Genomic DNA, 56,242 nt, shown 5'->3' with positions numbered 1-56,242 from the left:
TTCAACTCGGAGGCCGGCATGAGATCCACGAGGCGGTGAGCGCGGTTCACCGGCATCCAGACGTCCTCGCAATCGTTCGAGACCACCCGCGCCTTCCGGGCACACAAGGTGTCCAGGCGGGTATACCGCTTTGGACGCGTCCTATGGTGACGAAAGTATGCCGTCAGAGCGGGTCCCAAACAGGCTCTTCGACGCTTTTGTAAGGGCAGCACTTATAGGTGGCCGGACAGACGGTTGACTACGGCCGAGCCGGCCGGGTCGGGGGTTGGACGGGAATTCCATTCTTCCGTGGTCGGGCATGCAGGCAGGAGTGGAGCTCAAAGCCGGCTCCTGGCCTCGGGAACGGGCACATGGCTCTTGGCGTCCTGCCGGACCGCTTCGTACCGCTCCGGGCAGTGGCGGTGGGCGATCACCCGCTGCCCGTAGCCGGCAGCCGGCAGGGCAAGACCTCGGTGCACCCACCTCGGCGCTACTCCTCCAATAGGCTGTGCCGCCATCTAACCCCTTGGGAACGCCGTCAGCCATCTCCGAAGGCCACAGGAGGGGCGCCCCCTCCAAGGCTTGTCGCCTCATCTGCTCTCCATCAGGTGCGTGGACCCGTTAGGGGTTGAAGAATTGAGCAATCTCACTTTTTCCATTGATGTCCAGGGTTTCACGCGGTACGCTCCCCTTAAGGCGCGAAGAGGCGGTGGCTCACGCCACCACCTCTTATCAGACCTAATGCAGATGAGCCCGTATCCCCCCGGGCCAAAGGCATCTGCCGATCCGTGTGCACCGTCTCACTGGGCACCTTCAGGATACTGAAGGTGCCCTTGGCTTTGATAGTGGACTTTTGTCTATATTCACGGACTGCGATGCCTCGCCGCCGGGCCCTGATCCAGGTAGCCGCGGCACGACCATCAGGCACGGTGCGTCTGCCGCGGTTCCCCGGTCATTTTCATCACCGTCCCTGCCGCCGGGGCCGGTCCTGCGGCGTGGGTTCGGACGCGGAAGTGGGTTCCGCGGCGGTGATCGGTTCGGCGGGCCGGGGCGTCAGGCTGGGGTGTACCCCAACCTGACTATGGTGCGCAGGGTAGGACGTCGAAGGCTTGGGCGGCGCCGACCCCGTAGTCGATCTCACTGACCGGTCCAGCCGCCTTGTTCCGGGGGGTCTGCATGAAACGTTTCGGCCGGCGACGCGGCTTCTCCGGGTCCGACTGTGGCCAAACGCGTTCAGGTTCGAAAGACTTGTCCCATGGACGAGAACCACACGACCGTCGAGTCGTCATCGAGCCGGCACCCGCAGGATTGGGGGCGGGCGATGTCCGTGGTGCTGACGCGCCTGGCCGAGACCATGGCCCGCGAGGGCGGCGGGACTGTGGACGAGGTTTTGGTGGACCGGGACATCCGGCTGAACATCGTCGCCGAGGGCGAGCATGGTGCCCGAATCACCGCCACCTGCCTCGGGACCGACCCCACCGGGGAGGATGCGGTCGTCCCCCGGGTGTCCTGACCCGGGGCAGAAGACACGCTTCCACCTGTCACGTCGCGGTCCGGTCGGGTGCGTGCTTGATGGAGTCGGGTCAGGTGGAGAGCCCTGAGGCCGTTAACGGCGCATATGACCGGGGCCCACTCGACCGTATAGGGGAACATCGCATCGTCTCAGCCAGCGATGCCGATCCATGGTTCACCCCGCGTTCCCGACCACCACCAGGGCACCCTGGCGTCTCCGCGATAGCGGTGGCGCGACCGCCGCCAGCGGTCGGACGTCGGTTAGGGGCGGCCGCCCAGTCGCTTGAGTGCCTCGTCGCGGGCACGTTGAATCTTGTCCTGGTGCTTGCCTTTGGCCGCCTTCTGGGCCAGATTGGCGGCCCCGTCGACCGCCTTGCCGCCCAACTGTTTGGCCTTGGGGCTTTGAAGCGCGCCTCTGACCTTCGGGTTGCTTGCCGCTGCCATCACGATCTTGCCGAACGTACCCAGACCTGCCATCAGTGCCCTGCCTCCAGTTTGCTGTCATGCCATCCTGCTCGCCGACAGCACATGTATCTCCAAGTTAGCGGATGCCGGCCGTGAGGGATTCTGGCTTCCGGGTCATTAGGCCTCGGAACAAGACCTAGCACCCCGTTCCCCGGGCCATAACGACGTCTGCGCCTGTGAAACTCCATGCCGATGGGCGGTCGAGCCATCCTCGTGTCTTGCAACCGACGGTGAGGACGCGGATTCCGATACATAGCTGCAAGACATTGCGCCGACGGGGATCCACCCGAATTCCGCAGCTGTCCGACTCAACGTCCGAGACGTCTTGCAGCCCATGAGATGAAAGACAAACTCTATGCCGTCTAGAACGTCGGGGCTCGAAAGACACCAATAATCGCTATGCAGGGTTCCTGGGGGATCATGGATCCATGACCAGTCAGGCGATCAAGGAACCTCGCGGCCGCTGCGCCGAGATCGCCTTCGGCATCCGGTTGTCCCTGCCGGCCGGCCTCGGCATGTTCCCACTGGGCGTGGCCTTCGGCATCCTGGTGATCCAGTACGGGCTGCCGTGGTGGATGGCTCCCGCCCTGTCCATCGCGGTCTACGCCGGTTCGGTGGAGCTGCTGCTGGTGGGGCTGATCGCCGCGGCCACTCCGCTGGCGACGATCGCCCTGACCACCCTGCTGGTGAACTTCCGGCACGTCTTCTACGCCTTCACCTTCCCGCTGCACGTGGTGCCGAACCCGCTGGCGCGGGCGTACTCCGTCTACGCGCTCACGGACGAGTCCTATGCCATCACGGCGGCCAATCCGAGGGGGTGGACGGCCCCGCGGCTGCTCGCGACCCAGCTCGCATTCCAGTGTTACTGGGTGTTCGGCGGGCTGGCCGGGGTGCTGTTCGCGTCCGCCCTGCCCGGTCCGATCGACGGCCTCGAGTTCGCCCTCGTGGCCCTGTTCATCACCCTGACCCTGGACGCCTGCCGGACACGGAATCAGGTGCCCTCCCTCGTCATGGCGCTGGCGTGCTTCGCGGCCGCCCACCTCCTCCTGCCGGAGCAGTCACTGTTCGTGGCGATGATGCTGTTCGTGGTGGCCCTGGCCGTGCGGTACGCGCTCTCCCGGCAGCGCGGCCAGCCTGAGAAGGAGACCACCGTTGCCTGACCTCGGCTACGTCATCGCCGCCCTTGTGATCGCCGGCGCCATCACCGTAGCGCTGCGGGCCGTGCCCTTCGCCGTCCTCAAGCCCCTGCGCGAGTCGAGGCTGGTGCTGGCCCTCGGACTGTGGATGCCCGTGGGGATCCTCGGCATCCTGGCGGCCTCCACCTGGGCCGGCACCTTCACCGGTGACGCCGGCATCCATTGGACGACGGCGGCCCACGCGGCCCTCGCGGCCGTGGTCACCATCGCGGTGCACCTGCTGTGCGGCCGACGGACCCTGCTGAGCATCGGCCTGGGCACGCTGACATTCGTGCTGCTCGTCAACCTCCTCTGATCCCCACATCGGAGTCGCAGGAATTGCCTCTGGTTCCAGCGCAACAGGGGCCATTTATGCGACTCAGTTCGGAGGTGTCGCGCCCGTCACCCGGTGCCGCACCGCCACCGCCCCGCAGGCGAAGCGGCGCTCTGCCTCGAGTTCGAGCCCCAGCCGGACGCCGTCGGGAAAGACGGGGAGCCCGCCGCCGATGACGATGGGCAGCAGGACCTGGTCCACCACGTCCACGAGGCCGGCGCGCAGGGCTGCCGCGGCCAGGGTGGGTCCGCCGATCATGATCCCGCCGTCAGTGGAAACCTTCAGCTCCCGCACGGCGTCCGGATCGAAGGCGCGCTCCAGCCGGGTCCGCCGGGTGGACACCTCGCCGAGCGTGGTGGAGTACACGACCTTGTCCGCGTCCATCCACCGCTGGGCGAACTCGGCGTAGACGCGAGACGCCGAGGCGAAGTCCGGGTCCGTCTCCCACACGGTCATCAGGTCATAGGTCGTCCGGCCGTAGAGGTGCAGGTCCACGCCGAGCAACATGTCGTTGGCGTACTGATGGACCTCCTCGTCCGGTTCGGCCCAGGAGAAGTCACCGTCCGGGTCGGCGATGTAGCCGTCCAGGGATCCGATGGCGGAGTAGATCAGCTGTCCCATCTGAAGTCCTTCAGTCGTCTCAGTCGTCCTGCTCGGAGCCGAGGCCCGCGAGCGGCACGTAGGCCGCGTAGGTCACCCCGCCGGAGAAGGCCCGGGCCTCCACCCGGCGCAGACCGGTCCCGGGGTGCCCCTCCGGGAAGAAGGACCGGCCCCGGCCCTGCCAGTACGGAAAAACGAACATCCGGTACAGGTCCACGAGCCCGGCCCCGATCAGGGCGTGGCACAGGGTGATGCTGCCCGTGATGATCACGTCTTCCCCCGGTTCCTCCCGCAGCGCGCGCACGGCCTCCAACGGGTCACCGGAGATGATCGTGGTGTTGGCCCAGCCGGGCTCGGTGAGGGTGGAGGAGACCACGCGTTTGTCCACCGCGTCCAGGCTCGCGGCCACGCCGGTGGTGTCCTCGGTCTGCTGCGGCCAGTAGCCGCGGAAGTCCTCAAAGGTCTGCCGCCCGAGCAGCAGCACCTCCTCCTGCTCGGTCTGCCGCATCATCTCCGCGGCCATCTCCTCGTCCTGGTCGGCCGGGTCGAACCAGTCGTCCAGCATCTCGACCCTGCCGTCCAGGGTGGTGTTCTGGGTGATGACGATCCGCATGGGTCCTCCCCGTTCGGTTGGTCCTCCCACGCTAGGGGCGCAGTCTGGCTTGCGCGTCTCCGATCCTGCCGGATGTCGCACCCGGCTGAAACGGCTCGGCTGCTGCAGGGATCAGGACCGCTGAAGGATCGCCACCACGTGCTCATCCTCCACGGCGGTGAAGTCCGCGTAGTGCTCGCCGACAGACCGGAACAACCGGGGCGTGGCCACCACGATCACCTCGTCGGCCTCGCCCTCCTCCTGAATCCGGCTGACCGTGTCCCGGGCGGCCACGGGCACGGCCAGCACCACGTGCGCGGCACCGAGGTGCCGAGCCACGGTGCAGGCCACCCGGGCCGTGGCGCCCGTGGCCATGCCGTCATCCACGATCACGGCCGAGACGCCGTGGAGGTCCAGGGGCGCCCTGCCGGCCCGGAACAACGCCCCGCGGCGCTGCAGGGTCTCCTGCTCGCGCTGTTCCACCTCGGCGATCTGGTCCTCCGTGACGGCGAAGTGCCGCACGATCGAGGCATCCAGCACCCGGGCGCCCTTCTCGCCGATGGCCCCCATCGCGAGTTCCGGGTGGGCGGGCACCCCGAGCTTGCGCACCATGATGACGTCCAGGGGCGCGCCCAGTTCCCGCGCGACCACCTCCGCCACCGGTACGCCGCCGCGCGGCAGGCCGAGCACCACGGTGGTTCCGGAGGAGGGCCCGACGCCGGCGCTCACCTCGGGTGCCCGAGTTCCCCCGACGCTCCGGTTCGGCGGCCACCCGCGGGAGGTGAGGTGATCGGCCAGCTGCCGGCCGGCGTCGTACCGGTCTGTGAATTCCGCCATGGGTCTCCTCGGGTTCCTACGGGTTCCCGCCTGCCGATCGGTTCAATTCTTCACGCCAGCCGGCCTCCTTCTGGATGTACTCGTTGTCCGCGAAGTCGGCGAAGTCCTCCTCCGTCTGCACGCGCCGAACCTCCAGCTTGGACCCCGGCCCCAGTGGGCACTTGCTGGCCCACGTCACCGCATCCTCCCGGGTGGGCACCTCGATCATCCAGAAGCCGTTGAACAAGGCCTCGGTCTCGCCATAGGGGGCGTCCGAGACGGACGGCGGGTCCTGGGCGAAGTCGAGCACGAAGTTCGCCCGGTCCTCCGGATAGGCCAGCCCCTCGCCGCCCACCATCACTCCAGCAGCCATCAGCTCCTCGTTGTAGGCACCCATCTGGTTGAGCATCTCCTCCATCGGCATACTCTTGGAGGCCTCCACCGCGGCGTCGGTGGCCCGCATGATCAGCATGTATTTCATCGTGCTCAATCCTCTGATCCGGGCCGCATGGTGCACGTGATGATGCACTTCGGACGTGCGCGCCCGAGCCGAGGTTAAGCCCCGCTCGGCCCCCGATTCCAGAGTTCACTGCCCGGCACCCGCCACGACACCGCGAGCCGGCCTCCGTCCTGGTGCCAGGCCCTTGCCGTGCCGGCGAGAGCCTGGGTAGACCGGGGGGATGCGCCTCGAGAACCTGAACTTCGATGCCCGTGATCCGCGCCGGCTGGCGGACTTCTGGGCGGCCGCCCTGGGAGCGGAGCCCCTCACGGACAACGAGGCCGGCGTGGAGGTCCGGTTGCCCCTGGCAGGCGGCCGCTTCCTCGACCTGTGCTTCGAGCGCGTCACGGACCCCTCGCCGGCGAAGTCCCGGCTGCACCCAGACCTGACCGGCGGGGACGGACAGCGGCAACAGGACGTCGTCGAACGGCTGCTCGGCCTCGGCGCCACACCAGCGGACATCGGTCAGGGAGACGTCCCCTGGGTGGTCCTGGCGGACCCGGAGGGCAACGCCTTCTGCGTCATGGATGAGCGGCCGGCGTACCGTGACAGCGGCCCGATCGCCGCCCTGGCCCTGGAGAGTGCCGATCCCGAGCGGGACGCCGACTTCTGGGCGGTGACCACCGAATTGGTCCGGGTGGAGGGCGAGGCACCAGCCTCCCTGCGCCACCCCTCGGGGACGGGACCGCTGCTGGAGTTCCTGGCGGAGGCCGGGCCCAAGCGCGGGAAGAACCGCATGCACCTGGACGTCAGGCCCGGGCCCGACGACGGCCCGGTCGCCTCCCGGCTGCTGGCCCTGGGTGCCACGGTGGTCGCCGACGACCCGGAACTGCCGTGGACGGTCTACGCGGACCCGTCCGGCAACGAGTTCTGCATCCTGGCGCCGACGGACTGACGCGGTTGGATCAGGGATTCCCGTACCAGCGGGCGATGTCCTGAGGTTCCGGCCAGCCGCCGAAGGTCTCGGCCTGCGGCCATCCCTCCGGAGAGTCCTCCCGGGCCTCTAGGCGGCCATAGGGCAGTACGTCCAGGAGCGGGAAGACGTGGGAGACCTGCTCCACCCCACGGCCGTCCGTGTGCCAGGTCCGGTAGACGTCCTCACCGTCCCGCAGGAACACGTTCAGGGCGAACCCGGCGTGCGGCGGGGCGCCCATGTCTGCCCCGAAGGTGCTGTTCGCGGTGGAGTACCAACTCATCTGGTTCCCGACCCGGTGCCGGTAGGCGAGCGCCTCGTCGATGGAGCCCTGGGTGACGATGACGAATCGGGCATCGTAGGTGCCGAGGAACTCGAGCCGGGTGAACTGTGAGGTGAAGAACGTGCAGCCGCCACATTGATACTCGTCGCCGGGGTGCCACATGTGGCTGTAGACGATGAGCTGGTGCTTGCCGTCGAAGAGGTCCACCAGCCGGACGGGGCCGAAGGCGCCCTCCAGCGTGTAGTCGGGCATCTTCACCATGGGCATCCGGCGGCGCTGGGCGGCGATGGCGTCGAGTTCACGGGTGGCGGCCTTCTCGCGGCGGCGGAGGGCTTCGAGTTCGGCCTGCCACGTCGCCTGGTCGACGACGGGCGGAGTGGCCGGGGCCGGATCGTAGTGGGAGAGGTCGGTGGTGGTCATGGCAATCCTTCGGAAGGGGCAGACCGGGCATGCAGGGGATCTGCGCGCGTGCACCCACGGTAGGCCGACCCGGTCCGCCGCGTCCCCTCCAGATCTGCGGTGATCACCCCCCCTTGGCAGAACCAGCGGGTGTCCAGCCGGCACCCAGCTGAGGCACGGATTCGTGACAGGCGGATCCGCGAGAATGAAGAGCATGGATGACTCCCCCGAACCGACGGCGCCCTCCACCGACCTGGAACGGCTGGGCGCCGGGACCGGGATGGACCTGAGCACCATGCCGCCGGACCTCGCCCGGCGGCTGGCCACCATCGGCGCCGACTACCGGCAGCTCAGCCTCGAGTACGAGTTCGCGCTGCGCGAGGTGGAGACGAAGATGCACATCCTGCAGGACGAGTTCCTGCACCTGCATGACTACAACCCCATCGAGCATGTCTCCACCCGCCTGAAGACCCTGGACTCCCTTGTGGCCAAGGCCAACCGGCGCGAGTTGCCCATGGACCTGGACGTCTGGCGGCGGGAGATCCTGGATATCGCCGGGACCCGGGTGACCTGCAGCTTCCGCCGGGACGCGTACCGCGTCTTCGACCTGTTCACCGAGCGCCAGGACGTGGAGGTGATTTCGGTGAAGGACTACATCGCCCAGCCCAAGGCCAACGGCTACTCCTCGTTGCACGCCACCGTCCGCGTGCCCGTCTACCTCTCCACCGGGGTCATCCTGATCCCGGTGGAGATCCAGTTCCGCACCATCGCCATGGACTTCTGGGCCTCACTGGACCACAAGATCAAGTACAAGTACGACGGCGAGGTGCCGGCCGAGGTCGCGGATGAGCTGCAGGAGGCGGCGCAGGCCGCCGACGACCTGGACCGACGGATGGAGAACCTGCACGACCGCGTCCACGGCAGCGGCCCCACCCTGTTCGTGTAGGGCCGCCTGCGCCAGAGCGGGCTTAGAACGGGTAGGGCGCGATCTCCGGGCGCATCGTGAGCCACTGCACCTCGGTGAAGGCCTCGATGTTCGCGGTGTAGCCGCCGAACCGCGCCCCGTTGCCGGAGGCCTTCATCCCGCCCATCGGCGCGTTGGACTCGTCCGCCACGGTCTGCTCGTTGATGTGCACCTTGCCGGCATCCACCAGGTCGGCGAGCTTCATGGCCTGGCCCACATCCCCGAGGATGCCGAGGGAGAGCCCGTACTCGTTGGCGTTGATGACCTCCGCGGCCTCCTCGATCGTGGAGAAGGACATCACCGGGGCCACGGGCCCGAAGATCTCCTCCGCCCACGCCGGATTCGCGGCGTCCACCCCGGAGAGCACCGTGGGGGCGTAGAACAGGTTCTCGTAGGTGCCGCCTGCCTCAATGCTGGCCCCGGCGTCCTTGGCGCCGCGCACGATCCGGTCGACGTTGTCCCGCTGCTTCTCGTCGATGATCGGCCCGAGCGCCACGTCCCCGGTGGGGTCACCCACCGGCAGGTGCTCGGCCTTCTCCTTGAGAGCCGCCACGTACTCGTCCCTGATCGACTCGTGTACGAGGTGCCGGCCACTGGTCATGCAGACCTGCCCCTGGTGCATGAACGCGCCGAAAGCTCCGGCGCTGGCGGCCGCGGCGACATCGGCCCCCGGCAGCACCACGAGGGCGTTGTTGCCGCCCAGTTCCAGGTGGGCTCGCTTCAGGTTCCGCCCACAGGCCTCCCCGACCTTCCGGCCGGCCGCCGTGGACCCGGTGAAGGACACCACGCGGATCTCCGGGGCCTCGGACAGCGCGGCGCCGGCATCCGCTCCGCCGGTCAGCAGTTGCAGCACGCCGGCCGGCAGACCGGCCTCCTCGAAGGCACGCATGATCATCACCCCACCTGAGACGGGGGTGCGCGGGTCCGGCTTGAGGATCACGGCGTTGCCCAGCGCGAGCGCGGGGGCCACCGAGCGGATGGAGAGGATCAGCGGGAAGTTGAACGGGGAGATCACGCCCACCACGCCGGCCGGCACCCGGCGGGCGAAGGACCAGTGCGCCTCGTCCGAGGTCAGCACCTCACCGGCCGGGTGGTGCGGCAGCCCGGCGGAGTCGAAGCACTCGTTGGCAGCCACGTGGGTCTCCATCGCGGCCTTGCCCCCGATCGCTCCGGTCTCGCGCTGGATCCACGTGTTGAGCTCCTGAACGTGGTCCTCGAAGACCTGACCGGCCCGGCGCAGCACCGCGGCCCGCTCCTCGGGCTTGGTGGCGGCCCAGGCCTTCTGGGCCTTCGCGGCGCGGGTGGCGGCGGCGAACACGTCCTCGCCCGAGGCCATCCCGGCCTGGCCCAGGACCGCTCCGGTGGCCGGCTCCACCACATCGACCGTGCCGGCCGAACCCTCAGTCCAGCCGTCGGTGTAGATCTTGCCGTCCCAGACGGACGGATCGAGAAAACTCATGACGCTCCTGACGTTGGTGGGGATAGCCCCGAGCCTACCCACGCCGCCTGGCTCCGGCACGGAAGAATGGCCGCATGGAGACCTCACTGACGCTCGTCGTGGACGCCGCCAACGTGGTCGGCTCCGTCCCGGACGGCTGGTGGAGAGACCGGTTGGGCGCCACCTCCCGGCTCCGGGACCACCTCGCCGTCCTGGCCCGGGACGGCCTCGAGGCGCCCGACGCCGGCCCCGGGACACCGCGGGTCCGTCCCGGGATCGTCCTGGTCGCCGAGGGCAAGGCCCGCGGCCTTGAGTCGGTGGAGGGGGTCCAGGTGCTCGACGCCCCGGGCGAGGGCGACGACGAGGTGGTGGCCGTCGTCGGGCGTCTGTTCGCCGCCGACCCCGGACGCAGAGTGGTGGTGGCCACCGCGGACCGGGGGCTGCAGGACCGGGTCCGCGCCCTGGGGGCGGGCGTCATGTCCGCGCGCGCCGTGCGCCATCGGCGCCGGTGAGCCCGTCCGGCAGTCCCCGCTTCCGCCGCGGCGTGCCGTCGCCCTGACGTCAGTTAGACCGAGCTCAGGACCGCGCGGTCCGGCGCAACCGGGTGTTGACGAACTCGCCCATGCCCCAGCGCCCGAGCTCGCGGCCAAAGCCGGAGCGCTTCACGCCGCCGAAGGGCAGCCCGGGCAGGGTGGTTCCGTGCTCGTTGACGTAGGCCATGCCCACGGCCAACCGGTCGGCGACCGCCTGAGCCCGACCGACGTCACTGCCCCACACCGATCCGCTGAGGCCGAAGCCCACGTCATTGGCCAACTGGACGGCCTCCTCCTCGGAGTCGACGCCGTAGACCATGGCCACCGGGCCGAAGATCTCCTCGGAGTAGGCGTCCATCTCCGGGGTGATCCCGGTCAGTACCGCCGGACGCATGAAGGCACCGTCACCCTCGAGGGCATCACCGCCGGTGTGCAGGGTTGCACCCTGCTCCACGGCCCGCTTGACCTGGTCCACCACGGTGTCCCGCGCCTTCACCGAGGACAGCGGGCCCACCCGGACCCCCTTCTCCAGGGGGTCGCCGATGGTCGCCTCGGAGAAGACCGAGGTCACGGTGGCCACGAAGTCCTCGAGCTGGGAGTTCAGCACGATCATCCGCTTGGGAGAGTTGCACGCCTGCCCGGCATTGGAGAGCCGGGCCTTGGCGGCAGTGCGGGCCACCCGGCCGACGTCGGCATCCTCCAGCAGAATGAAGGCGTCCGATCCGCCGAGCTCCAGCACGGCCTTCTTGAGGTTCTTCCCGGCCGTCTCCGCCACGGCGGCGCCGGCCCGCTCGCTGCCCGTCAGGGACACCCCGTGGACGCGGGGGTCGGCGATCATGGTGGCGATCTGCTCGTGACCGGCGAAGACGTTGATGTACACGTCCTCGGGCACGCCGGCGGCATGGAGGATCTCCTCCATGACCTGGGCGGAGGCGGCACAGATCTCGGCATGCTTCAGGATGACCGTGTTGCCCGCCATCAGGTTCGGCGCGGCGAACCGGGCCACCTGGTAGTAGGGATAGTTCCACGGCATCACGCCCACGAGCGGCCCGACCGGCTCCGTGGTGACCAGCGATTCCTCGGCACCCTGCGGGTCCAGTGCCTCCGGCTCCAGCAGGTCCGGCCCGTGCTCCGCGTACCAGCGGTAGATCTCTCCGGCCAGCTCGGCCTCACCGATGGCCTCGCCCAGCGGCTTGCCCATCTCGGTGGCGATGAGCCGACCCAGCTCCTCCTTGCGGTCCGCGTAGGCGTCGGCCACCCTGGTCAGTATCTCGGCACGCTCCCGGACCGCGGTCGAGCGCCAGCCGGGGAAGGCGGCGTCGGAGCGGTGCAGCACGTCCTGCACCCCGGCCTCGTCCAGTTTCGGGAACTCTCGTTCGATCGCTCCGGTGGTCGGATTCGTCGTGGTGTAAGTAGCCATACCCCCACCCTGTCGGACTGGCGGAGTGCTGCCAACCCATTCCGAGCACATCCGAGTCTTCCTTCGCGCCTGGCGAATCCGGGTGAGCGTCTGTCGGGTGGACTTGAGTCGGGTGCTTGAGTCGGGCGAACCGGCCCGGAACACCTCGCCGGACTGCACCGGACCGCAACCGGACCGCACCGGTCTGGAGACCTGTACGGCCGGCGTCGGGCGCTCCTACGCTGGACGGACCGCACACCTCCACCCGACTCCACCCGATGAAAGGGGTCATCATGGCCGTCTGCGACACCTGCGGCAACGACTACGACAAGGCGTTCACCATCACCATGGGCGAACGGCAGGGCACCTTCGACAGCTTCGAATGCGCCATCCACACCATGGCACCGGCGTGCGCCCACTGCGGATGCCGCATCCTCGGGCACGGCGCGGAGGTCTCCGGCACCATGTACTGCTGTGCGCACTGCGCCGAGCACTCCGGAGCCACCGAGATCACCGACCGCGCCTGAGCGGGCCCGCTCGGTCCAGACCTGACTCAGGCGCCGACGTCGTGCACGGAGTGTTCCGTCGAACAGCAGAGTCGGCGCATCTCCGCGCGGTCCCGAACCGCTACGCTGACGCCGTGAACAACCAGCCCCACTGCAGCGAGCCCGCATCCGATCAACCTGATTCCGACCAGCCTGCGGGCCTCCCGGCCATCATGGATTCCGGCCTGGAGTACACCCTGACACAGCACGGCCCGGTCTCCTCCCTGGCCGAGGCGGCCGCGGCCCGCGGGGTCGAGCCGGGCCGGCTGATCAAGTCGCTGGTGGTGCGCCGCGGCGAGAACGACTTCCTGTTCGTCCTCGTGCCGGGCGGCCGCAGCATCTCGTGGCCCAAGCTGCGGGCGCTGCTGGGGGTGAACCGTCTGTCCATGCCCTCGGCGGCCGAGGCCCTGGAGGTCACCGGGTATCCCCGCGGCTCCATCACGCCCTTCGGCGCGACGACGGCCTGGCCCGTCATCGCCGACGTCGCCCTCTCGGGCGTGCAGGTCTCCATCGGCGCGGGAGCTCCGGGCGCGGCCGTGACGGTCGACGCCGACCGGCTGGTCGAGGCGCTCGGTGCGAGGCTCGCGGACGTGACCGACCCGGAGTAGGACCCGGAATGGCCGGCGTCTTCCCGGAACTCCCCAACGGATGTTCACGCCGATGACACTCAGATGTCCCTTGTCTTTGCCCGGCCGGAGCACCATCGTGGATGTCACGGAGGACGGGCCCGGGATCACAGCTGCTGTGCGCCGGGCCACAGATTGCAGACAGAAGGGCGCACGAGGCATGAGTACAGAGATCGACTTCGGCTGGTTCATCCCCACGATGGGAGACACCGCGCGGATCGGGGACTCCGCCGCCTCCACGCCGCCCAGCCTGGATCTCTTCACCCACATCGCGCAGACCGCCGAGGACGCCGGCTTCACCTACCTCCTCGTCCCCGTGATGCCCGAGTGCTACGAGGCGTACATCTCCTGTGCCATGGTCTCGGCGCGGACGCAGAAGATCGACATGCTCGTGGCAGCCCGGGCCGGGTTCATCGCCCCTCCCGTCATGGCCAAGATGCTGTCCACCTTCGACCAGCTCTCCGGTGGCCGGCTGCGCGTCAACCTCATCACCGGTGGTGACTCCGCCGAGATGGCCGCGGACGGGCTGTTCTATGACCATGACGAGCGCTACGACGTGCTAACGGAGACGGTCGAGATCCTCAAGGACGCCTGGACCCGGGACGAGCCCTTCGACGTGGAGGGACGGTACTTCACCGCCCGCGGCGTCCACGTCCAGCCCCGGCCGGTCCAGGCACCGCATCCGCCGCTCTACCTCGGCGGGATGTCCGAGGCGGCTCGTGAGCTGTGCGCCAGCCATGCCGACGTGCACCTGTTCTGGGGGGACACCCCGGCCAACATCGCGAAGAACGTCCAGGACATGACCGCCCGCGCCGCGGAGAAGGGCCGCACCCTGGACTTCGGCATGCGCCTGCAGGTGATCGTCCGCGAGACCGAGGAACAGGCCTGGGCCGCCGCCGAGGACCTGATCTCGGCTGCCAGCGCGGAGCATCGGGAATCGGTCCAGGGGCGTTGGAGCGAATCGAAGGCCAACGACCGCATGAAGGAGCTCGCCCAGGCCGAGGGCCATCTGGTGGACGAGCACCTGTGGAGCGGCATCGCCACCGTGCGCCACGGGGCGGGCATCGCGATCGTCGGCAACCCGGAACAGGTGGCGGACAAGATCACCGAGTTCGTGGACGCCGGCTGCTCCAGCTTCTGCCTGTCCGGCTACCCGCACGCCGAGGAGGCCGAACGTTTCGGCCGCCTCGTCATGCCATTGCTCCGCGAGCGCTTCGCCGTCAAGGGCGCCGGTTCTGGCGGACAGCCTTCCGTCCAGGGCACGACGCCGGCCGCGGCCCTGGTGGGATCAGACGGCTGACCGGAGCACGGGTTGCCGCTGGAGGGTGCGGAGACGCCCGCCCTCAGCCAGCCTCTCCGCTGTGGTCGTCGAGGTTGCCATGGTGTCATGCTGGCACGGTGGCGCCGGCCGTCCGCGACCACCCGGACTCGTCGCCGTAGCGTACCGAGCATCGGAGCAGAGAGGCGAACAGCGTGCATTCACTATGGCTGGACACCCACCCCGTCCCCGCCGGCGGAACCGAGCAGTTCATCCCGGGGGCCGACTATGACACGGTGGTGGCCGGTGCCGGCCTGACCGGTCTGACCACGGCGGTGCTCCTGGCACGTGCGGGCCAGCGGGTCGCCGTGCTGGAAGCCCGCACGGTGGGGGCGGTGGCGACCGGGAACACCACAGCCAAGCTGTCCCTGTTGCAGGGCACCACCCTCTCCCAGATCAGCCGGCACCAGTCGGACCAGGTGTTGCGTGCCTACGTGGACGGCAACCGCGAGGGCCAGTCGTGGCTGCTGCGCTACCTCGAGGAGCGTGGCGTCCCGTTTCAGAGGCGCCGGGCCTACACCTACGCCACCAGCTCGCAGGGAGCCGAGTCCCTGCGGCGCGAACAGCGGGCTGCCGAGACCGCCGGCCTTCCGGTCACGTGGACGGACGAGACGGAGTTGCCGTTCCACGTGACCGGCGCGATCACGCTCGACGAGCAGGCCCAGTTCCATCCGATGGAGGTCCTGGACGCCCTGGCCACCGAGCTCCGCGAGCGCGGCGGGAGCCTGATCCAGGGTGTCCGCGTCACCGGGGCGGGGATCGGCTCCCCCCTCACCGTGGAGACCACCCACGGAGAGGTGCAGGCCGACCACCTCGTGCTCGCCACGGGGACACCGGTCCTGGACCGCGGCGGTTACTTCGCCAAGCTCCAGCCGCAGCGGTCCTATGCCCAGGCCTACCGCATCCCCGGATCACCCGAAGGCCTGCTGCAGGGGATGTACCTCAGCGCCGACGCCCCCTCCCGCTCGCTGCGCACCGCGCCCCTCGGCGACGAGGAGTTACTGCTGGTGGGCGGCAACGGTCACGTGGTCGGCCGGCAGGATTCGCCGCGGGCCGCAGTGGAGGACCTCGAGGCCTGGACCGCCGAGCACTTCCCCGGTGCCCAGCGCACCCACTCCTGGTCCGCCCAGGACTACCGCTCGGCCAACCTCATCCCGTTCATCGGCACGTTGCCGCGCGGGGGTGGCGGGATCTACCTGGCCTCCGGCTACAACAAGTGGGGCATGACGAACGCCGTGGCGGCGGCGCTGGCCATCACCGCCGAGTTGCTCGGCGGCCAGATCCCCTGGGCCACCACCCTGGGCCGGCGTCTCACCACCCCGTCCGACCTGCTGACCGGGCTGAAGGACGCCCTCGGCGTCGGCAGGGAGGCGACCACCGGCTGGGCCTCGGCCGAACTGCACCCGCTGCCGGATGACCCCCCGGCCGAGGGCGAGGGGATCGTCGGCCGTCAGGGCACCACTCCGGTGGGGGTCTCCACCGTGGACGGCACCACCAGAAAGGTCTCGGCGGTGTGCCCGCACCTGGGCGGCATCCTGCGGTGGAACGATGCGGAATGCTCCTGGGACTGCCCGCTGCACGGCTCCCGGTTCAGTGCCGATGGGGCCCAGCTGGAGGGTCCTGCCGTCCGGGACCTGCCCTCCGTGCCCCGCTCGGAGTAACCGGCTGAAGGACAGGCTGCACCACGAGAGCTATGGATCCCTGGCGCTCCTGCGTCAGCCCTGCGCGGCCGCCCACTCGGCGACCCGCCGTCCACTCTCCGCCTCGGTCAGGTCCTCCACACGGGACATCAGCGACCACCGGATGCCGAAGGGATCCCGGATGGAGGCGAAGCGGTCCCCGGAGACGAAGGTGCTCAGCGGCTCACGGACGGTCGCCCCCGCCCGCTGCGCCCGGGCCACCAGGCCGTCCACGTCCGCGCAGTACAGCCCCATCGAGTAGCAGTCCTCGTCACCGGCGGGGGCCGGCACCAGCCCAAAGTCCGGGTGGGGCTCACCCAGCTGCAACCGGCCCTGGCCGAAGTCCAGCTCGGCATGCACCACCACGCCGCCCATCTCGGTGACGCCCAGGACGCGGGCGCCGAAGACCTCCCGGTAGAACTCGATGGCCTCCTTCGCCCCGGCCACCGCCAGGAACGGAGTCAGGCTCGTGTATCCCGCCGGCACGCCGGCAGTCGTATGCTCTCCAGTGACCCCGAGCCGGGGCATGTCCTGTTCATTCATGGACTCACCGTAGACCCGGGTTCCACCCCGGGGCTTGCAGATTCGCGACACCTGCGGGATCACCCCTCCGCCGGCCACGCAGCATTCCCCGCGGCCACCTCGCAGCCGCCCACCCAGCCACCCAGTCCGAGAGGAGCGCCACCCGTGACCACGCCGGATGATCCCCGCGGCATCCTCTACCCGACCCGGCTCCCCACCTTCCACCGCGTCCCAGCCCCTGCCGGACTCGAGGCTCTCCTGCGCTGGTTCTGGATCCCGCAGTGGAACCTGGCCCCGGGCCGGACCTCACGCCAGGAGGTCCTGCCGTTCCCCGCCTCCAACCTCGTTGTCCAGCCCGGCGCGGTGTCCCTCACGGGTCCATCCACCCGGGCCTCGTTCCGCGACCTGACGGGCACCGGCTGGGCGGTGGGCGCGTTGCTGCGCCCGGCCGGCGTCGTGCAATTGAACCTGGAGCCGGACCGGCTCCGGGACACCGAGGCGCCCTTCGTGGCCCCTGACCTGCTGGCCTCGGTGGAGGCCGCCATGGCGCACGACGACGGCGCGACCGCCCGGGGTGAGGCCGCCTCGGCCTTCGCCCGGTGGGCGGAGGACCGGATGGTCCCGCCGGACGCGGCGGGCCGGCTTGCCAACGCGATGGAGGAGCTGATCGCGACGGATCGGTCGATCGTGCGGGTGGAGCAAGTCGCCGGGCGGCTCGGCGTCTCGGTCCGCGGTGTCCAGCGGCTCGCCCGCAGCCATGTGGGCGTGACCCCGCTGGCGATCATCCGCCGGTACCGGCAGCAGGAGGCGGCGGTCCGGCTGCGTGAGGAGCCGGCCGTCACGATCGCGGACATCGCCGCCGAGCTCGGCTACGCCGACCACGCCCATCTGAGCCGGGACTTCCGCACGGTACTGGGGCGGACGCCACGCACCTACCGGGGTGGTCAGTAGCTGAGCAGCCGGCGCGGGGTGTTCCACAGGACGTTGCGCATCCACTCGTCCCCGAGTCCCCAGCCCACGAGGGCCTCGATCTGGTGGCTGTAGGGGTAGGGGATCGAGGGGAAGTCCGAGCCGAAGACCACCTTGCCGTCCAGTGCGGCCATGCTCTCCGGGTAGTCCGCCGGGATCGGGGCGCGCAGCTCCATCGCCGTGGTGCCGACCATGGTGGTGTCGAGGTAGACGTTCGGATGCTCGGCGGCCAGTTCGGCGAAGGACCGGTAGTCGGGCAGGCCTGCGTGCGCGATCACCAGCACGAGGCCGGGATGGCGGTCGGCGAGCGCCCGGACGGGGCCGATCCCGGTGAACTCGCCCCGGTGCGGGCCGTCGCCGCAGTGGATGACCACCGGTGTCCCTGCCTGCTCCAGGAGTGCCCAGGCCTCCTCCAGGGCGGGGTCCAGCGGGGAGAACCCGCCGACCTGGACGTGCACCTTGAAGGCCTTGACGCCGGCCCCCAGGGCGTCCGCGACCTGCTGTCCCGCCGACGTCCCGTCCGGCTCCGGGTAGAACGTGGCCGAGTGGATGGCGTGCGGATGGGAGGCCGCGAAGGCGGTGGAGAACTCGTTGAGCCAGGAGGCCATTCCGGGCCGGTGCGCATAGTTGAGGGTGGTGTAGGCGGTGACGCCCAGCGCGTCCAGGCGGCGGACACGCTCCTCGATCCCCGCGCGGTAGGCGATGGGCCACGGCAGTCCACCATCCTCGCCCTGCCGGTCGAAGAAGGCCCAGACCTTCTCCTGGACGGTGTCCGGCATGAAGTGCACGTGCAGGTCCACCAGGCCCGGCAGTCCCAGCGACTGCAGGTAGGGACGGATCTCTTCGTCCGTGCGGGGCGCCGGGGTCTGGGTCACGGGATGGCTCCTCAGGGAGGGGACGGCGGGGTGGGGTGAGTGGATCGGGTCCGCGGAACCGGCTCTCACCTGCTGGCATCCTACGGGTCACGGTCCTGAAGCCATCCGCGCCCAGGCCATCCGAGCCCATAGAATGGCGCCCGTGCCCGGCCCCTCGCAGCGACCCCCCGGCCGCCCGCTGCGCCGGCGGCCCCCTTCCCGTTTCCCCTTTCTGGCCGTGTCCCTGGCCGGCGTCTCCGTGGTGCTCGGTGCCATCGGCCTCCAGCAGGTCACCGCCCAGCCCACGGAACCCATCACCTTCGTGGTGGACGAGGGGCTGCCCCATGGCATCACCCAGGAATCGGTGGAGGCCGCTGCCGAGGGGATCGCGCTGGGCCATGAGCCGTTCACCCTGCACGTGGTCGAGCGCGAACTGGAGTGGGACGAGTACAGCAACGGCGAGACCGGTGATGCGGACATCATGCTCTCCATCGGGGATGATCCCGAGGATCCGGACCTCTCGCTGCATGACGCCACCCGTGTGGCCTTCGCCGGGGAGGACTATGGCGACGACTACTCGACCGCCGCCACCATCCGCGAGACCTTCGTCAACAACAGGACCCTCGGCCACGGACCCCACGCGATCATCGGCGCCGCCCTGACGGCCGCAGACCTGAAGTTCGACTCCGGCATCCGCACCCCGCTGCTGTGGGCTCCCCTGGCCGCACTGCCGATGTTCATCGCCATCCTGGTCATGTACCGCTGGATCGGCCGGCGCCGTGACGAGCGCGCGAGGTACCGGGCCTTCGGCGAGGCCCAACTGCGGCTGGCCCGGGCCGTCCTGGAGCTGGAGACCCTGCAGCTGCGGGTGGAGGTGGCCGGGTCCCAGCACGATCGGCACCTGCACGCGAGGTTGCAGAACGACTGGAAGCGGGTCCGCGAGCTCACCCGTGACCTGGCCCGCACGGAGCAGTCTCTGGTGGCGGACCTAGACCGCACCTCCCCGCCTCTGAAGGCCCGGACCGCGGAGCGGCTCGAGGCCGATCTCCAGCAGTTCGCGGCGGACACCCTGGACCTGCAACGCCGGGCCGACGTCCTGTCCCAGGCCGCCGAGGTCCGCTCCGGCCATGCCGGGTCCCGGTCCGTCCTGGATCGGCTTGCGCTGCCCCTGCTCCAGTCCATCGACGAGGTGCTCGCGCATCATGACCGCTACCCGGCCGAGGCGCGCGCGCTGGAGGCGCACCGAGCGCGCCTGTTGGCCATCGCCCAGGAGGTCGCCGACCAGCATGCGGAGGAACAGGCCGCGGAGCTGGTCTCCCGGCACGGTGACCTGCTGGAACGGTGGAACGCCGTGGAGCAGGACGTCCGCGCCACCGCCCTCCGGATGTCCCGGCACGTGGCCTCACCGAAGACCATCCCCAACGCCACCCATGTGCGGACCGTGAACGAGGCGGTGGACGAGCGTTCGCGTGCCAGGGTCTCCGCCGCCACGGCCGGGGCCACCGACTCCTTCACGGGCCTGCGCACCGCCCTGGGTCTGGGTCACGGCGTCGACCTCGGCCCCCTGCAGGCCACCGAGCGGGTGCTGGAGGTGATCGATCGCCATGCGAAGCACGGCCAGCCGACGCCGCCACCTCCGGCGTCGGCAGCTGCAGCCAGGGTTCCCTACGGCCTGCTCGTCCTCGTACTGCCGTTGCTGTTCTCCCTCGGGGTCGGATTCGTGGTCTCAGCGCAGATCGAGGACAGCCACATCCAGTACGGTCGGACCCTCACCGGTGACCGCCCCCTGGCGGGCCTGCAGGTCTACGGCGATCCGGCGGCACTGGCCGGACCGGTGGAGCCTCGGGACACCGAGCCGCAGACCCACGCGGAGAGCCTGGACCTGGACTACGTTCGCGAACTCATGGCGAAGTCCCTCGAATACAGCGACGAGGGCGCACTGCTGCCGGCCGACGTCGAGCTGACAGTGGCCGTCCTCCCCGCCGAGCAATACATCGACTATGCACCGGACCCGGAATATGACCATCGCATCGCCATCGACTACTGGGACCTGCTCGAGGCGCAGCAACAGGTGAAGCAGGACGTGGCCGCAGAGTTCCCGGAGGTGCTGGATCCACGAACGGGTGACGTCGCCCTGGGCCAGGCCATCCTGCCCGTGTGGATCCTGCAGGACGGCACGTACGCGTTCGACAATTTCCTCACCGGCGAGTTCAGCATGGGCGTCAGCAGCAGGTTGGGCGCCTACGCCTTCACCGGAACCGAACCCACGGTGCACGGCACCGGTGACATGGCTGATGTCTCCCTCGGCTGGTGGATCGCCTACGAGCTGGAGGACCTGGGACGGGCCATGGAGTACAACCGCCTCTCCGTGGACAACGTGAGCCCGGCAGCCGTGTTCTGGGCGGTCTTCCTCAGCGCGTGGACCGGGATCCTGACCGTCATCATGCTCGGCCTGGCCGTGGTTGAAGCCGGCCGGCGCCGGGTGGGCACCGCAGCGGTCCGCCGTCAACTGGCCGGGCTGCGCACAGACCTCGAGCAGCTCGCCCTGGGCCTGGACCTGTCCCGGTTGGACATGGTCGCGGTGCTCGGCCTGGACTCGGCGACCGGTGGCCGGGCCGAGCAGGCCGACCAGCGGCTCTACGAATCCGCGCTGGTCACCGCCTGGCGCGAGGTGGACGCCCTGGAACGGTTGCCGCGCCGGGAACAGCGCGGAGAGGCATGGGAGGCCCGCGCCCGCCACGTGCGACGCCTGGTGACGACCCTGACCACCCAGCAGGCCGATGTGGCGCGGCGCGCCGACGAGTTGCTGCGCAGTCAGCGGTTCGGCTGACCCTTTCCGGACATTCGGTTCAGTACAGTCACACCAATCGTGCCGGGCCACAGTGGTGATCACTGTGGCCCGGCACGATGAGAGTGGCTACGGAATCGGATCAGTACCGGGCGGCCGTGCCCATCATGTTCCAAGGGCTGTAGTCCACGTCGGTGACGGAGACACCCTCGGTGTAGTTGCGGGCGTGGGCGATCTTTCCGTCACCCACGTACACAGCCACGTGGTAGATGCCGGAGGCCGACCCGTTGTTGGACCAGAACACCAGGTCACCGACCTGCAGCTCGTCCAACCCCACATATTGGTTAGCCCCGGAGTACTGCGCGCCGGAGGTCCGCGGGATGTCCACGCCGGCCTGAGCGAAGGCGCTCTGTGTGAATCCGGAGCAGTCATAGGCGGACGGCCCGTTGCCGCCGTAGGTGTAGCCCACAGAGGAGTCATTGGCGGTGGATACGGCCCAGTCCGCCGCTGCTCCGTAAGAGCCGGATGTCGAGGAGTAGGAGGCCAGCTGGTAGGTGGCACCCTCGCTCGAAGATCCGGCCGAGGCGCTGGAGTAGTCCGCGGCAGAGCTGGACGATGAGTAGGTGGAGGAGGCCGAGCCAGTCGACTCACCCTGGTAGCTCCAGTCCTGGTAGGACGAGGCCTGCTGCGAGCCATCGTTGGCGGAGGCGGGGGCCACCCCGGCCAGCAGGGCGCCAGCAGCGGTGGTCACGCCGAGGGCGCCGACAGTTAGGGAGCGGCGACGGCGGGACCGGCGGGCCTGCAGCTCGGCGGCGAGGCGGTCACGGCGGGTGGGGTAGTTCATGGATTCATACCTTGATTGACGACGGTGTACACACGGCGGTCCCCGGATCCGGACAGCGCTCACCCCGTGGCCTTCACAGGCTGGAATGGGTCACCGTCCGACATCCGCTGGGGTTATCGGACCGTTACTTAAAGGTACACACTCGTTATTAAACCGCAACCTTGCGACCGCCTGAACAGCACCTGACCGCCGTCTGGGTCGAATCAGCCCGCACAAACACGCTGCGCACGACTCACGCCGTTATCACGCCGTGACCAGGCGTTCCGGCACTCCCACGGTCCGCCAGATCTTCACGCAGACATACAGATCCCAGAGGACGACTCCCCAGATGACGACCAGATAGAGCACGTCCACCCAGTCCGCGGCGCCGGAGGTCTGGAGGATGTCCGAGTCGATCGCGGGGTCGATGACCTGTTGCGTCAGGACCAGCACGGTGAAGAACACACCGGCCGCCACGTCGAGCGCAGCCCTGGCCGCCAGTCGGGGCCGAGTGGTGCGGCCCCGGACGATCGTCCAGATGCCCAGCATCGCCTCCACTGCGAGGAGGACGTAGTAGGCCGGGAGCCAGAAGGACCACAGATCCTGGTTGACGAACGGTCCGCCGTCGTTCAAATGCCCCACATAGAAGAACGTGGTCGGGATCAGCGGCACCAGAGCCAGGAGTAGCAGCATGACCAGACCACCGATGGCCTCCGAGCGGGCTTCCCGTGCGTGGGCCACCTCGATCTCCAGGTCGTCGACACTCCAGTGCCGGGCTCCGTCCCGTGCGACGGCGGCCCGGTCCCGAGGCTGGGCAACGCGTTCGAAGACCCAGAAGAACAGGGTCACGGATCCCAGGAGCCAGAACATCGCACTGATCAGCGGCCCCACGATCTGCCCGATCATGGCCCCGATATGTCCCTCGGGCTCCGTGGTGGAATACACCACGATGTTGGCGATCAGGCACACCACCAGGACCACCGGCACCAGCCACTGCAGTGAGCGGACGTAGACCGGGTACAGCTCGGGCCCGATCAGGTAGTTCGGGGCGTTGCGGTACCGGGCGGCCAGCCGGGCCGGGTCACCGAGCTCCTCCAGGGCGTCACGCTCGGCGGCAGACTCACCGGCTCCGGTGGCGAGCCGCTCCTCCTGCATGTCCGAGATCAGGGCGGCCAACTCACGGGAGATGTCCTCGCGCGGTCCTTCGGGCAGATGCGCGACGACCTGGTCAATGTAACGACGGGTCAATGCGGTCATCGTGGTGATTCCTTCCAGAGGGTGGCCATGCTGGCCGTCAGTCGTGTCCATTCGTCCCGGAGCTCGTCCGCCATCCCGGCTCCGTCCTCGGTGAGGCTGTAGTACTTCCGTGGACGGGGCTCCTCCGTGTTCCACTCCGCCTTCAGGAGACCTTGACCTTCCAGTCGGCGCAGCAGCGGGTAGAGCGTGTTGGCCTCCGCGTCCAGGCCCGCGGACGCGAGGTACTCCAGCAGGGCGTACCCGTAGCGAGGGGTTCGGCAGGCCAGCAGGCAGGCAACCACGAGGGTGCCGCGCCGCAATTCCTGCCGGTGGGTGGCGAGGGCGGAAGCCAGTTCTTCGTTCACGCCTCACACTTTACTGTGTGCCACACACTAATACAACAGAGAAGAACGTTTTCGTCTCTTCACGTGATGACGAACCGGTCCCGCGGACTACCTCAGGGAGACGGCATGGTCGTCGGAGTCGTGCCGGGCTCGGCAGGGGTGACGTCATAGACGAGCCGGGCCCACTCCCCGATCTTCTCGGCGGACCGCAGCCGCAGCCGGTCCCAGAACACGTCGCCGGAGAACAACGGCCTCCCGTGGGCCAGGGTCGCCGGTGCCAGGGTGATGGCGATCCGGTCCAGCGCGCCGGCCGCCAGGAACTGGGCGGCCAGCCCCCCGCCGCCCATCATCCAGATGTCGCCGTCTCCGGCTGCCGCCCGGATCTCGGGAAGGTGCCGGCCGGCGTCGCCGTCGAGGATCCGCACATCTGCGCCGGCCGGAACGGGCAGCTCCCGGGTGGAGAACACGAACACCGGTTTCCGCCCCATGGACGAGACCCACTTCTCCGGATGGGCCACGAGGTCCTCGGCCGCCAGCACCCATTCATAGGTGGTGGAGCCCATCACCATGGCGGCAGCCGAGTCCATGAAGTCCGTGATGTCCGGCTGCTCTCCGGGGATCTCGAAGAGCCAGTCCAGGGAGTCGTCCTCGGTCGCGAGGAATCCGTTGAGGGTGGCGGCGGTTTCGTAGATGACGGCCATGCGCGCACGGTAGCAAGGCCCGACGTCGGCCGGCAGGTCCCACGGCCGGCCTCCGGGTCCGCCGGTCCCGGCAATATTCCGTGCGACGATCCCGTTATGCCGGACATGACCTCGCACCCTGCCAGCCTGCCCCTGTCCCTCCTCGACCGCGCCAACACGATCGAGGGGTCCACCGAGGCCGAGGTGCTGAAGAGGGTCATCGCCCGGGCCCAACGGGCGGAGGAGCTGGGATACTCCCGGTTCTGGGTGGCCGAGCACCACGGCGTGCCCGGCATCGCCGGCTCCGCGCCTACCCTGCTCATGACCGCCATCGCCGCAGCCACGGACCGGCTCCGCGTGGGCTCCGGCGGGGTCATGCTGCCGAATCACCAGCCCCTGGTCGTGGCCGAGCAGACCGCCACCCTCCAAGCCCTGTACCCCGGACGCATCGACCTGGGCCTGGGCCGCTCCGTGGGCTTCACCCCGGCCGTCCGGGCGGCGCTGCGCCGGGACAAGGAGGCCGCGCAGCAGTTCCCGGAGGACCTCGCCGAACTGCTGCGGTTCCTCGGCGGCACCGGTCCGTTCACCGCACGCCCCCAGGACCGTGCGGCCACCCCGGTGTTCGTCCTGGCGACCGGGCAGGGGCTGCGCTGGGCCGCGGAGGCCGGGCTGGCCGTCGTCGTGGGCGGGCCGTCCCTGTTTCAGCGCCGCGGCGAAGGGGGACATGAAGGCCTCGCCCGTTACCGCCGCGACTTCCGCCCCTCCCCATGGTTCGCGGAGCCCTACGTCATCGTCTCGGTGAACCTCGCCGTGGCGGACACCCGCGAGGCGGCGCGGGACCTGGTCCTGCCGGAGGCCTGGGCGCTGGCCCAGTCGAGGGTGAAGGGCGAGTTCCGCGCCCTGGAACCCGTCACGGACATCCGGGCGAGGCTGCGCAGCGGGAGCGACGCCGGCTCCGTCACCGACCGCGACCGGCGGCGCGTGGAGGAGAACCTCGCCTCCGGGATCCACGGCACCCCGGACGAGGTCCGCGCGGCGGTGGAGTCGCTGGTGGACTTCACCGGCGCCGATGAGCTGCTGGTGACCGGCGGCATGAGCGATCCGGCCGGCCAGCGCCGCTCGGACGAACTCGTGGCGGGGTTGTTCGCCTGAGAGGGCAACCACCCGTTCTCAGGCCACAGTGGCCTCGCCTCAGGCCAGGGTGGCGTCCACGGTGATGTCCTTGACGCCGGCGAGCGCCTGGGACACCGGGCACTGGTCCTTGGCCTGGTCCGCGATCTTCACGAAGTCCTCGGTGGAGATCCCCTCGACCTGGCCCTTGACGACCAGCATGATGCCGGTGATGCCGACGCCGGCCTCGAAGGTGACGTCCGCGGTGGTCTCCAGGTGGGTGGGGGCGGTGCCGTTCTCCTTGAGCATGTTGGAGAACTGCATGGTGTAGCAGGTGGAGTGGGCGGCGGCGAGCAGTTCCTCGGGGTTCGTGGTGGACCCCGCCTCCTCGGCCCGGGCCTTCCAATTCACGTCAAAGGAGGCTGCCTTGGACGTCTCGAGGGCGGTGGTCCCGGAACCGGTGAAGAGGTCGCCGTCCCACTGGGTGCTGGCCTTGCTGACGATCGGACGGGGCATGGTGTTCCTCCTGTGACGTCTGGACGTAGTTCGGTGTGGGAGATCTGCAACGAACCCGAAGCACTCGTAGCCGCATCTTCCGCACCACCGAGGCCACCGTAACCAGAATGCCTCCGGATTGTCAGTGTTCGGAGGTCCATCGTCGATACACTCGGCGGCGGTGCCCTGCGGTGGCGGCACGCGTCACTGACCATCCGAGGAGGGAGCGGCATCGTGTGGTTCTTCATCCTGATCGGCGCGGTCTCCCTGGTGCTGGGCTGGGGTGCCTACGCCGGCTGGAACCGCCGGTGGCTCTCCCGACCCCTCATCTACGCAGGCCACCACGGACCGGCCATGGTCCCCATGGGCGCAGGCTTCGTCCTGATGGGACTCTCCACTCCCGTGGCCAATGTCTTCGCCGCCGGAGGCCCGACGCCGGCCAGCGGCATCGCCTGGTCCGTGGGCTTCTTCGGCGGGTTGGCCCTCGTGGTCGTCGGGCACTTCATGGGCACCTCGGGCATGCCCGCCCGATGGCGGCCCCGCTGCGCGGCTCTATTGGGAGTCTGCCGCCACCCTGGTCATCGAGGCCACCCCGCCGGGCCGCCGTAGCGTGGTGGTGACGCTCGTGGACCACGAGGTCGCAGTGCTCGAGTTCCGTCAGGACTGGGGCCGGCGTCCCGAGGCCGGTGCCGGCCTCGGGGGTTTCGACGTGGTGCCCTATCGCTCCGAGGAGCACCTCGGCGAACTCCTGCGGCCCTGGGTCACCGCCGTCTGACCTCGCGCGGTCGACCGCCATCAGAGCCACCCGCAATCCTCAGCCGGTCACCACCACATTGCCCACGGGACTGCCGGACTCGACGGCGGCCACCGCCTCCGCCGCATCCTCGAACGGATAGACGGTGGAGACCACGGGGGTGAAGTGCCCCGCGGCCACCAGCTCGGCGACCTGCGAGTAGACCGCGGTGGTGCGGCGGCGGGTGACGGGCGCCCCGCCGAGCTCGCGGGCCAGGTCGTAGTCGGCCACACTGCGCAGCGGCAGCACGCACGGACGGTTCGGGCCGGACTGTCCCCGCTCTGCCCCTCCCCGCCCGGAACCCTGCCCGGACTCTCCTGCCCCGCTGCCGGCCCGGAGGAGTCCTGCTGCTTCGCGCAGGGTCCCACCGCCCACGGTGTCGATCACGCCGTCCACCCCGTCCGGGGCCAGGGCCCGCACCCTCTCGGTCCAGCCGTCCCCCTTGACCACATGGCGCGCGCCCAGTTCCTCGACGATCGGCCGCTTGGCTTCCGAGGCCACGCCCAGCACGATCAGCCCGCGGTCCCGAGCCAAGCCGCAGGCGGCCGTCCCCACGCCGCCCCCGGCTCCGAGCACCAGGAGCGTGGCACCGTCGGGAAGATCGAGCTCGCCCAGGGCGTCGAAGGCGGTGCACACGGACACCGGCAGGGAGGCCGCCTGTTCCGTGGAGACCGCCTCGGGTCGCAGCGCCGTGCCGGCCGCACTGAGCAGGACCTGTTCGGCGAACGCACCCGTCCCGGCCGCCGTCGAGCCGAACACCGCGTCTCCGGGACGGAACCCGGTGACCCCGGGGCCGACGCCGAGCACCTCCCCGGCCGCCTCACGGCCCATGGGCATGGGGAACCGGACCTCGATCCGATCCCGGCGCAACCCCGACCGGACCTTGATGTCCGCCGGGTTCACGCCGGCGGCGGCCAGGCGGATCAGCACATGCCCCTCACCGGGCATCGGGTCCTCCATCTCGAGGTGGTGCATGACCTCGGGACCGCCGTACTCCGTGTATCCGAAAGCTCGCATGCGGTCATCTAACCAGGTCCCGCCAGTGAACGGAGGCCGGTCCGCACGGCGCCGGTCCCCGATCCCGCAGTGGCGCGGCCGCCGGGTGTGCAGCTCCGAACCCATCTGGCTCGAACCTCCACAAAATGCGTGCATTCGAGAGCTTGACATGACCTGACATGGCCCGACGCCGACGCCGCAACACGTCGGTCCGGCGGTTGTCTTTTGAGCGGTGGCCGGGGATGGACCGGCCTGCCTTCCCGGCCATACTCTCCTGCTGTTCCCGCGCGCTGAAGGCCTCCCCCGGCTCCGCGCTTGGGCACTGGTCCGTCCCGCCCGGGACGGTCCACTGGCAGCCGTTTCACCCTTCGGAGGATCTCCATGCGCACGCACCGTGCGGCAGCCGCGGCCAGTTGTCTGGCCCTCGCCGTCACCCTCATCGCAGCACCCGCCCAGGCCCATTCGCCCACCCCACCCGCCCCGGAGACGGTGGCGCAGGGTCTCGTTGGCCCCCTGTCCGTTGCAGCCGGCCACCACGGTTCGGCCTACGTCACCCAGAGCTTCACGGGCACCCTGTCCAAGGTCAGCAGACGGGGAACCGTCACCACCGTCCACCAGATGCGGCCTCCCGTCAGCGAGGAGATGGGCAACGAGCTGGTCGGCATCGACGTGTCGAAGGGCTCCACCTTCCATATCGAGTCCGACTACGGCCGCGGTCCCACCAGCCATCTCGTCAAGACCTCCGAGCGTGGAAAGCGGACGGTGGTCAGCCGGGACTTCATCGCCTACGAGAACCGCAACAATCCCGATCGCCGGAAGACGTACGGGCTGCGCGGACTGGACGCCACCTGTGCCGCCGAGGTGGCGGTGCTCGAGGAGACCACCGGCCTGCCCCTCAACCGCTACCGGGGCATCGTGGAGTCCCACGCCTACCAACTCGACGTCCACGGGAACACCGCCTATGTGGCCGATGCCGCGGCGAACGCGATCCTCAAGGTCAACCTGAAGACGCGGCGCATCTCCACGGTGGCCGTGCTTCCCGCCACCACCATCACGATGACGGCGGAGCTGAAGGCCGGCTTCGATGCTCAACTGGGTGCTCCGGATTCGGGCTTGGCCCTGCCGGACTGCGTCGTCGGGGCGGACTACACCGTCGAACCGGTGCCCACGGACGTGCGGGTCGGACGGGATGGGAACCTCTACGTCTCCACACTCCAGGGCAGCGCTGGAGAGATGATGCCGATCAGCACGGTGTACCGGGTCAATCCGTGGTCAGGGAAGGCCCGGGCCGTGGCCACCGGCATGCATGGCACCACCGGTCTGGACGTGGACCGGAACGGGGACATCGTGGTGGCCGAGATGTTCGGCGGGGAGGTCTCCGTCATCAAGAGGGGCAGGTCGTCGGCCAAGACCCTCTTCGCAGCGGAATCGCCTGCCGATGTGGCCTTCGGCGGCTCCACGCTCTACGCCACCACGGGAACGTTCGGCAACGGCGCCCTGGTCACGTACGAACGGAAGGGGGGCCGCGGCTGACCGTTCCTTGTCGGGCCCGTCCCTGCGTCCGTCCCTGCGGATCAGAAGCCGCAGGGACGGCGCCCGGGACCTTTCCAGGCGGTCAGGCGGTCAGGCGGTCACCCCAACGGGATCTCACCGCGCAGCGAATCCAGGTCCCTGACCGGTTCGAGCCCCGTCCTCTCGATGAGCTTCCGGGCCGGTTTCACCGATTCCCAGACGTTCCACAGCAGCACGCCGCGCACCGCGCCGATCTGATCGACGTAGTAGACCACGCCAGTGGAGTGGTCCGGTTGGCCATCCTCTCCGGCCCAGTCCTCGACCGTCCGGTGGCGGGTGTCGACCTCGCCGACGGCCTCATAGCCGAAGTCGAACAGGTCGGACCAGAAGAACGGGGTGGTGCGGTAGGGCCGGTGTGCCCCGGCCATGTTCCGTCCGGCCACCGTGCCCATGGTCTCGGCCGCCGCTGCATGCTCCACGCGGCGGACCCCCAGCAGTCGGTCCGGGTAGCGCGCCACATCTCCCGCCGCGTAGATGCTGTGCGCCCCGGTCCGCAGGTGGTCGTCCACCAGGATCCCGTCGTCCACCGCGAGGCCGGCGGCCCGGGCCAGTTCGGTGCGCGGGGACACCCCCACCCCGACGACGGCCGCGTCCGCCGCGATCTCGGTCCCGTCCTCGAGGCGGACGGTGACCCCCTTGCGCCGGGTGGAGCCGCCGGCGAGCCGGCCCACCACCAGTTCGACACCGCGGTCGCTGAACTCCCGGGTGACCGTCTGGGCCAACGACGCGGGGAACAGGTGGGCCAGCAGCGGAACGGAGGTGACCACGAAGGTCACCCGGACCTCGTTCTGGGTCAGCACGGCCGCGAGTTCGGTGCCGATGTACCCGCCGCCCACCACGACCACGTGCGCCCCGGGCCGGGCGAGCTCGCGCAGCCGCCGGAAGTCGTCCACGGTCCGGTAGTAGAGGACCCGCGCGCCGGGTTCGAGCCCGGTCAGACGGGGTGCCGCCCCGGTGGCCAGCAGCAGCTTGCCGTAGCGGACACGCTGCCCGCCGCCGAGGGTGAGGGAGCGGTCGTCCGGGACCAGGGACGCCACCGTGGTGCCGAGGTGTAGCTCGGTGTTCCCATCCGGGGCCTTCGCCGCACCCGGTGCCTCAGAGAGCATGAGCGATTCCTCCAGGCTCGCGTCCTCCTTCAGCCACAAGGTCTTGGAGAGGTCCGGGCGGTACACCGGGGCGGAGGGGTCCTCGCCGAACACCCCGATGCTCCCGGCCTGGTCCTCGGCCCGGATGCCGTCGATGGCCTTGGCGGCCGCCATCCCGGCTCCGACGATCACGTAGTCGTAGGCCTCCCGGACGGCGTGCGGCCGGGTGCCGGCCAGCCACTGCTCCAGCGTGACCTCGTCCACCAGCCCGCCCTCCGGGATGAGACCGCCCGAGGCGATGGCACGGCCGAACAGGGGCGCCTCCAGGATGCTCTTCGGGCTCTTGCCGCCGAGGGAGCCCCGCACCGCCAGCATCCTCCGGGCCACCTCGGCCGCCGTCAGGATCTCCGGCCCGCGGATGGCCACCTCCCGCACCTCGTGCCCCGTCCGTCCGTCTGGCTTCCGGGCTACCTCGTCCGCCACCAGCCGGGCCACGGAGGCCGCGGAGACGGGCGCCATGCGCATCGTCGGGAGGACGGCGACCGGGCCCAGGGTGGTCCGCCGGAGGATGGTGGGGACCAGCTCGAACCACTGCGTCGAATGGATGATGGTCACGGGCAGCCCCGAGGAACGGTAGGCGTGCTCCTGCGCCGCCTTGCCACGGTAGTACCCGTACGCCTTGTTCACGGCCGGATCGGCCGCCCCCGCGATCGAGACGCAGACCAGCCGCCCGACGCCGGCCCGGCGGGCCGCCGCGCAGACGTTCCCGGCCGTCGTCGTGAAGTATTCGATCGCCGTGGCGGCGCTCAGGGTCTCCCGGTTCAGCGCATCCACCACGGCGTCCGCGCCGGCGAGTGCCGCCTCGAGTCCCTCGCCCGTCACCGCGTCCACCCCGGAGCTGCGGCTGGCGGCAATGACCTCATGGCCGAACTCGCGCAGGCGCGCGGTGATGAGTGTTCCGATGGTTCCGGTGGCCCCGAGCACGACGACCTTCATGGTCCGCATGGTAGGTGCGTGGGCCCCTCGGATGTCAGGTTCCGTCGACGTGCCGGGCTCACCCTGGCGTCAGGCCGGGTGCGTCTGTCAGGAGAGCTGGCCGAAGTGGTCCGGGAACTCCCGGGCGAAGTCGAACGCCGAGGCGCCGTAGACGCTCCGGTAGTGCTCCAGCCACGCCGGGATCAGCCACACCCGCTGCAGGAATTGCCAGTGCTGGGGCTGGCGGACCAGTGCCCAGGTCGCGAACAGCAGCTCGGCCAGGTCCGAATCCAGCATGAAATTGCGCTGGCCCTCGGGCGTGACCCCCAGCATCGCCAGCCGGCCGGGCTCGACCATCTGGCATTCGAGCAGGTCATCCCAGCCCCACCACAGGAGCCCCGCAGCGGTTCTCAGGTAGAACCCGTATTGATTCACGAACACGGCTCCCTGGTCGAACGGACGCCAGTCCGCCTGGGCCATCCGTTGGGCGTCCGCGCGGCGCCGTGAGTTGCCGATGGCCCGTCCGAGGGCAGCCCCGGCGGTCAGGGCCAGGCCGAACCGGCCGGTGGCCAGGAAGAGGCCGCTGTTGTGGACGTAGCTCCCGTCCCCTCCCGATCCATAGACGGCGCGGCGGAACGGGGCACTCGCGATGACCCGGTTCTCCGGGAAGGTTCCGGCGACGGCGAAGTCCACGGGGACGGGATGGATCTGGTCGAACTCCCCGTGGGCATAGGCGTGCATCACCTGGGCCGTCCTCAGCAGCATCTGATCCCGGGCAGTCCAGGGCTCTCCCGGTGCGTAGGTCCCCATGAGTCCACCTTAACGGCCATCGGTGCCGCTCATGGCCCCATCCACAGGTCGGGGAGGCTCTATCGAGTCACGGCTGGCGCCAGTCGTCGCTGTCCAGGTGCGAGCCGGCCATCGGCCCCATGGTGAGCATGCCGCCGTCGACCGCCCAGGACGCGCCGGTGACGTAGCCGGCGTCGGGACCGCACAGGAAGGCCACGGTTGCGGCCACCTCCCGAGCATCCCCCGGGCGGGCGACGGGGATACCGGGGCGGCCCTTGCCCTGCACCACCGACTCGTCCTCCTGGCCCGTCATCGGGGTGGCGATCTCCCCCGGGGCCACGGCGTTCACCGTGATGCCGTACTCCGCCAGCTCCAGGGCAGCGACCTTGACCAGCAGACCCAACCCGCCCTTGGCCGCACAGTAGGGTCCGGCCCCCACGCGGGGTGCGTGCTCATGCACCGAGGTGATGGCCACGATCCGGCCGGCGGTACCGTCCTCCACCATCCGCCGCGCGGCCGCCTGCAGGCAGCAGAAGGCACCGTCGAGGTCCACCCGCAGGACGTGCTGCCACGTCTCCAGGTCCATCTCCAGCAGCCTGGTCGCCGTACCGGTGCCGGAACACAGGACGAGCGTGTCCACCCCGCCCATCGTCTCGGCCAGTTCGTCCACCAGTGCGGTGCCGTTGGCGGGATCTGCCAGATCCAGGTGTCGGACGTGGGCCGTCCCGCCAGCGGCCTCCACCTCCGCGGCGGTGGACTCAGCCCCGGCGCGGTCCTCATGCCAGGTGAGGCCCACCTGGCGCCCCGTTCGGGCCAACGCGACAGCGGTCGCCTTGCCGATGCCGGAGTCCGCGCCGGAGATGATGATCCGCCGGGGCTCGAAGACCGGCGGCCGTTCAGCTGGAGCCGGGACCGCCGTCATCGGGAGACCAGCTTGAAGAAGATGCTGTGGTGGTTGGTCGTGGCGCTCGTCGATGCCATGATGTCCCTCCCGGGGCGGATCGTCCTCGGGGCGTTCCCCGCGTGGGTCCACCGTGGAGCGCCGTGGCGGGGACAGTCAACACCTCTACGACCACACGGGCCAGAGCATCCATCCGCCGGCGGCGAGGCAGCCGACGCAGACGAGCCAGAACACGCCGATCCACACGGCCGCCGGGACGCGGGTCAGGCGGGACAGCTGGTCGACGTCGCTGGCGAGGCCGGCCGTGGCACCGCTGCGGCCACCGGCCGCGCGGCGCACCCGGCGCCGCTGCCGCTGCAGCTCCACCACGGAGCGGGGAGCAGCCAAGAGCAGGGAGAAGACCACCAGGTGTGCGGCGGCCACCAAGACGACGGTCGAGGCCAGCCAGGACAACGCCCCCACGGCCACGCCGGTCGCCAGCACCACCCACAGCCCGTAGAGGTTGCGGATCATCAGCAGCATCAGCGCACACGTCAGGACCAGCAGCCACAGCCACCCGGCGGCGAAGCCGGCACCCACGAGCCAGGCACCCGCCAGGCCCACGAGCGCGGGGGCCGGATAGCCGGCCGCCAGGGTCAGCACCATCCCGGGCCCGCGCGGCCTGCCGCGGGACAGGGTCACCCCGGAGGTGTCGGAATGCAGCCTGATGCCGCTGAGCCGGCGACCGGCGAGCACGGCCACCAATGCGTGCCCGGCCTCGTGCACCAGGGTCACCACGTGGCGCACCACACGGTAGCCGGGCGGGGTCCAGGCCAACACCAGCGCGACGCCGGCCATCGCCAGCGCGATCGGCCAGTCCAGGGGTGCGTGGACGGCGGTGGCCCGCGCCCAGAGATCCGTCATGAGTTCCATCGGCAGGTCTCTCAGCCGCGCGCGTGGCTCGGAGGTGCCGTGGGCACCGTCAGAACCCGCCGGCGTCGGGCGCCATGTTGGAGAACCGTGAATAGTGGCCCTGGAAGCCGAGCACGATGGTCTTGGTGGGGCCGTTACGGTGCTTGGCCACGATCAGGTCCGCCTCGCCCGCACGGGGGGACTCCTTGTCATAGATGTCCTCGCGGTGCAGCAGGATGACCATGTCCGCGTCCTGCTCGATCGAACCCGATTCACGCAGATCGGACACCTGCGGCTTCTTGTCCGTGCGCTGCTCGGAACCACGGTTCAGCTGGGACAGGGCGATCACCGGGACGTCGAGTTCCTTCGCCAGCAGCTTCAGGGCACGGGAGAACTCGGCGACCTCCTGCTGACGTGACTCGACCTTCTTGCCGGAGCTCATCAGCTGCAGGTAGTCGAGGATCACGAGCTTGAGATCGTGTTTCTGCTTCAGGCGGCGGCACTTGGCACGGATCTCCATCATGGACATGTTCGGGGAGTCGTCGATGAAGAAGGGGGAGTCATTGAGCCGACCGACGGTGGCGGCGATCTTGGACCACTGCTCGTCCCGGATGGTGCCCTTGCGCAGATCCTGCAACGCGATGGTGGCCTCGGCCGAGAGCAGGCGCATCGCGATCTCGTTCTTACCCATCTCGAGCGAGAAGAAGACGGAGGTCATGTTGTTCTTGATGGCGGCGGCACGCGCGAAGTCCAGGGCGAGTGTGGACTTGCCGACGGCGGGGCGGGCGGCGATCACGATCATCTGGCCGCCGTGCAGACCCTGGGTCAGTTCGTCGAACTCATAGAAGCCGGTGGGGACACCGGTCATGCCCTCGCCTTGGGACCCTGCGGCCTCGATCTCGTCCACCGTGTGCTCGAGGATCCCGGACAGCGCCACGTAGTCCTCGGACTGACGGGTCTCGGCGACCTTGTAGATCTCCGCCTGGGCCTCGTTGACGATCTCCTCGACCTCGCCGTCCTGGCCGTAGCCCATCTGGACGATCTTGGTGCCGGCCTGGACCAGGCGGCGGAGCACACCCTTCTCGCGGACGATCTCGGCGTAGAAGCCGGCATTGGCGGCGGTGGGGACCGATTGGATGAGTTCGTGGAGGACGGCCGGGCCGCCGATGCGGGAGAGCTCCTGCCGCTTGTTGAGCAGGTCTGCCACCGTGACGGCGTCAGCGGGCTCACCACGGCCGTAGAGGTCGATGACCGCCTCATAGATCATCTCGTGGGCCGGCTTGTAGAAGTCGTTGCCCCGCAAGAGTTCCACGACGTCCGCGATGGCGTCCTTGGAGAGCATCATGCCCCCGAGCACGGACTGCTCGGCCACCAGATCCTGCGGTGGAAGCAGATGGGCCCGCGAGCCGCCGGCGCCGTCGGTGGAATCAAAATCCTCTGATGCCAAGTACTCGATTCCCTTTCCCATACCGGACGGCCCGGCAAACTCCTCGCGGTGCGAATTCCCCCAGAGGAATCCGCCGCATCGGTTGCCCCGAAGCGGCGGATTCCGCAGACGATGTCGTGCCGGATGTGCGCCGTGAACCCCAGCCAATACCCGGCTCCGCCTGAAGGGGATACCAGGTGACACTACTCGCCGGTCGACCCTCCCTCAACCGGGTAATCCACACCTCCTGTGGATAACGTGTGGATTCAGCGGCGTGTTGTGTGCACAGCGTGGGGACAACTCCGGGGATTAACCTGTGCATTCAGCGCTAACAGTGTCCTGACAGGGGCTTTTATGTAGTGGAGGCTGTGGATAGAAAAGAATTTGCTTGGGGATTACGGGTGATGATCTAGCACCAGCAGCGTCATGGATGCAACCTGGAGGCCGTGCTCTTCAGAGTTGTCCACAGCTTGTCCACATGGTTTGTACCCGTGGTTGTATGCCCCGATACCGCTTGTTCCGGCCACCCGGAGAACCTGTGGCCGCCCCCGTTGTCACATCCGTCACGTCCGGCCCCCACTCAGCCTCTATTGGTCTCCCGGTGCTTTCACATTCCCTCCTGCTGTAGGGACTGGAATGATAGGCGCATGGCCGGCTATGAGAACAAGACGAAACCCACCCAGACTCCCGTCGAGGAGTTCATCGCGCAGGTGGAGCACCCCGTCCGCCGTGCCGATGCCGAGGTCTTGGACGAGATGTTCCGACGCGTCACCGGAGAGGAGCCCGTCATGTGGGGTCCGACCATGGTCGGTTACGGCAGCTACCACTACGAGTATGCGTCTGGGCACCGCGGCGATGCCCTCGCCGTCGGCTTCGCCCCGCGGAAGGCCAGCCAGTCCCTGTACGGCCTCCTCGTGCAGCCGGAGGCCCCCGAGCTGCTGTCCAAACTCGGCAAGCACAAGGTCGGCAAGGGGTGCCTCTACGTCAACACACTGGCGGACGTGGACGTGCGGGTCCTGGAGGAACTCATCCAGACGGGCTACCGCCACATGACAGAGCTCGTCGATCAGCCCCGCACCGAGGGTTGACGTCGAGCCGGGCGCCGCGCGCGAAGCGGCAACGTTGCTTAAAAGCCGTGGCCGGTCGGTTCCCGGGGGATCCGACCGGCCACGGACCTGAGGACCAAGGTCGACTAGAGAGCCAGTCCTTCAGTCACTTCTGAAGTTGCTTCTGCAGTTGATTCTTCAGCTACTTCTTCAGTTACTTCTTTTTCGTCTTGGCTCCGACGACGTCCAGGTCGATCACGGCCAGGACATCCTCGTGCAGACGTGCATGGGCCTGGAACCGGCCGGTCGCCTTGATGGCGGACGGCAGGGTCACGACGCGCTTGTCGATGCTGCCGCGGCCTGCGGCCTCGACGGCGTCAGCCACGTCGGCGGCCTTGACGGCGCCGAACAGGCGGCCGCCCTCACCGGCGGTGACCTCGAGCTTGACCGCGGACGCCTGGAGCTGTGCAGCCAGGGCCTGGGCCTCCTCGAGGGACTTCACGGCGCGGATCTGGCGGGCCGTCTTGATCGACTCGACCTGCTTCTCCCCGCCCTTGGTCCACAGGGTCGCGAAACCGCGCGGCAGCAGGTAATTGCGGGCGTAGCCGTTCTTGACGTCGACGACGTCACCGGCGGAGCCCAGGCCAGTCACTTCCTGGGTCAGAATGAGCTTTGCCATCTGGTATCTGTTCCTTCCTCGACTCGGTCGATCAGCCGCGGCCAGCGCCGGAGTAAGGAAGCAGGGCAACCTCACGGGCGTTCTTGATGGCCTGGGCGATCTTGCGCTGCTCCTGCACGGTCACGCCGGTCACGCGACGCGCGCGGATCTTGCCGCGGTCGGAGATGAACTTGCGCAGCAGTGCAACGTCCTTGTAGTCGATGACGGTGATGTCAGCGGCCTTCAGGGGGTTGGACTTTGGTTTGGGCTTACGGATTTCAGCCTTCGCCATCGTGGTGCTCCTTCGATATTCGGGAGCCCGCAGAACGGTTCTGCGGGATGGGATCGCAGGTGGCTCGCCACCTGCTGTGCCGTGCGGGAAACGGTTCCCGACGACGTCCGGTCAGTCAGTGCCCGAGGGCACCGGAGACCGGTGGCGGGTCTGGTGGACACCAGTCCCTGGATGATGCGGTGTGGGGTGGAGAACCCGGGATCAGAACGGAGGTTCGTCGTTGCCCGGGGTCTCCCAGGATCCGGCAGAGGTGGAGGAACCACCCCACGGATCGCTCTGCTGGCCGCCTCCGGCGCCCCAGCCGGCGTTGCCGCCGCCCTGGCCACCGGGGTTGCCCCCCTGGTTGAAGCCGCCGCCACCCTGGCCGCCGCCGAAGCCACCACCGGAGTTGCCACCGAAGCCGCCACCGCCGGAGCTGTTGGACTTGGTGACCTTGGCGGTGGCGTAGCGCAGCGAGGGACCGACCTCGTCGACGTCCAGCTCGTACGACGTACGCTTCTCGCCCTCACGGGTTTCGTAGCTCCGGGCCTTCAGCCGGCCCTGGGCGACCACGCGGGTGCCCTTGGTCAGCGATTCGGCCACGTTCTCCGCCGCCTCGCGCCAGATCGACGCGCGGAGGAACAGGGTCTCCCCGTCCTTCCACTCGTTGGACTGGCGGTCGAACGTCCGAGGGGTGGAGGCGATGGTGAAGTTCGCCACGGCAGCACCCGAGGGGGTGAACCGCAGTTCCGGATCGGACGTCAGGTTTCCAACGACGGTGATGACGGTTTCTCCGGCCATGATGCCTCCTGTAGTGCCTTACGTCCGTGCCGTTCGGCGGTGATATCGGCGTGGGTGTGCGGCTTCCCGGGGGATGCCAACACGGAAATTACTCTGCGGTCTCCGCGGAGATCTTCTGCTCTTCCGGGCGAGTGATCTTGGTGCGGAGGATGGTCTCGTTCAGACCCAGCAGTCGGTCCAGTTCCTTGGAGGTCTCCGGGGAGCTGGTGAAGTTGATGACCGCGTAGATGGCCTCAGCCTTCTTCTGGATCTCGTAGGACAGGCGACGCCGGCCCCAGAGATCGAACTTGTCCACGGAGCCGCCGTCCTTGGTGACGACCTCCAGGTACTTCTGCAGGGTCGGTTCAACGGTGCGCTCATCCACTTCGGGATCAACCAGCACCATCAGTTCATATGCACGCATGCGAACCCACCTCCTTTGGGCTGACGGTCACGGTACTTCCGTAACAGGAGGTTCTGTGCGATGGATCTGCGCGGAGTCCGTCATGGGACGGCACGCAGAAAACCTTAGCTATCCTACCCTGTGCCCGCGCTGGCGGCGAACCGGAATCGAAGCGGATCGATCCCAGTCTCATCCGCTTCGGCCCGCGGCACCAGCCCCGGCCGCAGCACTGTGGACAACGCACCGCGCCCCGGTCCACGGTGCAGTGGTGCGGATCAGACGCCCTCGTAGAAGGCGGTGACGGCCCCGGCCAGCCTCGCCGGGTCCTCGGCGCCGCACATCTCACGGGCCGAGTGCATGGACAACAGCCCGATGCCCACGTCCACGGTCCGGATGCCCAGCCGGGTCGCGGAGATCGGACCGATCGTGGAACCGCACGGCACGCCGTTGTTGGACACGAACTCCTGGAACGGCACCCCGGCCACCCCGCACCAGCGGGCGAAGGCGGCAGCCCCGGCGGCATCGGTGGAATAGCGCTGGTTGGCGTTGATCTTCAGCAGCGGACCGCCGTTGGGCCGGGGATGGTTCACCGGGTCATGCCGTTCGGCATAGTTCGGGTGGACCAGGTGCCCGGCATCTGCAGAGAGCAGCCAGGATCCCGCGAACGACCGTGCGGACCCCTGGCCCGAGACACCGAGGGCATCCAGCACCCGGCGCAGCACGTCCTCCAGCACGGGACCGGCCGCACCGGAGCGGGACGCGGAGCCGAGCTCCTCGTGGTCGAAGGCGGCCAGCACCGGGATCACCGGTGCCCCGGCGGATTCACCGGCCACCCCATCCGCCACCACGCTGGAGGTGCTCAGGGACTCCATCGCCACCAGCCCGGCGTGGACGGAGGACAGGTTGTCCAGTCGTCCGGAGGCGAAGAGCTCGCCCGAGGCCCCGAACCCTCCGGGCGCCTGGGTATCGGCCATCACGACGTCGAAGCCCGCCACCGCGTCGGCCTCCAGCCCCGCGGTGCGCGCCAGGACGGCCAGGATGTCGGTCGACAGGTCCGCGGTCCGTCCGCCGGTGTCTCCCACCGGCACGGCACCCCAGACCGGATTCAGATGTTGCTGCCGGTCGAGCTTCAAGCCGCTGTTGACCTCGCGGTCCAGGTGGATGGCCAGTTGCGGGAACCGGGCGATCGGACCGGTGCGGACCAGGTGTTCCCGTCCGTCCACGGTCACCATGCGGCCGGCGAAGCACAGTTCACGGTCCAGCCAGGAGTTCAGCAGGGGTCCGCCGTAGACCTCGACTCCGGCCTGCAGCCAGCCCTCACGAGACGTGGACGGCTTCGGCTTGAGCTTGAAGGTCGGCGAATCGGTGTGCGCGCCGAGGATCCGGAACACCGGGGTGGCGGAGATGTGACCGGCGTCGGGAATCCGCCAGGCCGTCACGGCACCGTCCCGGACCAGGACGTACCCGCCGGGCTCCGCCGGGAAATCCACCGCCTCGTTCACGCGGACGTATCCGGCCTCCTCCAGCCGCCGGGCCCCCTCGGCGGCGGCGTGGTAGCTCGAGGGGCTGGCCATCACGAAGTCGGCCAGGTCCTGCAGGTACTCCGGTAGGTCCGGGGTCAGGCGGGGTGGGTCGGTGTCCGGTGCGGTCATGGCCCTACCGTACTGGGGCGTGGGCCTGGAGCAGCCAGGGGGCCCGGTCGGGAGCATCGTCGTAGAGCCCTCCCAAGGGGTCGTCGACGGGGAGCCTGCGGGCCTCGGAGGGGTCGAAGCCGAGCGATTCCAGCCGGGCCGCGGCCGCCACGTGTCCCTGGCCGGCGTTGCCGGTGCGCCAGATCCGTCCGCCGGGCAGGGACGCGCGCACCGGGTCTTCCCAGGGATTCAGCATCTGCTCCACCACCCGGAACATCAGGTAGACGGTGGCGGCCATGTGGCCGAGGATCGCCAGCACGTAGAAGGTGTCGTCCATGGAGTGTTGGACCTCGGAGCCGGAGGCACCCTTCGCCAGGTACATCCAGATGGCCCAGAAGTGCAGGACCTCGAGGAACTGCCAGATCAGGAAGTCGCGCCAGCGCGGGGCGGCGAGCGCCGCCAGGGGGATGAGCCAGATGACGAACTGGGGGGAGTACACCTTGTTGCACAGCACGAACGCGGCCACGATCAGAAAGACCAGGTGGGCCACCCGGGGCCGGTAGCGGCACCGCACGCCCAGGGCGAAGATGGCACAGCAGCAGGCGAAGAAGGCACCGTAGGCCAGCAGGGACAGCTGTTCGGCGTTGATCGTCGGCCCGCCGATCTTGCCCATGGTGACGTCCCACGCATGCCAGATCGAGCTCAGACCCGGGCCACGCTCCCCGGAGAAGGTGAAGAACACGCTCCACGCCTGGAGGTTGCCGATCATCATCGGCAGGTTGACCGCCAGCCAGGCCGTCACCGTGCCCAGTGCGGCCCAGAGGAACGGCGCCCACTTCTGGGAGCGGACCGCCAGGATGAGCAACGCGCCGAGGATCAGCAACGGGTAGAGCTTCATGGCGGCACCGAGGCCGAAGAAGATCCCGGCCAGCAGGGGCCTGCGGCCGCCGAACAGCCACATCCCCACCGCCAGCAGCGCGACCGCCCACAGATCCCAGTTCACGGAGCCCGCCAGGATGATGCCCGGGGCCACGGCCACCATGAGCGCGTCCCAGGGCCGCCGTCCGGCGGACTTGGCCGTGACCACCACGGTGACGATCCACAGCACCGCCGTGAACACGAAGTTCACGTCCCAGTAGGCCAGCGAGGGGTTGAGGTCCGAGAACGGCAGCGTCTGGGAGACCACCGCCGCGATCGAGGCCACCACGGACATCAGTACCGGGTACTCGAAGCTCGCCCCCGCGGCAAAGGGGGCGAAGGGGTCCTCGGCGAAGCCGCGTCCGCCGTAGAGGGCGGACCAGTCCGAGTAGCAGCCGGCGTAGTACACGGTGGGCTGACCCCAGCCGTTCAGGCGGCAGGGGGACTTCAATAGCACGGCGACGATCGCCGACAGGGTGGTCAGCAGGATCAGGACCCGCATGGGGGTGAAGAACGTGCCCGTCATCCGCCCGGGGACGGTGTGCCTGCCGGCCGGTCCACCGAGCAGCTCGCGCATCCTGCGCACCAGCCCGTCCGTGCGGGACGGGACGGAGGCCGGGAGCGGGCGGCCGGCGTCGTGACCTCCGGGGTAGGTGGACGAGGAGGCCCCGGCCTTCCGCGGGCCGGGGGCCGGGGTGCGCAGGCTCATGGGCCCCATCCTACGGAGAGCGGGAGCGGTCCCGACCGGAAGCTGGGGACGGCCGGGAGCCGGGTGCGGGAATAGCGGGGATCCCGGCACGGTTGGACACGATGCCGTCCGCAGACGTCATCCGGCGTAAAGTGGATGGGGTTGTGCCGCGCCCACTCGGGTCGACGGCACCCACCAGCGTTGAGTCCCGTCATGCGGGACCCGGTCCGCCGCGCCCGGCGTGCGGCCCCAGGACCATCAGGACAACAAGGAGTACCGGTGTCTAAGAACCCGATTCGTGTGGCCATTGCGGGCGTGGGAAACTGCGCCACCTCGCTGATCCAGGGGGTGGAGTATTACCGCAATGCCTCCGTGGACGAGAAGGTCCCCGGACTCATGCACGTGGAGTTCGGCGACTACCACGTGGATGACCTCGAGTTCGTGGCCGCTTTCGACGTGGACGCCAAGAAGGTCGGCGTGGAGCTCTCCGAGGCCCTGACCGCCTCCGAGAACAACACCATCAAGATCGCGGATGTCCCCGCCACCCAAGTGACCGTGCAGCGCGGCCCCACCCTGGACGGTCTCGGCAAGTACTACCGCGAGACGATCGAGGAGTCGGACGCCGAGCCGGTCGACGTGGTCCAGGTCCTCAAGGACACCCAGGCCGACGTCATCGTCTGCTACCTCCCGGTCGGCTCGGAGGAGGCCGCCAAGTTCTACGCACAGGCCGCCATCGACGCGAAGGTCGCCTTCGTCAACGCGCTCCCCGTCTTCATTGCGGGCACCCCGGCCTGGGCCGAGAAGTTCACCGCCGCCGGCGTGCCGATCGTGGGCGATGACATCAAGTCCCAGATCGGCGCCACCATCACCCACCGCGTGATGGCGAAGCTCTTCGAGGACCGCGGCGTCACCCTGGACCGCACCTACCAGCTGAACGTCGGCGGCAACATGGACTTCAAGAACATGCTCGAGCGTGAGCGTCTGGAGTCCAAGAAGATCTCGAAGACGCAGGCCGTCACCTCGAACACCTCCGCGAAGCTCGGCGAGGATGACGTGCACATCGGTCCCTCTGACTACGTGTCCTGGCTGGACGACCGCAAGTGGGCCTTCGTCCGCCTCGAGGGCCGCAACTTCGGCGACGCCCCCGTCTCCCTCGAGTACAAGCTCGAGGTCTGGGACTCCCCGAACTCCGCCGGCGTCATCATCGACGCCGTCCGTGCGGCCAAGATCGCCCTGGACCGCGGCATCGGCGGACCGATCCTCTCGGCCTCGTCCTACTTCATGAAGTCCCCGCCGGTCCAGCACCATGACGATGAGGCCCACGAACTTGTGGAGGCCTTCATCCGCGGCGAGATCGAGCGCTGAGCCCTCTTCCGACTGCTCAGCCCCCTGCTCGACTGGCGGTCGAGATCGCACCGTTTTCCGGCGTTGAATCCGGAGACTGGTGCGGTCTCGACCGCCAGTTTTTTGTTGCCTCTGAGGCTACTCACGGGTAGGGGTGTCGCACGCCACAGGTCGGGTACTAATCTCCAGTGGTGCCCTGATCCGTCAGGATTCGGCGCGCTTCCTTGTCGGCTTTTCCGCTCTTCATCGGCGGACGGACTCATCTGAAGGAGGTGGGGAAATTGATGATCTATGGAAATGACTCTGAGAACGGTGGCTACACCGCGTCCGGCGTCCTTCTGGCGTGGCCAGGAGTCGCCGCCATTCATCTGCCCAACCCCGCCTCCGCGCTGACCGCAACCAGCTGAGCTTCCCCTTCCCGGGCCCTTCCCGTCCTGGAGGAACCGTAGAGCAGGACCCACTTCCAGATCTTTCTGGTGGATGTCCCCTGAGCCGCTTGCCCATCGCTGAGGCCCCCAACCAAGGGAACCCCAGCCATGTCCATCCATCTCTCCACACAGTTCTCCACCCAGCACACCCCCGATCCTGACCGGACCCCCTTCAGTCACGGGAAGGGGGTGACAGCACGTGAGTGAGCACTTCGATGACCACCGCGGCAAACGCCGGCGGTCCGGAAAGCAGCGCTTCGGGACCATCTTCCGCCCGGCACCCTTCCTGCCTGACCAGGAACGGTCGCCGATCCGGGACGACATCCCCTTGCCGCCGGACTTCATCATCTTTCCCCGGTGACCAGCATCCAGGCCCGCATCTGGCGGTCGACGGATACCTCGGATCGGCCCCCCGTGGCCGGTGTGAGGTCATCCATCGGCCGCCAGTTCCGTTGCCGGGGCGCGGATGAACCCGTTCCCGTTCCACCGCCGCTATGCGAGGATCACCCCCATGAACGACGCCGAGATCTCCGCGGCCGCGACGCTCGAACCGGTGGCCGACGTCGCCCGCCGGGCCGGGATCCCCGCCGACGCGCTCATCCCCTACGGGCACTACATGGCGAAGGTGGACACCCGCCGCCTCCCGGGCGGCTCCGGCAACGGTGCCCCACCCGGCAGTCCCGACCAGCTCGGCAGGGTCGTTCTGGTGACCGGCATCAGCCCGACGCCGGCCGGTGAGGGCAAATCGACCGTCACCGTCGGCCTCACGGACGGCCTGAACCTCTTGGCGCAGGCCGGGGACGCCCCCGCAGAATGGGCCGGCAGGACCGCGATCGCCGCACTCCGTGAGCCCTCCCTGGGCCCAGTGTTCGGCATGAAGGGCGGCGCCACCGGCGGCGGGTACGCGCAGGTGGTGCCGATGGAGAACATCAACCTGCACTTCACGGGCGACTTCCATGCCATCACCGCAGCCCACAACCTGCTCTGCGCCCTCGTGGACAACCACCTCCACCGGGGCAATGCCCTCGGCCTCGATCCCCGCACGATCTCGATCAAGCGGGCCCTGGATACGAACGACCGCGCCCTCCGCGAGACCATCATCGGTCTCGGCGGCCGCACCGAGGGGGTCCCCCGGGAGAACGGCTTCGAGATCACGGTGGCCACCGAGACCATGGCGGTGTTCTGCCTGGCCACCGGTCTCGAGGACCTCAAGGACCGCTTGTCCCGCATGATCATCGGCCGGACCCGTGACCAGCGGCCGGTCACGGTCGGGGACCTGGGGCCGAACGGCGCCCAGGGGGCCATGGCGGTGTTGCTCAAGGATGCGCTCCACCCCAACCTCGTGCAGACCCTGGGTGGTTCGGCTGCCTTCGTCCACGGCGGACCCTTCGCCAACATCGCGCACGGGGCCAACTCCATCACGGCCACCAACACCGCCCGGAGGTTGGCCGACGTGGTGGTCACCGAGGCCGGCTTCGGTGCGGACCTGGGCGGTCAGAAGTTCATGGACATCACCTCCGTGGCCGGGGGCTTCCCACCGGCGGCCAGCGTCATCGTCGCCACGGTGCGGGCCCTCAAGCTCAACGGCGGGATGGCCCCGCAGGAACTCGACCGGAACACCGGGGACGCGGAAAAGCAGCACCTCGAGGCCCTCGAGGCCGGCGTCGCGAACCTGGCCCGGCACATCGAGAACATGGCCGCCTACGGGGTGCCCGTGGTCGTCGCGATCAACCGTTTCCCCCAGGACACCCGGGCCGAGCTGGATTGGCTCACCAGCTGGTGTGCGCGCCGGGGTGTGCCCGCCGCGGTGGCCGAGGTCTGGGCCCGCGGCGGGGCAGGCGCCCTGGACGTGGCCCGCCGGCTCCTCGAGGTCCTGCCGGCTGAGGGCATGGCCTCCGGTTGGCATTCCCTCTGGACGGCGGACATGACGGTCGCGGAGCGGATCGAGGCCGTGGTGACCCGGATCTACGGTGGATCCGCCGTGGAGTACGCGCCCACCGCCGCCCGGCAGCTCGTCCAACTGGTCGAGGAGGGCTGGGACCACCTGCCCGTGTGCATGGCCAAGACACAGTACTCGTTCACCGACGACCCGGCGGTGCTGGGGGCGCCCAGCGACTTCACCGTGCTGGTGCGTGAGCTCCTGCTGCGGCCGGGCGCCGGCTTCGTGGTCGCCCTGACCGGGGCCGTCATGACCATGCCCGGGCTGCCGAAGGAGCCGGCGGCCGACTCCATGGACGTGGACGCGGACGGCCGCGTCACCGGCCTGTTCTAGTCCTCAGCCCCCTGGGCCTCCGGCTGCTCGGCCCACCAGCGCAACAGCTCGGCCGTGGCCGTCTGAACGTCGTGGGGCCCCTCGTCCAGGCGATACTCCAACAGGTGCTTGTAGGCGCGCCCCACCACGGGCCCGGGCTTGATCCCGAGGATCTGCATCACCTGGGATCCGTCCAGGTCCGGACGCACCGCCTGGAGCTCCTCCTTCTCGGCGATCTCCACCATGCGCCGCTCCAGGTCGTCGTACGCGAACGCCAGCCGCTCGGCCTTCCGGCGGTTCCGCGTGGTGACGTCCGAGCGGGTCAGGGCATGCAGTCGCGGCAGCACCGGGCCGGCGTCGTTGACATACCGACGGACAGCGGAATCGGTCCAGCCGGCGTCGCCGTAACCGTAGAACCTCATGTGCAGCTCGACCAGCCGGGCCACGGCCTTGATCGTGTCGTTGTCGAACTTCAGCGCCCGCATCCGCTGCTTGACCAGCTTGGCCCCCACCACGTCGTGGTGGCGGAAGGTGACCGCCCCGTTCGGTTCGAAGCGGCGGGTCGCCGGCTTGCCGACGTCGTGCATCAAGGCCGCGAAGCGCAGGACGAAGTCCGGTGCGGGGACATAGGTGCCCGACGGCGGCACGAACCGTTCCGTCTTCGCCTCGCCATCGCTGTCCTCGCCTGCCTCTCCTGCCTCTCCTGTCCCGCCACCCGAAGCTTCCGGGTGCTCCGCCGCCCACTGCTCCTCGAACTCGGCGAGGTACTCATGGCCCATCGCCTGTTCCAGGACCGTCAGCGAGTGCTCGTAGACGTCCTTGTGGCGGTGGTGCTCGTCCGTCTCCAGCTTCAGCGCCGGCAGTTCGGGCAGCACGTGCTCGGCCAGGCCGGTGTCCACGAGCAGGTTGAGGCCGGCCCGCGGATGGGATCCGTTGACGAGCTTGACCAGCTCGTCCCGGACGCGTTCGGCGGAGATGATCGTGATCCGCTCGGCCATGGCCGTCATGGCCTCCACCACGGAGGAGTCCACGCCGATGCCCAGCTGGGAGGCGAAGCGCGCGGCCCGCATCATCCGCAGCGGATCATCAGAGAAGGAGTCCTCGGGCGTGCCGGGGGTGCGCAACCGTCCGGCGGCCAGGTCCTTGACCCCGCCGAACAGGTCCACGAGTTCCAGGGAGGGCAGCCGGATGGCCATCGCGTTGACGGTGAAATCGCGGCGCAGCAGGTCCTCGTCGAGGGAGTCCCCGAAGGCGACCTGCGGCTTGCGGGAGTCCCGGTCGTACTGCTCGGCGCGGTATGTGGTGACCTCGAGTTGCCATCCGCCCTTCGAGAAGCCGATGGTGCCGAACTTCCGGCCGATGTCCCAGTGCGCATCCGCCCATTTCCGGGCGATCCTCAGGGTGGTGTCCGGGTCCGCGTCGGTGGTGAAGTCCAGGTCCGGGGACACCCGGCCGAGGAACAGGTCCCGGACCGGGCCGCCCACCAGGGACAGCTCATGTCCAGCGGCCTCGAACATCCGGCCCAGTTCCAGCACCACGGGGGGCAGGCCGGCACCGGTCGGAAACCCCACGGGCAGGTCAACGAGGCCGGTTTGGTCAACCAGGTCGGCGAGGTCGGTGCCGGAGGGCTGGACGCCGGCACCTGCGGGCGTGCCGGACGAAGGAGAGGAGGGGGCGGTGGGATTCATCGTGTGCTTAAGGGTGCCAGATCCGGGGGCCCGGTGAGGACAACCGGGGTGCGGACTCCGGTGTTGCCGGATGCGGTTCCGGTTCAGCCCGCTACAGTGGAATGCATGGCTCATCCCGTTCCGAGCGCCCCCAAGCGCACTCCGCTCACCGCATCGGTGGGCCGGCGTGTGCCCCGGCGCCCGGGACAGCCGGGCACGCCCGGCGAGTCCGCGCAGGGCTCCCTGCCCACGGTGGAGGAGATCTCCGCCGGCGGACTGGTGGTGCGCCGGTACGGCGGCCGGCTCGAGGTCGCCATCATCGCCCGCTACAACCGCGGCGGCCGGCTGGAGTGGTGCCTGCCCAAGGGCCATCCGGAGGGCGCGGAGACCCACGGCGAGGCGGCCATCCGCGAGGTCGAGGAGGAGACCGGGATCGCCGGGGACATCCTGGCGTCGCTGGGATCCATCGACTACTGGTTCACCGTCTCCAGCCACCGCGTGCACAAGACCGTGCACCACTACCTGCTGCAGGCCACCGGTGGCGAGCTGACCACGGAGAACGACCCGGACCATGAGGCTGTGGACGTGGCCTGGGTCGGCCTGGACGTGCTCAACGCCAAGCTGTCCTTCCCGAACGAACGCCGGATCGTGGACCTCGCGCGGGACGTACTCCCCGAGCATGAGGGCAGGTTCCCGGATCTGTCGGACTCCGAGCGGTGAAGAACACCCCCACTACGACGCCGGACACCCCGGACCGCGGCGATTCCCCCGGTCCGCGGCGCCCCGGCACCGTGCCCCAACGCCGTACCGGGAGTACCGTCCGTCCTCCTGCTCCGGTTCCCGCTCCTGACCCCGCTCCTGTCTCAGCGTCCGACCCCGGTTCCGCCTCGGCCTCCGTCACAGCCTCCGCCGCTGCCTCCTCCGAGGCGGACAGCACGGCGAAGTCCAGTGCCATCATGGCCGCGGGCACCCTGGTGTCCCGCATCCTCGGTTTCGTCCGCACAGCCCTGCTCACGGTGGCCATCGGTTCGACCGCCATGGCCGCGGACATCTTCGAGTCCGCGAACACGATCCCGAACATCATCTACATGCTGCTGGCCGGCGGCGTGTTCAACGTGGTGCTGGTCCCACAGCTCATCAAGGCGGCGAAGAAGCCGGACAAGGGCTCCGACTACACCTCGCGGCTGATCACCCTCGCGGTCCTGGTCATGGCCGCGGCCACCCTGGTCATCACGCTCGCGGCCGCCCCCATCATGGTGGCGCTGACCAGCAACTGGTCGCCGGCGATGCTGACTCTGGGCACGGCGTTCGCGCTCTGGACCTTCCCGCAGATCTTCTTCTACGGCGTGTACGCGGTGCTGGGGCAGGTCCTCAACGCCAACGGCCGTTTCGGCGCGTACATGTGGGCCCCGGTGGCCAACAACGTGGTGGCGATCGGTGTCATCGGCCTCTACCTCGCGATGTTCGGCTCCTACCAGGCCGGCGGCGATCAACTGGCGGAGTGGACCACCGGCCAGACCGTCCTGCTGGCCGGCGGACACACCCTCGGGATCGTGGTCCAGGCCCTGGTGCTCTTCGTCCCGCTGAGCCGGCTCGGGCTGGGGCTAAAGCCGAAGTTCGGTTGGAAGGGCATGGGCCTGCGGTCCACGGGCAAGCTCGCCGGGTACACCCTCGTGACCATGATGGCCGGCAACGTCGTCAACCTGCTGGTAGCCCGCCTGGTGTCCGGGGCCACCGAGGCCCGTGCCTCCCTGGGTGAGGCCAGCGGGTCCGGCGGGCCGTTCGAAGGGCTGGACCCCGCCGTCGTCGAGGCCTCGATTCCCGGGCTCATGGCCCTGAACATCGCCCAGCTGATCACGGTGCTTCCGCATTCGGTGTTCGTCCTGTCCCTGGCCACCGTGCTGTTCAACCAGCTCGCGCGGTCGCTGCACCGGGACGATGTGCCGGGGGCCCTGGCCACGATCAGCCGGGGTCTGCGGAACTTCGCGGTCCCGATGATGTTCTCCACGGTCGTGGTGCTCGTCCTCGCCGGGCCGCTGGGACGCGTCTTCGCCGGTTCCTCGGAGACCGCTGCGGCGTCCGCCGTGGCCATCGGACAGCTGCTCATCCTGCTGGCGTTGGGGATGCCGTTCCGCTCGGCCCACATCTATCTCATGCGCATGTTCTACGCGGCTGAGAACGCGCGGATCCCCATGCTGGTGCAGGTCGGGACCGCGGCGTGCACGCTGGTCATCGCCTACGTGGCCTCGATCTTCATGCCCAGCTGGGCCATGGCCTACCTCATGGTCTCCGTGTTCACCCTCCTGCACGTGGCCCAGTTCGTCGCCGCCCATGTGCTGGTCCGCCGCCACTACGGGGACTACGGCGCCGGCGAGGTCCTGGACGCCTACCTGCGCACCGGCGTGGCCGCCGTCGTCTCCGGCGTGGCCGGCGCCCTGGTGCTGTGGCTAATCGGCGGGTACTCCGGCGGGTTCCCCTGGTCCACGATCATTACCGCCCTGGTGAGCTGCGCCGTCGTCGGGCTGGTCATGATAGTCGTGTACTTCGTGATGCTCCGCGCCATGCGACTGCCCGAGCTGACGGAGTTCCTGGGGCCGCTGGCCCGGAAGATCCCCGGGTTGACCCGGTAATTTCCTGGCCTGCCGTCCGGCGGTTCACCGCGCACCAACCCGCCGTCGGCCGTAGCATGGACCCGACCGCACCCGGGTCCGCCCGTGGCCGGCCACTCCCCGCAGTGGCGCCAGAGGCACCCCCGTCCACCTGGACGGCCATACCCAACCGTTGGCCCGGGCCACCGACCTGGAGGAACACCGTGCCGCAGCCCATTGAAGAGGGAATGGTCCTCGGAGGCCGATACCTCGTCACCGGACATGTGCTGACGTCAGCCGACCAGGACATGGTGCTGGACGGCCGCGACCAAGTCCTGAACCGCGATGTCTCCATCCTGGTCGCCTCCTCCGATCATGCCTCCCAGGTGGCCGCCTCGGCCCGCGAACTCGCCACCGGTGAGCGGCAGGGCACCATCCAGGTCCTCGACCTCGGCCTGAGCGAGGGCCGCACCTACCTGATCGCCGGCGGCAACCCGGCGCCCGAGGACCTGCTGGACATGACCCGCGAGCAGCAGGTCTATGTGGAGCCCTTCTACACGGACACCCTCGGCTCGGAGATCTTCGGCGAGGCCCGCACCTACGAGCCGCAGGTCTACGAGGACGACGAGGAGTACTACGAGGAGCTGGACGACGGCTATGCCGGGCCGGAGACGGAGACACGCCGCCCCAAGTTCCTGCGCGGCATCTCCGACCGCCTGAGCCAGCGGCTCGGTTCCGATGACGCCGCCAAGGACGCCGTGGACGGCAGGGCTGCTGCCGGTGCAGCGGGTGCCGGTGCCGCCGGCGCCATGGCGGCGAGGAACCCCCAGGGGCACGACGACGGCGCGCCGGACGGGAACGGTCCGTACCGTTCCGCGGTGCTCCGCACCGATGACACGCCCTTGCCGGAGACGGTCAGCGACGCTGACTGGACCGGTGCCCAGGACGAGGTCACCGCGACGTCCTCGGCCGCCGACCGGAACGCTGCTGCGACCCCCGCGTCGCCCGTGGTGGGGACCCCATCCGATGATGGGCGAGAGGGACCGTCCCGAGATGCCTCCGACCTCGGCAGCTCCGAGGAAACGGGTGAGGTGTCCGAGGACACGGGTGAGGCCCCCACGGCCGCCGTCGCCTCCCCGGCCATCGGCCGGCACAGCCCCAAGCCGGGGCGGGACCCGGGCCAGCGTGCCGCTGAGCGGCCCAAGGTCACGCTGTGGGACGACGCCCCCTACGAGTCCGCCCGCGATGACCAGGCCGGTGCTGCCGGAGAGACCCACACCGAAGACCGCCGCGGTGCCGGAGTCCTCGCGGCCGGCGTCGCTGGCGCCGGATTGGCTGCCGGCGCTGGTTCTGGCTCTACCAGGGCTGGGGGAGGCTCCCGTGGTGGGTCAGCAGGCGGCCCCGGCCGTCACCCGGACGCCGACCACGGCTATCCCGAATTCGACGACTACGAAGAGCACGACGAGGAGGACAAGCCGCGGGGCGCCCGCTGGCTCGTCGGCGGAATCCTGGTCCTGCTGCTCATCCTCGGAGCGGTGTTCGCCTTCAACATCCTGGACAACAATCGCAATCCGGAGGCGGGAGGGGGCGAATCCAGCACCCCGGGGTCCTCGCCCGCCGAGTCCTCGCAAGGACAGACCCAGGAGTCGCAATTGCCTGAACCGGCCATCGTGTCGGCCACCCGCGTGGTGCCGGACGACGACGGCCTCAGTGCGGAGACGGACTCCACCCTGCCCAATGCCATCGACGGCAATCCCGCCACGGCCTGGCAGACCTACACCTTCGCCCAGCCGGCCTTCGGCGGCTATGCCTCGAGCATGGCTCTGGTGATCGAGCTGGAGGAACCCAGCGCCGTCTCCCAGGTGGACATCACCCAGAACAACGGCAGCGGCGGCTCGTTCTCGGTGCTGCTGAGCGACACCCCGGAGATCGGCGACGCCCGGCCGATTGCCGAGGGTTCCCTCACCGGGCCCGAGGTCAGCGTGCCGATCCCAGATGAGGGGGGCGCTCCGGCTGAGGCACAGTACGTGATCATCAACTTCACCGAACTGCCCGAGCTCTCCAATGCCACGTCCAACCGGCCCTACGGCCTGAGGATCGCCGAGGTCGAGGTCAACTGACCGAGGCTGAGGGCGGGGTCCGCGGCCTCCGCTGGGCGGAAGACGCGCCTCTGCGCCCAGTGGCGCCAGCTTAGGATGGTGGAAGCGATAGCCCGGCTGTCCCCAAGCCGTCCAGGTGACGGGGGCCGTCGAGTCATGCCAGGACATCTGTTGGGCGGTAACAGGCTTGGAATAGGTTTCTGCCGGGGGATGTTCCACCCTTAACAGTTCCAGTTGCCTACCCCTGAAGGAATCACCGTGACCGAGGCTCCAGAGTCCACCGACGCCGTCCGGGACGTCGTCATCATCGGATCGGGCCCGGCGGGCTACACCGCCGCCATCTACGCTGCACGCGCGAACCTGAATCCCCTCGTGGTCGCCGGGTCCGTGACCGCCGGCGGTGAGTTGATGAACACCACCGATGTGGAGAACTACCCCGGCTTCCCTGAGGGCATCCTCGGTCCGGAACTGATGGGCCACCTGGAACAGCAGGCCACCCGATTCGGCGCTGAAGTCCAGTATGAGGACGTCGTGGCGGTGGACCTGAAGGCCTCTCCGAAGGTCGTCACTCTCGGCAACGGCACCGAATACCGCTCCCATGCGGTGATCCTGTCCACGGGGTCGGCCTACCGAGAGCTCGGCGTGGAGGGTGAGAAGCGTCTCTCCGGCCACGGCGTGAGCTGGTGCGCCACGTGTGACGGCTTCTTCTTCCGCGACCAGAACATCGCCGTGGTGGGCGGGGGCGACTCCGCCATGGAGGAGGCCCTGTTCCTCACCAAGTTCGCGTCCAAGGTGACGGTGATCCACCGCCGTGATGACCTGCGGGCCTCGAAGACCATGGCCGAGCGGGCCTTGGCCCACGAGAAGATCGAGTTCATCTGGGACACCGAGGTCTCCGGCCTCGACGGTGAGGAGAAGCTCAAGACCCTGCACCTGCGCAATCTGAAGTCCGGCGAGGAGTCCACTCTGGACGTCACCGGTCTGTTCGTGGCCATCGGATCGGATCCCCGGACCGATCTCGTCAAGGACCAGGTCGAGCTCAATGCCGACGGCACTGTGCGGATCGACCACCCCAGCACGCGCACCTCGCTTCCCGGCGTCTTCGCTGCCGGAGATGTCACCGACCCGACCTATCGTCAGGCCATCACCGCCGCCGGCAGCGGATGCATCGCCGCCCAGGACGTCGAGCATTACCTTGCGGACGTCAAGGAACTGGTTGCGGCCGCCGTCTAGGCACCGGACCACACTGACCTGAATACCGGCCCCTGCCGGCATTCCAGACCAAACCCACCAGGAGGAACCATGAGCACCATTGACGTCACCGACCAGGACTTCCAGGAGAAGGTCCTGAACTCGGACAAGCCCGTCATCGTCGATTTCTGGGCAGAATGGTGCGGCCCCTGCCGCATGCTGAGCCCCATCCTCGAGGAGATGGCCACCGAGCACGCTGACAAGATCACCGTGGCCAAGCTCAACGTGGACGACAACCCCCAGGCAGCCTCCAACTACGGCATCACCAGCATTCCCGCGGTGATGGTGTTCCAGGGAGGCGAGAAGGTCGCCACCTCCATCGGCGCCAAGCCCAAGCAGGTCCTGGAGACGGAGTTCGCGGAATACCTCAAGTGAGCAATAGCCACTGACGTGCTTTGCGAGTAGGGCCCCGTTCCAGCCGGAACGGGGCCCTACTGCGTTTAGGACCTGTTCTGGTCAACTGCAGTCAGTGTCTAACTCTCATTAGCCATTGGTTTCGTTGGCCCCGGACTGACCGATCAGGTCCATAATCCTATTGAGGTCATCCACCGACGCGAAGTCAATGGCGATCTTGCCCTTGCGGGCTCCCAGGGTGATCTTCACCGTGGTGTCCAGACGATCCGTCAGGGAGTTCGCCAGGTAGTCCAGCCGTTCGTGCCGATCGCTCCTCGGAGCACGGCTCTTCGGCTTCACCTGTCGAACACCGTCCTGCAGTGAGACGAGCTCCTCCGTCGCTCGAACCGAGAGGCCCTCCGAGACCACCTTCTGCGCCAGGCGTTCCATCTCGGCCGGCTCCACCAAGGCCAGAAGTGCACGAGCGTGGCCTGCGGAAAGGACACCGGACGCCACCCGGCGCTGTACCAACGGCGGCAGCCTCAGCAGCCGCAGGGTGTTCGTGATCTGCGGCCGGGACCGCCCGATGCGGGAGGACAGCTCCTCCTGGGTGCAGTTGAAGTCCTCGAGGAGCTGCTCGTAGGCGGCAGCCTCTTCGAGGGGATTGAGCTGACTCCGGTGCAGGTTCTCCAAGAGGGCGTCCCGGAGGAGGTCGGTGTCCGCCGTATGCCGCACGATCGCGGGTATCTCGGTCAGCCCCGCGCGCTGCGAGGCGCGCCACCGCCGCTCACCCATGACGAGTTCGAAGGGAGAGGGCCCCTCAACGGGCCGCACCACGATGGGCTGGAGGACTCCCACTTGCGCGATGGACGCCACCAACTCGTCCATGTCGTCCTCATCGAACACCTCGCGAGGCTGACGTGGATTGGGATGGATGTCCCCCGTCGGGATCGTTCTCAGCTCGGCGTCGCCGACAGCCCCATGGTGGCGGACCTGTGACGGTGCCTGCTCTCCCTCCGCCCTCGCGGGCTCCGCTTCAGACCCATTGATCTCAACTGTTTCCGGTTGTTCCACGGGGGCATAGCGCTCGATGGGAGCAGCCTCGGCCGGTACGCCCACGATGCCGACGGACTTAACAGGCGGCATCGTGGGGCGCGACTTTGCCTTGCGACCTGGTGCGGCTGCACCGGCCTCGTCAGTTGTATGAGCCGGATCAGCTGGATCACTGGCGTCAGCGATCCGGCGATCGGGGAAGAACACGTCGACGGGACGTCGCGTTTCACGTGCAACCGGTGCGCGAGTCGCATCGGCGCCGCGCCCTCCCAGATATCTACTCGTGAGGTCGATCCGGTCGGCCCGACCATTGGTCTCCCGGTCGGAAGACGGTTGCTCAGAAACTGTCGAGACGCGTGCCGTGTCCGCGGCCTCCGTTTCCTCGGCGGCGACGACCGGTTCCGAGGAGTCGAGCCGGGAGCTCCGTGGCTCGTCTACGTGAGAAGAAGCTTCCTTTGAGCGGTGCTCTGCGGTTGATTCTGCATCGTTTGGGTCCGCTGAATCAGAGCCATCCTGGGAATGCTTTGATGTCACCGCCGGAGCGAGGAGTTCTTCCTCGGAGCTCGTGTTCTGAATCAGTGCCTCAAGTCCTCGACCAAGACCCCGTCGGTTCTTCTTCACGCATACTCCTTAGATCGTGCCCGCCATCGGGTTCCAGTCTACTGCCGTTTCACGTGAAACCAGATTTCGAGAGATGGCCATACCGCCGTCTGGCGTGCCGACGCCGGTGTCATCAAACCGGGACGCCTGCGATGGATTCTCGCTCTCGATCTCGGGAGCGCAGTTGAGTTCAGCACAGCGACGACGCTGGCCTCCTCACGCGCGGTTCAAAAGAGAATGAGGAAGCGGATGTGGATCGAAACCAGGATTGTAAAGAGGACGAGTATGGGGATGAAACAGGACTCCGAGTGAGCCCGGGTCCTTCGATACTGGCCGGTTTCACGTGAAACAGCCGCGTTCACGTGAACCAGCCGCCTGTGGCCGGTTCTGACTGGTACTCCTTTCTACTACGTCGTTTCACGTGGAACATGGTGCGCCGCCGTTATGAGCACTCGCTACCCGATTAAAAGCAACAGATCCCTTCGCATTCGAGGCGATTCCTGGGCTTGAAGCGACGTAGGGGTCGAACTCCACCAAATCTGATCGGAGCGAACCACACGGACTGCCATATGCCAGGAAGGGCCATCCGCGGAAGACCGTCTTCCTATCGGTCGATGCGGGGAGCCCAAACAGAATGCCCATATGCCGAGGCCTTCCACAGGAAACAGGAGTCATGGGGAAGGCTCGTAGAAGTACAGAGGCACGATCCTCCGATGCCGGCCGCCCCACCCCGCAACGAGGGCAACCTGTGTGGACGTCGGCTCATTCAGGAAAAGCGCGTGCCCTGGGGAGGTCGATCCGGGACCACAAGGTGGATGGCCGGACGAGTTGATGGAGCAGGTCGCGTGATGAGTTCCCCAGCACGGACCGGCTCACTGCTCACGGGATGGTGGGATGGTTCTGTCGAACGGTCGA

At 68.8% G+C, this 56,242-nt stretch carries 54 protein-coding genes; 25 read left to right on the top strand and 29 right to left on the bottom strand.

What is annotated here, in order from left to right:
* The first annotated feature begins 1,234 nt into the window (after positions 1-1,234).
* Positions 1,235-1,492 (top strand): hypothetical protein, encoded by a 258-nt coding sequence (locus ACFFIO_RS11230; RefSeq protein ID WP_378041836.1) that lies wholly within the window; start codon positions 1,235-1,237, stop codon positions 1,490-1,492.
* Between the two features lie 260 nt (positions 1,493-1,752).
* On the opposite strand, the gene ACFFIO_RS11225 is transcribed toward ACFFIO_RS11230, so the two are convergent.
* Positions 1,753-1,968, bottom strand: a complete 216-nt coding sequence (locus ACFFIO_RS11225; protein ID WP_378041834.1) for a hypothetical protein — start codon at positions 1,966-1,968, stop codon at positions 1,753-1,755.
* 416 nt (positions 1,969-2,384) lie between these two features.
* Here ACFFIO_RS11225 and ACFFIO_RS11220 point away from each other — a divergent pair, with 416 nt between their 5' ends.
* Positions 2,385-3,116: an AzlC family ABC transporter permease gene (locus tag ACFFIO_RS11220; RefSeq protein ID WP_378041833.1), complete on the top strand. Its 732-nt coding sequence runs from the start codon at positions 2,385-2,387 to the stop codon at positions 3,114-3,116.
* Positions 3,109-3,447: a branched-chain amino acid transport AzlD family protein gene (locus ACFFIO_RS11215; RefSeq protein ID WP_378041831.1), complete on the top strand. Its 339-nt coding sequence runs from the start codon at positions 3,109-3,111 to the stop codon at positions 3,445-3,447. Before ACFFIO_RS11220 ends, ACFFIO_RS11215 begins: the two co-directional genes overlap by 8 nt.
* 63 nt (positions 3,448-3,510) lie before the next feature.
* Here the strand turns inward: ACFFIO_RS11215 and ACFFIO_RS11210 are convergent, their stop codons facing one another.
* The 4 genes from ACFFIO_RS11210 to ACFFIO_RS11195 all read right to left on the bottom strand — a co-directional run bounded on the left by ACFFIO_RS11210 (position 3,511) and on the right by ACFFIO_RS11195 (position 5,954).
* Complete coding sequence (locus ACFFIO_RS11210) at positions 3,511-4,086, bottom strand: dihydrofolate reductase family protein (RefSeq protein ID WP_378041830.1); 576 nt, start codon at positions 4,084-4,086, stop codon at positions 3,511-3,513.
* 19 nt (positions 4,087-4,105) lie between these two features.
* Complete coding sequence (locus ACFFIO_RS11205; RefSeq protein ID WP_378041828.1) at positions 4,106-4,678, bottom strand: dihydrofolate reductase family protein; 573 nt, start codon at positions 4,676-4,678, stop codon at positions 4,106-4,108.
* A 111-nt stretch (positions 4,679-4,789) separates the two neighbouring features.
* Entirely contained in the window at positions 4,790-5,494 is a 705-nt protein-coding gene (locus ACFFIO_RS11200; protein ID WP_378041826.1) for a phosphoribosyltransferase, read from the bottom strand.
* A 16-nt stretch (positions 5,495-5,510) separates the two neighbouring features.
* Positions 5,511-5,954 (bottom strand): YciI family protein, encoded by a 444-nt coding sequence (locus tag ACFFIO_RS11195; protein WP_378041824.1) that lies wholly within the window; start codon positions 5,952-5,954, stop codon positions 5,511-5,513.
* A gap of 199 nt (positions 5,955-6,153) precedes the next feature.
* On the opposite strand from ACFFIO_RS11195, the gene ACFFIO_RS11190 reads away from it, so the two are divergent.
* The gene (locus tag ACFFIO_RS11190; protein WP_378041822.1) at positions 6,154-6,867 is read left to right on the top strand and encodes a VOC family protein; all 714 of its coding nucleotides are present in this window, start codon (positions 6,154-6,156) and stop codon (positions 6,865-6,867) included.
* Positions 6,868-6,877: 10 nt separating this feature from the next.
* Here the strand turns inward: ACFFIO_RS11190 and ACFFIO_RS11185 are convergent, their stop codons facing one another.
* Positions 6,878-7,588 carry a DUF899 family protein gene (locus ACFFIO_RS11185; RefSeq protein WP_378041820.1) on the bottom strand — a complete coding sequence of 237 codons (711 nt, stop codon included), beginning with the start codon at positions 7,586-7,588 and terminating at the stop codon, positions 6,878-6,880.
* A 193-nt stretch (positions 7,589-7,781) separates the two neighbouring features.
* Here ACFFIO_RS11185 and ACFFIO_RS11180 point away from each other — a divergent pair, with 193 nt between their 5' ends.
* The gene (locus tag ACFFIO_RS11180) at positions 7,782-8,513 is read left to right on the top strand and encodes a GTP pyrophosphokinase (protein ID WP_378041818.1); all 732 of its coding nucleotides are present in this window, start codon (positions 7,782-7,784) and stop codon (positions 8,511-8,513) included.
* A 22-nt stretch (positions 8,514-8,535) separates the two neighbouring features.
* Here the strand turns inward: ACFFIO_RS11180 and ACFFIO_RS11175 are convergent, their stop codons facing one another.
* Positions 8,536-9,990: an aldehyde dehydrogenase family protein gene (locus ACFFIO_RS11175; RefSeq protein WP_378041816.1), complete on the bottom strand. Its 1,455-nt coding sequence runs from the start codon at positions 9,988-9,990 to the stop codon at positions 8,536-8,538.
* A 74-nt stretch (positions 9,991-10,064) separates the two neighbouring features.
* Between ACFFIO_RS11175 and ACFFIO_RS11170 the strand changes: the two genes are divergently transcribed.
* Positions 10,065-10,481, top strand: coding sequence for a hypothetical protein (locus ACFFIO_RS11170; RefSeq protein ID WP_378041814.1), 417 nt, complete (start codon positions 10,065-10,067; stop codon positions 10,479-10,481).
* A gap of 64 nt (positions 10,482-10,545) precedes the next feature.
* Here ACFFIO_RS11170 and ACFFIO_RS11165 read toward each other — a convergent pair whose 3' ends face one another.
* Positions 10,546-11,922, bottom strand: a complete 1,377-nt coding sequence (locus tag ACFFIO_RS11165) for an NAD-dependent succinate-semialdehyde dehydrogenase (RefSeq protein ID WP_378041812.1) — start codon at positions 11,920-11,922, stop codon at positions 10,546-10,548.
* Positions 11,923-12,194: 272 nt separating this feature from the next.
* Here ACFFIO_RS11165 and ACFFIO_RS11160 point away from each other — a divergent pair, with 272 nt between their 5' ends.
* The 4 genes from ACFFIO_RS11160 to ACFFIO_RS11145 all read left to right on the top strand — a co-directional run bounded on the left by ACFFIO_RS11160 (position 12,195) and on the right by ACFFIO_RS11145 (position 16,051).
* Positions 12,195-12,428 (top strand): metallothionein, encoded by a 234-nt coding sequence (locus ACFFIO_RS11160; RefSeq protein ID WP_159555223.1) that lies wholly within the window; start codon positions 12,195-12,197, stop codon positions 12,426-12,428.
* 191 nt (positions 12,429-12,619) lie between these two features.
* Positions 12,620-13,054, top strand: coding sequence for an aminoacyl-tRNA deacylase (locus ACFFIO_RS11155; RefSeq protein ID WP_378041855.1), 435 nt, complete (start codon positions 12,620-12,622; stop codon positions 13,052-13,054).
* 178 nt (positions 13,055-13,232) lie between these two features.
* Positions 13,233-14,372: an LLM class flavin-dependent oxidoreductase gene (locus ACFFIO_RS11150; RefSeq protein ID WP_378041810.1), complete on the top strand. Its 1,140-nt coding sequence runs from the start codon at positions 13,233-13,235 to the stop codon at positions 14,370-14,372.
* A gap of 173 nt (positions 14,373-14,545) precedes the next feature.
* Positions 14,546-16,051, top strand: a complete 1,506-nt coding sequence (locus ACFFIO_RS11145) for an FAD-dependent oxidoreductase (RefSeq protein ID WP_378041808.1) — start codon at positions 14,546-14,548, stop codon at positions 16,049-16,051.
* Between the two features lie 54 nt (positions 16,052-16,105).
* Here ACFFIO_RS11145 and ACFFIO_RS11140 read toward each other — a convergent pair whose 3' ends face one another.
* Positions 16,106-16,612: a VOC family protein gene (locus tag ACFFIO_RS11140; protein ID WP_378041806.1), complete on the bottom strand. Its 507-nt coding sequence runs from the start codon at positions 16,610-16,612 to the stop codon at positions 16,106-16,108.
* 144 nt (positions 16,613-16,756) lie between these two features.
* Between ACFFIO_RS11140 and ACFFIO_RS11135 the strand changes: the two genes are divergently transcribed.
* Entirely contained in the window at positions 16,757-17,542 is a 786-nt protein-coding gene (locus ACFFIO_RS11135) for a helix-turn-helix domain-containing protein (RefSeq protein ID WP_378041804.1), read from the top strand.
* Here ACFFIO_RS11135 and ACFFIO_RS11130 read toward each other — a convergent pair.
* Positions 17,536-18,435 (bottom strand): amidohydrolase family protein, encoded by a 900-nt coding sequence (locus ACFFIO_RS11130; RefSeq protein ID WP_378041802.1) that lies wholly within the window; start codon positions 18,433-18,435, stop codon positions 17,536-17,538. The two genes, ACFFIO_RS11135 and ACFFIO_RS11130, sit on opposite strands and share 7 nt — an antisense overlap.
* Positions 18,436-18,577: 142 nt before the next feature.
* On the opposite strand from ACFFIO_RS11130, the gene ACFFIO_RS11125 reads away from it, so the two are divergent.
* Complete coding sequence (locus tag ACFFIO_RS11125; RefSeq protein WP_378041800.1) at positions 18,578-21,244, top strand: hypothetical protein; 2,667 nt, start codon at positions 18,578-18,580, stop codon at positions 21,242-21,244.
* Positions 21,245-21,344: 100 nt separating this feature from the next.
* Here the strand turns inward: ACFFIO_RS11125 and ACFFIO_RS11120 are convergent, their stop codons facing one another.
* The 4 genes from ACFFIO_RS11120 to ACFFIO_RS11105 form a co-directional block, all read right to left on the bottom strand.
* Complete coding sequence (locus ACFFIO_RS11120; RefSeq protein WP_378041799.1) at positions 21,345-22,046, bottom strand: C40 family peptidase; 702 nt, start codon at positions 22,044-22,046, stop codon at positions 21,345-21,347.
* 243 nt (positions 22,047-22,289) lie between these two features.
* Positions 22,290-23,282: an HAAS signaling domain-containing protein gene (locus tag ACFFIO_RS11115; protein WP_378041797.1), complete on the bottom strand. Its 993-nt coding sequence runs from the start codon at positions 23,280-23,282 to the stop codon at positions 22,290-22,292.
* Positions 23,279-23,626 carry a PadR family transcriptional regulator gene (locus ACFFIO_RS11110; protein WP_378041796.1) on the bottom strand — a complete coding sequence of 116 codons (348 nt, stop codon included), beginning with the start codon at positions 23,624-23,626 and terminating at the stop codon, positions 23,279-23,281. The genes ACFFIO_RS11115 and ACFFIO_RS11110 overlap by 4 nt, the downstream gene beginning before the upstream one ends.
* 92 nt (positions 23,627-23,718) lie before the next feature.
* Positions 23,719-24,306: a dihydrofolate reductase family protein gene (locus ACFFIO_RS11105; protein ID WP_378041794.1), complete on the bottom strand. Its 588-nt coding sequence runs from the start codon at positions 24,304-24,306 to the stop codon at positions 23,719-23,721.
* 105 nt (positions 24,307-24,411) lie between these two features.
* Here ACFFIO_RS11105 and ACFFIO_RS11100 point away from each other — a divergent pair, with 105 nt between their 5' ends.
* Positions 24,412-25,437, top strand: coding sequence for an MsnO8 family LLM class oxidoreductase (locus tag ACFFIO_RS11100; protein WP_378041792.1), 1,026 nt, complete (start codon positions 24,412-24,414; stop codon positions 25,435-25,437).
* Between the two features lie 39 nt (positions 25,438-25,476).
* On the opposite strand, the gene ACFFIO_RS11095 is transcribed toward ACFFIO_RS11100, so the two are convergent.
* A complete protein-coding gene (locus ACFFIO_RS11095; protein WP_378041791.1) occupies positions 25,477-25,911 on the bottom strand; it encodes an OsmC family peroxiredoxin in 435 nt (144 codons plus the stop codon).
* Between the two features lie 213 nt (positions 25,912-26,124).
* Between ACFFIO_RS11095 and ACFFIO_RS11090 the strand changes: the two genes are divergently transcribed.
* Both ACFFIO_RS11090 and ACFFIO_RS11085 read left to right on the top strand, forming a co-directional pair.
* Positions 26,125-26,499, top strand: coding sequence for a hypothetical protein (locus tag ACFFIO_RS11090; protein ID WP_378041789.1), 375 nt, complete (start codon positions 26,125-26,127; stop codon positions 26,497-26,499).
* A gap of 7 nt (positions 26,500-26,506) precedes the next feature.
* On the top strand, positions 26,507-26,665 hold the full coding sequence (locus ACFFIO_RS11085; protein WP_378041787.1) for a hypothetical protein: 159 nt from the start codon (positions 26,507-26,509) through the stop codon (positions 26,663-26,665).
* 39 nt (positions 26,666-26,704) lie between these two features.
* Here the strand turns inward: ACFFIO_RS11085 and ACFFIO_RS11080 are convergent, their stop codons facing one another.
* Positions 26,705-27,700, bottom strand: a complete 996-nt coding sequence (locus ACFFIO_RS11080; RefSeq protein ID WP_378041785.1) for an NADP-dependent oxidoreductase — start codon at positions 27,698-27,700, stop codon at positions 26,705-26,707.
* Between the two features lie 360 nt (positions 27,701-28,060).
* On the opposite strand from ACFFIO_RS11080, the gene ACFFIO_RS11075 reads away from it, so the two are divergent.
* On the top strand, positions 28,061-29,212 hold the full coding sequence (locus tag ACFFIO_RS11075; protein ID WP_378041784.1) for a ScyD/ScyE family protein: 1,152 nt from the start codon (positions 28,061-28,063) through the stop codon (positions 29,210-29,212).
* A gap of 98 nt (positions 29,213-29,310) precedes the next feature.
* Here ACFFIO_RS11075 and ACFFIO_RS11070 read toward each other — a convergent pair whose 3' ends face one another.
* From ACFFIO_RS11070 to dnaB, 5 genes are all read right to left on the bottom strand, one after another.
* Positions 29,311-31,332 (bottom strand): FAD-dependent oxidoreductase, encoded by a 2,022-nt coding sequence (locus tag ACFFIO_RS11070; RefSeq protein ID WP_378041782.1) that lies wholly within the window; start codon positions 31,330-31,332, stop codon positions 29,311-29,313.
* Positions 31,333-31,419: 87 nt separating this feature from the next.
* Positions 31,420-32,121: a hypothetical protein gene (locus ACFFIO_RS11065; protein WP_378041781.1), complete on the bottom strand. Its 702-nt coding sequence runs from the start codon at positions 32,119-32,121 to the stop codon at positions 31,420-31,422.
* A gap of 67 nt (positions 32,122-32,188) precedes the next feature.
* Complete coding sequence (locus ACFFIO_RS11060; RefSeq protein ID WP_378041780.1) at positions 32,189-33,022, bottom strand: SDR family oxidoreductase; 834 nt, start codon at positions 33,020-33,022, stop codon at positions 32,189-32,191.
* Between the two features lie 144 nt (positions 33,023-33,166).
* Positions 33,167-33,904: a M50 family metallopeptidase gene (locus tag ACFFIO_RS11055; RefSeq protein WP_378041779.1), complete on the bottom strand. Its 738-nt coding sequence runs from the start codon at positions 33,902-33,904 to the stop codon at positions 33,167-33,169.
* Positions 33,905-33,962: 58 nt separating this feature from the next.
* On the bottom strand, positions 33,963-35,360 hold the full coding sequence (gene dnaB / locus ACFFIO_RS11050; protein WP_371300600.1) for a replicative DNA helicase: 1,398 nt from the start codon (positions 35,358-35,360) through the stop codon (positions 33,963-33,965).
* Positions 35,361-35,965: 605 nt separating this feature from the next.
* Between dnaB and ACFFIO_RS11045 the strand changes: the two genes are divergently transcribed.
* On the top strand, positions 35,966-36,406 hold the full coding sequence (locus tag ACFFIO_RS11045; RefSeq protein WP_378041778.1) for a DUF1801 domain-containing protein: 441 nt from the start codon (positions 35,966-35,968) through the stop codon (positions 36,404-36,406).
* 172 nt (positions 36,407-36,578) lie between these two features.
* On the opposite strand, the gene rplI is transcribed toward ACFFIO_RS11045, so the two are convergent.
* The 6 genes from rplI to ACFFIO_RS11015 all read right to left on the bottom strand — a co-directional run bounded on the left by rplI (position 36,579) and on the right by ACFFIO_RS11015 (position 41,734).
* Complete coding sequence (gene rplI / locus ACFFIO_RS11040) at positions 36,579-37,043, bottom strand: 50S ribosomal protein L9 (protein WP_115932457.1); 465 nt, start codon at positions 37,041-37,043, stop codon at positions 36,579-36,581.
* 31 nt (positions 37,044-37,074) lie between these two features.
* Positions 37,075-37,314, bottom strand: coding sequence for a 30S ribosomal protein S18 (gene rpsR, locus ACFFIO_RS11035; RefSeq protein ID WP_010144869.1), 240 nt, complete (start codon positions 37,312-37,314; stop codon positions 37,075-37,077).
* Positions 37,315-37,515: 201 nt separating this feature from the next.
* A complete protein-coding gene (locus ACFFIO_RS11030) occupies positions 37,516-38,094 on the bottom strand; it encodes a single-stranded DNA-binding protein (RefSeq protein ID WP_378041777.1) in 579 nt (192 codons plus the stop codon).
* Positions 38,095-38,182: 88 nt separating this feature from the next.
* Complete coding sequence (rpsF, locus tag ACFFIO_RS11025) at positions 38,183-38,497, bottom strand: 30S ribosomal protein S6 (RefSeq protein ID WP_115932459.1); 315 nt, start codon at positions 38,495-38,497, stop codon at positions 38,183-38,185.
* 254 nt (positions 38,498-38,751) lie between these two features.
* Positions 38,752-40,128 carry a M18 family aminopeptidase gene (locus tag ACFFIO_RS11020; RefSeq protein ID WP_378041775.1) on the bottom strand — a complete coding sequence of 459 codons (1,377 nt, stop codon included), beginning with the start codon at positions 40,126-40,128 and terminating at the stop codon, positions 38,752-38,754.
* A 4-nt stretch (positions 40,129-40,132) separates the two neighbouring features.
* A complete protein-coding gene (locus ACFFIO_RS11015) occupies positions 40,133-41,734 on the bottom strand; it encodes a glycosyltransferase family 87 protein (protein ID WP_378041773.1) in 1,602 nt (533 codons plus the stop codon).
* 258 nt (positions 41,735-41,992) lie between these two features.
* On the opposite strand from ACFFIO_RS11015, the gene ACFFIO_RS11010 reads away from it, so the two are divergent.
* The 3 genes from ACFFIO_RS11010 (at position 41,993) to ACFFIO_RS11000 (ending at position 45,757) form a co-directional block, all read left to right on the top strand.
* Positions 41,993-43,078, top strand: coding sequence for an inositol-3-phosphate synthase (locus ACFFIO_RS11010; protein ID WP_378041771.1), 1,086 nt, complete (start codon positions 41,993-41,995; stop codon positions 43,076-43,078).
* 606 nt (positions 43,079-43,684) lie between these two features.
* Complete coding sequence (locus ACFFIO_RS11005; RefSeq protein ID WP_378041770.1) at positions 43,685-43,846, top strand: hypothetical protein; 162 nt, start codon at positions 43,685-43,687, stop codon at positions 43,844-43,846.
* Between the two features lie 150 nt (positions 43,847-43,996).
* Entirely contained in the window at positions 43,997-45,757 is a 1,761-nt protein-coding gene (locus ACFFIO_RS11000) for a formate--tetrahydrofolate ligase (protein ID WP_378041769.1), read from the top strand.
* On the opposite strand, the gene ACFFIO_RS10995 is transcribed toward ACFFIO_RS11000, so the two are convergent.
* Positions 45,754-47,424 (bottom strand): tRNA nucleotidyltransferase/poly(A) polymerase-related protein, encoded by a 1,671-nt coding sequence (locus tag ACFFIO_RS10995; protein WP_378041767.1) that lies wholly within the window; start codon positions 47,422-47,424, stop codon positions 45,754-45,756. The genes ACFFIO_RS11000 and ACFFIO_RS10995 overlap by 4 nt on opposite strands.
* 105 nt (positions 47,425-47,529) lie before the next feature.
* On the opposite strand from ACFFIO_RS10995, the gene ACFFIO_RS10990 reads away from it, so the two are divergent.
* The 5 genes from ACFFIO_RS10990 (at position 47,530) to trxA (ending at position 53,716) form a co-directional block, all read left to right on the top strand.
* Complete coding sequence (locus ACFFIO_RS10990; protein ID WP_159553504.1) at positions 47,530-48,123, top strand: NUDIX hydrolase; 594 nt, start codon at positions 47,530-47,532, stop codon at positions 48,121-48,123.
* Entirely contained in the window at positions 48,120-50,033 is a 1,914-nt protein-coding gene (gene murJ / locus ACFFIO_RS10985; protein ID WP_378041765.1) for a murein biosynthesis integral membrane protein MurJ, read from the top strand. Before ACFFIO_RS10990 ends, murJ begins: the two co-directional genes overlap by 4 nt.
* A 182-nt stretch (positions 50,034-50,215) precedes the next feature.
* On the top strand, positions 50,216-52,111 hold the full coding sequence (locus ACFFIO_RS10980) for a hypothetical protein (protein WP_378041763.1): 1,896 nt from the start codon (positions 50,216-50,218) through the stop codon (positions 52,109-52,111).
* Positions 52,112-52,348: 237 nt separating this feature from the next.
* Complete coding sequence (trxB, locus tag ACFFIO_RS10975; protein WP_378041761.1) at positions 52,349-53,323, top strand: thioredoxin-disulfide reductase; 975 nt, start codon at positions 52,349-52,351, stop codon at positions 53,321-53,323.
* 69 nt (positions 53,324-53,392) lie between these two features.
* Positions 53,393-53,716 (top strand): thioredoxin, encoded by a 324-nt coding sequence (trxA, locus tag ACFFIO_RS10970; protein ID WP_159553498.1) that lies wholly within the window; start codon positions 53,393-53,395, stop codon positions 53,714-53,716.
* A 108-nt stretch (positions 53,717-53,824) separates the two neighbouring features.
* Here the strand turns inward: trxA and ACFFIO_RS10965 are convergent, their stop codons facing one another.
* Positions 53,825-55,000, bottom strand: coding sequence for a ParB/RepB/Spo0J family partition protein (locus ACFFIO_RS10965; protein ID WP_446681843.1), 1,176 nt, complete (start codon positions 54,998-55,000; stop codon positions 53,825-53,827).
* Positions 55,001-56,242: the final 1,242 nt, after the last annotated feature.

This window comes from Citricoccus parietis, assembly GCF_042433045.1.
GTDB lineage: Bacteria > Actinomycetota > Actinomycetes > Actinomycetales > Micrococcaceae > Citricoccus > Citricoccus parietis.
Note: the sequence above shows the minus strand (reverse complement) of the source record. Positions and strands in the feature narration are given on the sequence as shown.

Coding starts and splice junctions, on each gene's coding strand:
- ACFFIO_RS11080 (WP_378041785.1), bottom strand. CDS start 27,700: ATGCGAGCTTTCGGATACACGGAGTACGGCGGTCCCGAGGTCATGCAC.
- ACFFIO_RS11190 (WP_378041822.1), top strand. CDS start 6,154: ATGCGCCTCGAGAACCTGAACTTCGATGCCCGTGATCCGCGCCGGCTG.
- ACFFIO_RS11065 (WP_378041781.1), bottom strand. CDS start 32,121: ATGGGGACCTACGCACCGGGAGAGCCCTGGACTGCCCGGGATCAGATG.
- ACFFIO_RS11225 (WP_378041834.1), bottom strand. CDS start 1,968: ATGGCAGGTCTGGGTACGTTCGGCAAGATCGTGATGGCAGCGGCAAGC.
- ACFFIO_RS10990 (WP_159553504.1), top strand. CDS start 47,530: ATGGCTCATCCCGTTCCGAGCGCCCCCAAGCGCACTCCGCTCACCGCA.
- ACFFIO_RS11185 (WP_378041820.1), bottom strand. CDS start 7,588: ATGACCACCACCGACCTCTCCCACTACGATCCGGCCCCGGCCACTCCG.
- ACFFIO_RS11175 (WP_378041816.1), bottom strand. CDS start 9,990: ATGAGTTTTCTCGATCCGTCCGTCTGGGACGGCAAGATCTACACCGAC.
- ACFFIO_RS11070 (WP_378041782.1), bottom strand. CDS start 31,332: ATGAAGGTCGTCGTGCTCGGGGCCACCGGAACCATCGGAACACTCATC.
- ACFFIO_RS11205 (WP_378041828.1), bottom strand. CDS start 4,678: ATGCGGATCGTCATCACCCAGAACACCACCCTGGACGGCAGGGTCGAG.
- ACFFIO_RS11115 (WP_378041797.1), bottom strand. CDS start 23,282: ATGACCGCATTGACCCGTCGTTACATTGACCAGGTCGTCGCGCATCTG.
- ACFFIO_RS11165 (WP_378041812.1), bottom strand. CDS start 11,922: ATGGCTACTTACACCACGACGAATCCGACCACCGGAGCGATCGAACGA.
- ACFFIO_RS11195 (WP_378041824.1), bottom strand. CDS start 5,954: ATGAAATACATGCTGATCATGCGGGCCACCGACGCCGCGGTGGAGGCC.
- ACFFIO_RS11180 (WP_378041818.1), top strand. CDS start 7,782: ATGGATGACTCCCCCGAACCGACGGCGCCCTCCACCGACCTGGAACGG.
- dnaB (WP_371300600.1), bottom strand. CDS start 35,360: ATGGGAAAGGGAATCGAGTACTTGGCATCAGAGGATTTTGATTCCACC.
- ACFFIO_RS11075 (WP_378041784.1), top strand. CDS start 28,061: ATGCGCACGCACCGTGCGGCAGCCGCGGCCAGTTGTCTGGCCCTCGCC.
- ACFFIO_RS11150 (WP_378041810.1), top strand. CDS start 13,233: ATGAGTACAGAGATCGACTTCGGCTGGTTCATCCCCACGATGGGAGAC.
- rpsR (WP_010144869.1), bottom strand. CDS start 37,314: ATGGCGAAGGCTGAAATCCGTAAGCCCAAACCAAAGTCCAACCCCCTG.
- ACFFIO_RS11095 (WP_378041791.1), bottom strand. CDS start 25,911: ATGCCCCGTCCGATCGTCAGCAAGGCCAGCACCCAGTGGGACGGCGAC.
- ACFFIO_RS11020 (WP_378041775.1), bottom strand. CDS start 40,128: ATGACCGCACCGGACACCGACCCACCCCGCCTGACCCCGGACCTACCG.
- ACFFIO_RS11060 (WP_378041780.1), bottom strand. CDS start 33,022: ATGACGGCGGTCCCGGCTCCAGCTGAACGGCCGCCGGTCTTCGAGCCC.
- rpsF (WP_115932459.1), bottom strand. CDS start 38,497: ATGCGTGCATATGAACTGATGGTGCTGGTTGATCCCGAAGTGGATGAG.
- ACFFIO_RS11055 (WP_378041779.1), bottom strand. CDS start 33,904: ATGACGGATCTCTGGGCGCGGGCCACCGCCGTCCACGCACCCCTGGAC.
- ACFFIO_RS11140 (WP_378041806.1), bottom strand. CDS start 16,612: ATGAATGAACAGGACATGCCCCGGCTCGGGGTCACTGGAGAGCATACG.
- ACFFIO_RS11230 (WP_378041836.1), top strand. CDS start 1,235: ATGGACGAGAACCACACGACCGTCGAGTCGTCATCGAGCCGGCACCCG.
- ACFFIO_RS11160 (WP_159555223.1), top strand. CDS start 12,195: ATGGCCGTCTGCGACACCTGCGGCAACGACTACGACAAGGCGTTCACC.
- ACFFIO_RS11220 (WP_378041833.1), top strand. CDS start 2,385: ATGACCAGTCAGGCGATCAAGGAACCTCGCGGCCGCTGCGCCGAGATC.
- ACFFIO_RS11030 (WP_378041777.1), bottom strand. CDS start 38,094: ATGGCCGGAGAAACCGTCATCACCGTCGTTGGAAACCTGACGTCCGAT.
- ACFFIO_RS10995 (WP_378041767.1), bottom strand. CDS start 47,424: ATGAATCCCACCGCCCCCTCCTCTCCTTCGTCCGGCACGCCCGCAGGT.
- ACFFIO_RS11170 (WP_378041814.1), top strand. CDS start 10,065: ATGGAGACCTCACTGACGCTCGTCGTGGACGCCGCCAACGTGGTCGGC.
- rplI (WP_115932457.1), bottom strand. CDS start 37,043: ATGGCAAAGCTCATTCTGACCCAGGAAGTGACTGGCCTGGGCTCCGCC.
- ACFFIO_RS11045 (WP_378041778.1), top strand. CDS start 35,966: ATGGCCGGCTATGAGAACAAGACGAAACCCACCCAGACTCCCGTCGAG.
- ACFFIO_RS11105 (WP_378041794.1), bottom strand. CDS start 24,306: ATGGCCGTCATCTACGAAACCGCCGCCACCCTCAACGGATTCCTCGCG.
- ACFFIO_RS11210 (WP_378041830.1), bottom strand. CDS start 4,086: ATGGGACAGCTGATCTACTCCGCCATCGGATCCCTGGACGGCTACATC.
- ACFFIO_RS11015 (WP_378041773.1), bottom strand. CDS start 41,734: ATGAGCCTGCGCACCCCGGCCCCCGGCCCGCGGAAGGCCGGGGCCTCC.
- ACFFIO_RS11120 (WP_378041799.1), bottom strand. CDS start 22,046: ATGAACTACCCCACCCGCCGTGACCGCCTCGCCGCCGAGCTGCAGGCC.
- ACFFIO_RS11155 (WP_378041855.1), top strand. CDS start 12,620: ATGGATTCCGGCCTGGAGTACACCCTGACACAGCACGGCCCGGTCTCC.
- ACFFIO_RS11000 (WP_378041769.1), top strand. CDS start 43,997: ATGAACGACGCCGAGATCTCCGCGGCCGCGACGCTCGAACCGGTGGCC.
- trxA (WP_159553498.1), top strand. CDS start 53,393: ATGAGCACCATTGACGTCACCGACCAGGACTTCCAGGAGAAGGTCCTG.
- ACFFIO_RS11100 (WP_378041792.1), top strand. CDS start 24,412: ATGACCTCGCACCCTGCCAGCCTGCCCCTGTCCCTCCTCGACCGCGCC.
- ACFFIO_RS11200 (WP_378041826.1), bottom strand. CDS start 5,494: ATGGCGGAATTCACAGACCGGTACGACGCCGGCCGGCAGCTGGCCGAT.